The sequence below is a fragment of the Bifidobacterium saguini DSM 23967 genome, assembly GCF_000741715.1.
Lineage (GTDB): Bacteria > Actinomycetota > Actinomycetes > Actinomycetales > Bifidobacteriaceae > Bifidobacterium > Bifidobacterium saguini.
The window spans coordinates 230,685-284,109 of sequence record NZ_JGZN01000006.1 but is presented as its reverse complement, the minus strand read 5'-3'; the positions used below and the strand labels follow the sequence as shown (position 1 = coordinate 284,109).

The 53,425-nt window shown below is 58.7% G+C and carries 64 protein-coding genes, 6 tRNA genes and 1 pseudogene (2 of these 71 only partly in view); 18 read left to right on the top strand and 53 right to left on the bottom strand.

All coding sequences use genetic code 11. From position 1 onward, the window contains the following. Positions 1-474: the 5' portion of a hypothetical protein gene (locus tag BISA_RS12830; RefSeq protein ID WP_152597185.1), read on the bottom strand. Its footprint begins 735 nt before the window's first position; 474 of the gene's 1,209 nt are visible here — the first part of the coding sequence; the start codon lies at positions 472-474; its stop codon lies off the left edge, out of view. A 495-nt stretch (positions 475-969) separates the two neighbouring features. Here BISA_RS12830 and BISA_RS13235 point away from each other — a divergent pair, with 495 nt between their 5' ends. Together BISA_RS13235 and BISA_RS04460 are read left to right on the top strand one after the other, a co-directional pair. After that, the gene (locus BISA_RS13235) at positions 970-1,416 is read left to right on the top strand and encodes a helix-turn-helix domain-containing protein (protein WP_051917337.1); all 447 of its coding nucleotides are present in this window, start codon (positions 970-972) and stop codon (positions 1,414-1,416) included. 44 nt (positions 1,417-1,460) lie between these two features. Then, on the top strand, positions 1,461-1,862 hold the full coding sequence (locus tag BISA_RS04460) for a hypothetical protein (protein ID WP_152597184.1): 402 nt from the start codon (positions 1,461-1,463) through the stop codon (positions 1,860-1,862). 73 nt (positions 1,863-1,935) lie between these two features. Here BISA_RS04460 and BISA_RS04455 read toward each other — a convergent pair whose 3' ends face one another. Next, positions 1,936-2,655: a helix-turn-helix domain-containing protein gene (locus BISA_RS04455; protein ID WP_051917336.1), complete on the bottom strand. Its 720-nt coding sequence runs from the start codon at positions 2,653-2,655 to the stop codon at positions 1,936-1,938. Next, on the bottom strand, positions 2,652-4,376 hold the full coding sequence (locus BISA_RS04450; protein ID WP_033890436.1) for a RecQ family ATP-dependent DNA helicase: 1,725 nt from the start codon (positions 4,374-4,376) through the stop codon (positions 2,652-2,654). Before BISA_RS04450 ends, BISA_RS04455 begins: the two co-directional genes overlap by 4 nt. A gap of 118 nt (positions 4,377-4,494) precedes the next feature. Here BISA_RS04450 and BISA_RS11915 point away from each other — a divergent pair, with 118 nt between their 5' ends. Next, positions 4,495-5,109: a hypothetical protein gene (locus BISA_RS11915; protein ID WP_237746091.1), complete on the top strand. Its 615-nt coding sequence runs from the start codon at positions 4,495-4,497 to the stop codon at positions 5,107-5,109. Between the two features lie 34 nt (positions 5,110-5,143). Continuing rightward, positions 5,144-5,356, top strand: a complete 213-nt coding sequence (locus tag BISA_RS13320; RefSeq protein ID WP_237746090.1) for a hypothetical protein — start codon at positions 5,144-5,146, stop codon at positions 5,354-5,356. A 78-nt stretch (positions 5,357-5,434) separates the two neighbouring features. Here BISA_RS13320 and BISA_RS04440 read toward each other — a convergent pair whose 3' ends face one another. Further along, positions 5,435-6,247, bottom strand: coding sequence for a V-type ATP synthase subunit E family protein (locus BISA_RS04440; RefSeq protein WP_051917335.1), 813 nt, complete (start codon positions 6,245-6,247; stop codon positions 5,435-5,437). Positions 6,248-6,547: 300 nt separating this feature from the next. Between BISA_RS04440 and BISA_RS04435 the strand changes: the two genes are divergently transcribed. The 3 genes from BISA_RS04435 to BISA_RS04425 are packed head-to-tail and all read left to right on the top strand — an operon-like array spanning position 6,548 to position 7,763. Beyond that, complete coding sequence (locus BISA_RS04435; RefSeq protein ID WP_033890434.1) at positions 6,548-6,895, top strand: hypothetical protein; 348 nt, start codon at positions 6,548-6,550, stop codon at positions 6,893-6,895. Next, positions 6,892-7,344 (top strand): transcriptional regulator, encoded by a 453-nt coding sequence (locus BISA_RS04430; RefSeq protein ID WP_033890433.1) that lies wholly within the window; start codon positions 6,892-6,894, stop codon positions 7,342-7,344. The genes BISA_RS04435 and BISA_RS04430 overlap by 4 nt, the downstream gene beginning before the upstream one ends. Further along, entirely contained in the window at positions 7,341-7,763 is a 423-nt protein-coding gene (locus BISA_RS04425) for a hypothetical protein (RefSeq protein ID WP_033890432.1), read from the top strand. The genes BISA_RS04430 and BISA_RS04425 overlap by 4 nt, the downstream gene beginning before the upstream one ends. A gap of 18 nt (positions 7,764-7,781) precedes the next feature. Here the strand turns inward: BISA_RS04425 and BISA_RS12820 are convergent, their stop codons facing one another. From BISA_RS12820 to BISA_RS04410, 3 genes are all read right to left on the bottom strand, one after another. Beyond that, entirely contained in the window at positions 7,782-8,090 is a 309-nt protein-coding gene (locus BISA_RS12820; RefSeq protein WP_152597183.1) for a hypothetical protein, read from the bottom strand. 396 nt (positions 8,091-8,486) lie between these two features. After that, complete coding sequence (locus BISA_RS04415; protein WP_033890430.1) at positions 8,487-8,819, bottom strand: type II toxin-antitoxin system RelE family toxin; 333 nt, start codon at positions 8,817-8,819, stop codon at positions 8,487-8,489. Beyond that, on the bottom strand, positions 8,816-9,124 hold the full coding sequence (locus BISA_RS04410; RefSeq protein WP_033890428.1) for a type II toxin-antitoxin system Phd/YefM family antitoxin: 309 nt from the start codon (positions 9,122-9,124) through the stop codon (positions 8,816-8,818). The genes BISA_RS04415 and BISA_RS04410 overlap by 4 nt, the downstream gene beginning before the upstream one ends. A gap of 177 nt (positions 9,125-9,301) precedes the next feature. Between BISA_RS04410 and BISA_RS04405 the strand changes: the two genes are divergently transcribed. The 3 genes from BISA_RS04405 to BISA_RS04395 are packed head-to-tail and all read left to right on the top strand — an operon-like array spanning position 9,302 to position 10,736. Beyond that, the gene (locus BISA_RS04405; protein WP_033890427.1) at positions 9,302-9,595 is read left to right on the top strand and encodes a hypothetical protein; all 294 of its coding nucleotides are present in this window, start codon (positions 9,302-9,304) and stop codon (positions 9,593-9,595) included. Positions 9,596-9,597: 2 nt separating this feature from the next. After that, a complete protein-coding gene (casB, locus tag BISA_RS04400; RefSeq protein WP_033890425.1) occupies positions 9,598-10,230 on the top strand; it encodes a type I-E CRISPR-associated protein Cse2/CasB in 633 nt (210 codons plus the stop codon). Beyond that, positions 10,227-10,736, top strand: coding sequence for a hypothetical protein (locus tag BISA_RS04395; protein WP_033890424.1), 510 nt, complete (start codon positions 10,227-10,229; stop codon positions 10,734-10,736). The genes casB and BISA_RS04395 overlap by 4 nt, the downstream gene beginning before the upstream one ends. A 280-nt stretch (positions 10,737-11,016) precedes the next feature. On the opposite strand, the gene BISA_RS04390 is transcribed toward BISA_RS04395, so the two are convergent. The 5 genes from BISA_RS04390 to BISA_RS04370 form a co-directional block, all read right to left on the bottom strand. Beyond that, positions 11,017-11,523, bottom strand: coding sequence for a hypothetical protein (locus BISA_RS04390; protein WP_033890423.1), 507 nt, complete (start codon positions 11,521-11,523; stop codon positions 11,017-11,019). 14 nt (positions 11,524-11,537) lie between these two features. Then, complete coding sequence (locus tag BISA_RS04385; RefSeq protein WP_033890422.1) at positions 11,538-12,206, bottom strand: hypothetical protein; 669 nt, start codon at positions 12,204-12,206, stop codon at positions 11,538-11,540. 31 nt (positions 12,207-12,237) lie between these two features. Continuing rightward, positions 12,238-12,672, bottom strand: coding sequence for a hypothetical protein (locus tag BISA_RS12215; protein WP_162178585.1), 435 nt, complete (start codon positions 12,670-12,672; stop codon positions 12,238-12,240). 133 nt (positions 12,673-12,805) lie between these two features. Then, complete coding sequence (locus BISA_RS04375) at positions 12,806-13,639, bottom strand: hypothetical protein (protein ID WP_033890420.1); 834 nt, start codon at positions 13,637-13,639, stop codon at positions 12,806-12,808. A gap of 141 nt (positions 13,640-13,780) precedes the next feature. Beyond that, positions 13,781-13,972 (bottom strand): helix-turn-helix transcriptional regulator, encoded by a 192-nt coding sequence (locus BISA_RS04370; protein WP_033890419.1) that lies wholly within the window; start codon positions 13,970-13,972, stop codon positions 13,781-13,783. 123 nt (positions 13,973-14,095) lie between these two features. Between BISA_RS04370 and BISA_RS13230 the strand changes: the two genes are divergently transcribed. Then, the gene (locus BISA_RS13230) at positions 14,096-14,524 is read left to right on the top strand and encodes a helix-turn-helix domain-containing protein (RefSeq protein ID WP_051917333.1); all 429 of its coding nucleotides are present in this window, start codon (positions 14,096-14,098) and stop codon (positions 14,522-14,524) included. 69 nt (positions 14,525-14,593) lie between these two features. Here BISA_RS13230 and BISA_RS04360 read toward each other — a convergent pair whose 3' ends face one another. The 25 genes from BISA_RS04360 to BISA_RS04240 form a co-directional block, all read right to left on the bottom strand. Further along, positions 14,594-14,839 (bottom strand): hypothetical protein, encoded by a 246-nt coding sequence (locus BISA_RS04360; protein WP_033890418.1) that lies wholly within the window; start codon positions 14,837-14,839, stop codon positions 14,594-14,596. Beyond that, positions 14,836-15,195 (bottom strand): hypothetical protein, encoded by a 360-nt coding sequence (locus BISA_RS04355; protein WP_051917332.1) that lies wholly within the window; start codon positions 15,193-15,195, stop codon positions 14,836-14,838. Before BISA_RS04355 ends, BISA_RS04360 begins: the two co-directional genes overlap by 4 nt. Continuing rightward, complete coding sequence (locus BISA_RS04350; RefSeq protein ID WP_033890417.1) at positions 15,192-15,584, bottom strand: uS11 family ribosomal protein; 393 nt, start codon at positions 15,582-15,584, stop codon at positions 15,192-15,194. The genes BISA_RS04355 and BISA_RS04350 overlap by 4 nt, the downstream gene beginning before the upstream one ends. Continuing rightward, entirely contained in the window at positions 15,581-15,931 is a 351-nt protein-coding gene (locus BISA_RS04345) for a hypothetical protein (protein WP_156099587.1), read from the bottom strand. The genes BISA_RS04350 and BISA_RS04345 overlap by 4 nt, the downstream gene beginning before the upstream one ends. Next, positions 15,928-16,323, bottom strand: a complete 396-nt coding sequence (locus tag BISA_RS04340) for a hypothetical protein (protein ID WP_033890415.1) — start codon at positions 16,321-16,323, stop codon at positions 15,928-15,930. Before BISA_RS04340 ends, BISA_RS04345 begins: the two co-directional genes overlap by 4 nt. Beyond that, complete coding sequence (locus BISA_RS12810) at positions 16,311-16,508, bottom strand: hypothetical protein (RefSeq protein WP_033890414.1); 198 nt, start codon at positions 16,506-16,508, stop codon at positions 16,311-16,313. Before BISA_RS12810 ends, BISA_RS04340 begins: the two co-directional genes overlap by 13 nt. A 3-nt stretch (positions 16,509-16,511) precedes the next feature. Then, positions 16,512-16,712 (bottom strand): preprotein translocase subunit SecE, encoded by a 201-nt coding sequence (secE, locus tag BISA_RS13315; RefSeq protein WP_033890477.1) that lies wholly within the window; start codon positions 16,710-16,712, stop codon positions 16,512-16,514. Positions 16,713-16,738: 26 nt separating this feature from the next. Then, complete coding sequence (locus tag BISA_RS04325; RefSeq protein ID WP_033890413.1) at positions 16,739-17,026, bottom strand: helix-turn-helix domain-containing protein; 288 nt, start codon at positions 17,024-17,026, stop codon at positions 16,739-16,741. Positions 17,027-17,048: 22 nt separating this feature from the next. Beyond that, positions 17,049-17,124: transfer RNA gene (locus BISA_RS04320), tRNA-Thr, on the bottom strand. A gap of 86 nt (positions 17,125-17,210) precedes the next feature. Next, positions 17,211-17,283: transfer RNA gene (locus tag BISA_RS04315), tRNA-Arg, on the bottom strand. Positions 17,284-17,389: 106 nt separating this feature from the next. After that, positions 17,390-17,461, bottom strand: a tRNA-Gly gene (locus BISA_RS04310). A 95-nt stretch (positions 17,462-17,556) separates the two neighbouring features. Then, positions 17,557-17,629 (bottom strand) — tRNA-Arg (locus BISA_RS04305). 168 nt (positions 17,630-17,797) lie between these two features. Beyond that, entirely contained in the window at positions 17,798-18,388 is a 591-nt protein-coding gene (locus tag BISA_RS04300; RefSeq protein ID WP_193349254.1) for a hypothetical protein, read from the bottom strand. After that, complete coding sequence (locus tag BISA_RS04295) at positions 18,355-18,534, bottom strand: hypothetical protein (RefSeq protein ID WP_033890411.1); 180 nt, start codon at positions 18,532-18,534, stop codon at positions 18,355-18,357. Before BISA_RS04295 ends, BISA_RS04300 begins: the two co-directional genes overlap by 34 nt. After that, positions 18,531-19,061 carry a hypothetical protein gene (locus BISA_RS12805; RefSeq protein WP_033890410.1) on the bottom strand — a complete coding sequence of 177 codons (531 nt, stop codon included), beginning with the start codon at positions 19,059-19,061 and terminating at the stop codon, positions 18,531-18,533. Before BISA_RS12805 ends, BISA_RS04295 begins: the two co-directional genes overlap by 4 nt. Continuing rightward, positions 19,040-19,375 (bottom strand): hypothetical protein, encoded by a 336-nt coding sequence (locus BISA_RS04285; RefSeq protein ID WP_033890409.1) that lies wholly within the window; start codon positions 19,373-19,375, stop codon positions 19,040-19,042. The genes BISA_RS12805 and BISA_RS04285 overlap by 22 nt, the downstream gene beginning before the upstream one ends. Beyond that, entirely contained in the window at positions 19,372-19,785 is a 414-nt protein-coding gene (locus BISA_RS13225) for an HTH domain-containing protein (protein WP_033890407.1), read from the bottom strand. Before BISA_RS13225 ends, BISA_RS04285 begins: the two co-directional genes overlap by 4 nt. Next, positions 19,782-20,012, bottom strand: coding sequence for a hypothetical protein (locus tag BISA_RS04275; protein WP_033890406.1), 231 nt, complete (start codon positions 20,010-20,012; stop codon positions 19,782-19,784). Before BISA_RS04275 ends, BISA_RS13225 begins: the two co-directional genes overlap by 4 nt. Then, positions 20,009-20,194, bottom strand: coding sequence for a hypothetical protein (locus tag BISA_RS04270; RefSeq protein WP_033890405.1), 186 nt, complete (start codon positions 20,192-20,194; stop codon positions 20,009-20,011). The genes BISA_RS04275 and BISA_RS04270 overlap by 4 nt, the downstream gene beginning before the upstream one ends. Positions 20,195-20,450: 256 nt before the next feature. Continuing rightward, positions 20,451-21,860 (bottom strand): helix-turn-helix domain-containing protein, encoded by a 1,410-nt coding sequence (locus BISA_RS04265; protein WP_051917331.1) that lies wholly within the window; start codon positions 21,858-21,860, stop codon positions 20,451-20,453. A gap of 135 nt (positions 21,861-21,995) precedes the next feature. Further along, positions 21,996-22,247: a hypothetical protein gene (locus BISA_RS04260; protein ID WP_033890404.1), complete on the bottom strand. Its 252-nt coding sequence runs from the start codon at positions 22,245-22,247 to the stop codon at positions 21,996-21,998. A 259-nt stretch (positions 22,248-22,506) separates the two neighbouring features. Further along, a complete protein-coding gene (locus tag BISA_RS04255; protein ID WP_051917330.1) occupies positions 22,507-23,007 on the bottom strand; it encodes a hypothetical protein in 501 nt (166 codons plus the stop codon). 85 nt (positions 23,008-23,092) lie between these two features. After that, positions 23,093-23,860, bottom strand: a complete 768-nt coding sequence (locus BISA_RS04250) for a hypothetical protein (protein ID WP_051917329.1) — start codon at positions 23,858-23,860, stop codon at positions 23,093-23,095. Positions 23,861-23,937: 77 nt separating this feature from the next. Continuing rightward, positions 23,938-25,059, bottom strand: coding sequence for a DUF2637 domain-containing protein (locus BISA_RS04245; protein ID WP_033890403.1), 1,122 nt, complete (start codon positions 25,057-25,059; stop codon positions 23,938-23,940). A 62-nt stretch (positions 25,060-25,121) separates the two neighbouring features. Continuing rightward, positions 25,122-26,345 carry a hypothetical protein gene (locus BISA_RS04240; protein WP_033890402.1) on the bottom strand — a complete coding sequence of 408 codons (1,224 nt, stop codon included), beginning with the start codon at positions 26,343-26,345 and terminating at the stop codon, positions 25,122-25,124. Between the two features lie 298 nt (positions 26,346-26,643). On the opposite strand from BISA_RS04240, the gene BISA_RS04235 reads away from it, so the two are divergent. Then, a complete protein-coding gene (locus BISA_RS04235; RefSeq protein ID WP_033890401.1) occupies positions 26,644-27,123 on the top strand; it encodes a hypothetical protein in 480 nt (159 codons plus the stop codon). Positions 27,124-27,168: 45 nt separating this feature from the next. On the opposite strand, the gene BISA_RS04230 is transcribed toward BISA_RS04235, so the two are convergent. Both BISA_RS04230 and BISA_RS04225 read right to left on the bottom strand, forming a co-directional pair. Continuing rightward, the gene (locus BISA_RS04230) at positions 27,169-27,609 is read right to left on the bottom strand and encodes a hypothetical protein (RefSeq protein WP_033890400.1); all 441 of its coding nucleotides are present in this window, start codon (positions 27,607-27,609) and stop codon (positions 27,169-27,171) included. Next, on the bottom strand, positions 27,602-27,868 hold the full coding sequence (locus tag BISA_RS04225) for a helix-turn-helix transcriptional regulator (protein WP_161786497.1): 267 nt from the start codon (positions 27,866-27,868) through the stop codon (positions 27,602-27,604). The genes BISA_RS04230 and BISA_RS04225 overlap by 8 nt, the downstream gene beginning before the upstream one ends. A 58-nt stretch (positions 27,869-27,926) precedes the next feature. Here BISA_RS04225 and BISA_RS13580 point away from each other — a divergent pair. Then, positions 27,927-28,148, top strand: a pseudogene (locus tag BISA_RS13580) (helix-turn-helix domain-containing protein); the annotation flags it as partial. Between the two features lie 255 nt (positions 28,149-28,403). Here the strand turns inward: BISA_RS13580 and BISA_RS04220 are convergent. The 5 genes from BISA_RS04220 to guaA all read right to left on the bottom strand — a co-directional run bounded on the left by BISA_RS04220 (position 28,404) and on the right by guaA (position 35,063). Continuing rightward, positions 28,404-28,474: transfer RNA gene (locus tag BISA_RS04220), tRNA-Gln, on the bottom strand. 151 nt (positions 28,475-28,625) lie between these two features. Next, positions 28,626-29,648: a ribose-phosphate diphosphokinase gene (locus tag BISA_RS04215; RefSeq protein ID WP_033890397.1), complete on the bottom strand. Its 1,023-nt coding sequence runs from the start codon at positions 29,646-29,648 to the stop codon at positions 28,626-28,628. Positions 29,649-29,756: 108 nt separating this feature from the next. Next, complete coding sequence (locus BISA_RS04210; protein ID WP_033890396.1) at positions 29,757-31,649, bottom strand: acyltransferase family protein; 1,893 nt, start codon at positions 31,647-31,649, stop codon at positions 29,757-29,759. 136 nt (positions 31,650-31,785) lie between these two features. Further along, positions 31,786-33,267 (bottom strand): DUF1846 domain-containing protein, encoded by a 1,482-nt coding sequence (locus tag BISA_RS04205; protein ID WP_033890394.1) that lies wholly within the window; start codon positions 33,265-33,267, stop codon positions 31,786-31,788. A gap of 233 nt (positions 33,268-33,500) precedes the next feature. After that, entirely contained in the window at positions 33,501-35,063 is a 1,563-nt protein-coding gene (gene guaA, locus BISA_RS04200; protein WP_033890393.1) for a glutamine-hydrolyzing GMP synthase, read from the bottom strand. Between the two features lie 446 nt (positions 35,064-35,509). On the opposite strand from guaA, the gene BISA_RS04195 reads away from it, so the two are divergent. The 3 genes from BISA_RS04195 to BISA_RS04185 all read left to right on the top strand — a co-directional run bounded on the left by BISA_RS04195 (position 35,510) and on the right by BISA_RS04185 (position 41,229). Then, entirely contained in the window at positions 35,510-37,987 is a 2,478-nt protein-coding gene (locus BISA_RS04195) for a phosphoketolase (RefSeq protein ID WP_033890392.1), read from the top strand. Positions 37,988-38,204: 217 nt separating this feature from the next. Beyond that, on the top strand, positions 38,205-39,875 hold the full coding sequence (pta, locus tag BISA_RS04190; protein ID WP_033890391.1) for a phosphate acetyltransferase: 1,671 nt from the start codon (positions 38,205-38,207) through the stop codon (positions 39,873-39,875). Between the two features lie 124 nt (positions 39,876-39,999). After that, complete coding sequence (locus tag BISA_RS04185) at positions 40,000-41,229, top strand: acetate/propionate family kinase (RefSeq protein ID WP_033890389.1); 1,230 nt, start codon at positions 40,000-40,002, stop codon at positions 41,227-41,229. A 140-nt stretch (positions 41,230-41,369) separates the two neighbouring features. Here BISA_RS04185 and aroA read toward each other — a convergent pair whose 3' ends face one another. From aroA to BISA_RS04170, 3 genes are all read right to left on the bottom strand, one after another. Beyond that, positions 41,370-42,704 carry a 3-phosphoshikimate 1-carboxyvinyltransferase gene (gene aroA, locus BISA_RS04180; protein WP_033890471.1) on the bottom strand — a complete coding sequence of 445 codons (1,335 nt, stop codon included), beginning with the start codon at positions 42,702-42,704 and terminating at the stop codon, positions 41,370-41,372. Between the two features lie 95 nt (positions 42,705-42,799). Beyond that, on the bottom strand, positions 42,800-43,348 hold the full coding sequence (locus BISA_RS04175; protein WP_033890388.1) for a type 1 glutamine amidotransferase domain-containing protein: 549 nt from the start codon (positions 43,346-43,348) through the stop codon (positions 42,800-42,802). Between the two features lie 98 nt (positions 43,349-43,446). Continuing rightward, positions 43,447-44,619, bottom strand: a complete 1,173-nt coding sequence (locus tag BISA_RS04170; RefSeq protein ID WP_033890387.1) for a hypothetical protein — start codon at positions 44,617-44,619, stop codon at positions 43,447-43,449. Between the two features lie 221 nt (positions 44,620-44,840). Between BISA_RS04170 and BISA_RS04165 the strand changes: the two genes are divergently transcribed. Further along, a tRNA-Pro gene (locus tag BISA_RS04165) sits at positions 44,841-44,914 on the top strand. A gap of 291 nt (positions 44,915-45,205) precedes the next feature. Here BISA_RS04165 and BISA_RS11910 read toward each other — a convergent pair. Together BISA_RS11910 and BISA_RS04155 are read right to left on the bottom strand one after the other, a co-directional pair. Continuing rightward, positions 45,206-45,439 (bottom strand): hypothetical protein, encoded by a 234-nt coding sequence (locus tag BISA_RS11910; RefSeq protein WP_152597182.1) that lies wholly within the window; start codon positions 45,437-45,439, stop codon positions 45,206-45,208. A 395-nt stretch (positions 45,440-45,834) separates the two neighbouring features. Continuing rightward, positions 45,835-46,800, bottom strand: a complete 966-nt coding sequence (locus tag BISA_RS04155; RefSeq protein ID WP_051917327.1) for an FIVAR domain-containing protein — start codon at positions 46,798-46,800, stop codon at positions 45,835-45,837. A 311-nt stretch (positions 46,801-47,111) separates the two neighbouring features. Between BISA_RS04155 and BISA_RS04150 the strand changes: the two genes are divergently transcribed. Then, entirely contained in the window at positions 47,112-48,104 is a 993-nt protein-coding gene (locus BISA_RS04150) for a hypothetical protein (protein WP_033890386.1), read from the top strand. A 7-nt stretch (positions 48,105-48,111) separates the two neighbouring features. Here the strand turns inward: BISA_RS04150 and glgX are convergent, their stop codons facing one another. From glgX to polA, 4 genes are all read right to left on the bottom strand, one after another. Next, the gene (gene glgX / locus BISA_RS04145) at positions 48,112-50,235 is read right to left on the bottom strand and encodes a glycogen debranching protein GlgX (protein WP_033890385.1); all 2,124 of its coding nucleotides are present in this window, start codon (positions 50,233-50,235) and stop codon (positions 48,112-48,114) included. A gap of 72 nt (positions 50,236-50,307) precedes the next feature. Further along, the gene (locus BISA_RS04140) at positions 50,308-50,985 is read right to left on the bottom strand and encodes an NUDIX hydrolase (RefSeq protein ID WP_033890384.1); all 678 of its coding nucleotides are present in this window, start codon (positions 50,983-50,985) and stop codon (positions 50,308-50,310) included. A 49-nt stretch (positions 50,986-51,034) separates the two neighbouring features. Further along, a complete protein-coding gene (locus tag BISA_RS04135) occupies positions 51,035-51,937 on the bottom strand; it encodes a Nif3-like dinuclear metal center hexameric protein (protein ID WP_033890383.1) in 903 nt (300 codons plus the stop codon). A gap of 36 nt (positions 51,938-51,973) precedes the next feature. Beyond that, positions 51,974-53,425, bottom strand: the 3' portion of a protein-coding gene (polA, locus tag BISA_RS04130; protein ID WP_033890382.1) for a DNA polymerase I. Its footprint extends 1,437 nt past the window's final position; the window shows 1,452 of its 2,889 coding nt (coding positions 1,438-2,889); its start codon lies off the right edge, out of view — the gene reads right to left on this strand; the stop codon is at positions 51,974-51,976.

The window sequence follows — 53,425 nt, the reverse complement described above, 5'->3', positions numbered from 1 at the left end:
CGGCTGTCCTTCGTGCGATTCAATGTCCCTGTCGCAGTGCCATTCCTCGCAGTCGCCGCACCATTGCCGGCAATCGTCGCAGAGGTAGTCCTCGCATTCACTGCAGTATGTGCCGCATTCGTCGCATAGCACGGTTCCGCATTCGCCGCACCCGTTGCGGCAACTGTCGCATAGGGTGTCGCCGCATTGCGAGCAACGGTATGCGTGGTCCTCGCATACCGTGGCGCGGCATGCTTCGCAGGTGCTTCTGCAGTTTTCGCACAGCAGGGTCTCGCACCGGTATTCGTTGCAGTGTCCCATGCATGTTTCGCATACGATGTCGCCGCATTGGCATTCGTCGCAGCAGTCGCCGCATATGATGCTCTGGCATGACTCGCACTCGTATTCGTCCGCCTCGTGGAGGATGGGCTGGTCGCAGCGTTCGCATCGGGTTTCGGGTATGGCTTCGCCCAGGGTATTGGCGTTCTTGTCCATTGGTTCACGCTCCTATGTCGTTCCTTGTTTTCCGGACGGCACTACTTTTGCGGGCGTCGTCGCTGTGTTTCGCAAGCCGCGTGGACGTCTCCGAGGGGTGTATGATTCCCGCCGCAGGCGGGAACACCCCGATGGGGACGGACACGCGCATGCTTGCGGAAACACCGCGACGTCCGCAAAAATAGGGCCGGCCGGAACCCCGCAGGGATACTCGCCGATCTCTCATGTGGGTGCCGTCCGCCGCGGTGTCGCGGCGGCGGCCTGGGGTCGATCCGCCGTAGGCGGATTCCGTTTCCCCCGGCCCCTGCTGGGCCGGTGTTCGCTTTCGCCGCTTTCGTCGTTGTTCCCGTTCGGGTTTTCTTGTTCGTTGCGTGGTCTGTTTTGCGTGTTGTGCTTCGTGGCGGCGTGGGGTTGGTGCAAGACTTGCCTGTTTCCTCTATAGGGTGTTATTATTTCCTCATATAGGAAATGCTGGGTGGTGGAAGGAGCGTCGTCATGGTGGTTCGTTTGTCGGATACGAGGTCGAAGGCGGATTTCCGCATGTTGCGCGACATGTTGGAGCTGTCGCAGGCGTGGGTGGCGTCCCGGATCGGGGTGTCGGCGCGCACGGTGCGCAACTGGGAGGATCCGAACGAGTTCTACCCCCCGTCCCGCGAGGCCTGGGAGCTGGTGGAGGGCATGTGGCGTGATGCGGACGCGCAGGCGTCGGCGTCGGTGGAGATCGCCTCCCAGGCCGCGGCCGTCGCCCGTGAGCGTGGCGTGGAGCCGGCTCCGCTGATGCTCACGTATTGGCGCGACGCGAGGCAATGGCTGCAGGCTCATCCCGGCGCCGCCGATCCGGGGGCCTGGCGTGCGGCGAATGCCGCGACCAGGCTTGCCGCGGATCGTCTGCATGCGATGGGCCTGCCGGTGACCGTCATGTTCGCGGAGACCCGTCCGTGACGGGTCGTGGATCCTCCTGGGAGGATGCGATGGAGACGGGCCCCGTGGATGATTGGCGGCCGTGGATGGAGTCTCCGGTCCACAAGGGAATCGAGGACGGCGTCGAATGGCGGGTCATGGCGAACGACGTGTTCTTCGCCTGGCAGGGGTACGCGCAACGGCATGTGTGGCGGAACCTGACCGCCGACGACATCGCGCCGCTGGTCGATGTGTACGGCGGAATCACGTACGGTCCCGACCGGTACGGTTGGATCGGGTTCGACACGTTGCAGGGCAATTCGAGCATGATCAGGCTCGACGGGACCGATCTGGACGAGCCGAGACGCGTATTGTGCGCGCGTATGGGCTGGCCCTGGGTGGAGCCCCACAAATGGACGTGCGACGAGGTGGAGGCCGAGACTCGACGCATGGCCGCATGCATCGCCGTCAACGACACGAGGCTATAGGCGCGGCATTCCTCCTGCAGCACGGAAACGGCCCGGCACCCATAAGGGGTGCCGGGCCGTTTCCGTGCTGCGGTCATTCGTTTTTGTTGTCGTGTTCCCCTTCGGTGGTTTCGGGGTCGATGAGTGCTTCCGCGGGTATGTCGAGGGCGGCTGCGACGTCGAGGACGAATCTGCTGCGTTTGCGCGTTATGGCCCATCGACCCTGTTCCACGCCGCCGATGTTCTGTATGGTCTGGCCGCTTCTTACGGACAGTTCGGCCTGGCTGAGGTCCGCTTGCTTCCGGTGCCATTCGAGTCTGGTCCGCTTCCATTCGGCGGGTGGTTCGGGTGGCGTGTGTTCGTTTTCCGGCCGGTCGGCTAGCCGTTCCATGCTGGCGCCGAGCGCGTGGGCGACTTTGAGGAGTATGCCGGCTGCGAGGTTGTTGGCGTTTCTGGTGCCGTCGTCGTATTTTCTGAGGCTGAGTTCGGATACGCCGGCGTTCTCGGCGAGTTGGCGGCAGCTCCATTCGCGTTCCAGGCGGAGCAGTCGGATCGGTGTGGCGTTCTCCTCCCCCGCGGTGCGGGGTTCGTCTCCGGTGAGTCTGGCCGGGTTGATGTGCAGGGCCTTGGCCCAGCGGCGCGCGTTTTCGGGTGGAAGCATGGCGGGCTGCGTCCGTCCCTCCTCCACTGCAGTGATGGTCGCGGCGTCGAGTCCGGTGAGCCGGCCCATCCCCTCGAGGGTGATGCCGGCGCCGCGTCTGGATGCGCGCAGTTGGGCGCCGGTCACGGGTATGGTTCTCATCTGTCCGCTCATCGTTGCTTCTCCTTGGTTTTTCGTGCGTACATGTCGGCGAGGGGGCCGGGTGTGAGTTCGTTGAACCGTTCGCGGGTGATGGCCTGGATGGCCTCCATCCTGCCGATCAGTGAGATGATCTCCGTATCGTCCATGTCCTTGAGGGAGCCGAATCCCGGGATGAGGTCGATTCCGGTGCGGAGGACTCGTTGGTTTTCCCTTCCGGCGAGGCCTGCGGCGAGGAGGTCGGCCACGATGCCGCGGCCGAGTTCTTGTTCGATGCCGATCAGGTAGGCGCATGCCGTGCCGACGGCCTGTGTCGACGCGTTGGCTTCCGCTTCGGATATGGTTGCGTGTTTGGCCGCCATGTCGCGGCGTCGGCGTTGGTCCGCTTCGAATCGTTCCCGTGCGGCTTGCCTGCGTTCCCTGGTCCAGTCCGTATCGGCCGTCTCCCTGCGCCTCCGTGCGGGGTTGCCCCTGCGCGCCATGCCGGTCTCGTGATGGCCCTGGCAGTTGGAGCATCTTCCGCAGTCGGATCTCTTGGTGCCTTCGGGGTCGAACATGGAGAGGATGACGCGCTTGAGGCATCGGCCGGTCTCGCAGTATTCGCTCATGTCCTCGAGTCTCGTGGCGGTGTGCCGTGCGGCTTCGATGCGTTGCGGGTCTCCTGATTCCTCGGCGCGGTCCATGGCCTCGCTGGTTATCTTGCGCAGCCACTGCCAGTCGCCTTCGCTCCAGTAGAGGATCGCGTCGGCGGGTTTCCCGTCTCGGCCGGCCCTGCCGGCCTCCTGCCAGTATGCTTCGAGGCTTTTGCATGGTCCGTCGTTGAGGACCCATCTGACGTCGGGTTTGTCGACTCCCATGCCGAATGCGCTGGTCGCGCAGATCACCCTGGGTGAGCCATGGAGGAACCCGTCCTGGATTCGGCGTTTGTCCTCGTCGCGTAGTTCGGCGTGGAACGCCTGCGCGTCGATTCCCTTGTCACGCAATGATTCGGCGAGCTGTTCGACGCCTTTGCGGCTTTCCTTGTAGATGATTCCGCTGCCTGCATGCTTGGCCGCCCAATCGGCAATGAGCCTGCGTCTCTCCCGTGGTCTGGCCTTGGTCACGCCGAGGGTGATGTTCGGCCGGTCGGCGTCGGTGGTGATGCGCAGCGGGTCGGCGAGGTGCAGGAGTCCGCAGATCTCGTCGGCTTGGATTCGGCTTGCGGTGGCGGTCAGCGCCATGATGGTGGGCCGTTGCGGCAGGGATTCGATGAACGGGCCGATGCGCAGGTATGCGGGTCGGAAGTCGCTTCCCCAGTGCAGCACGCAGTGCGCCTCGTCCACGGCGAGGAGGTCGATCGTCATCGAGTGGATGAATTCACGGAAGTCGGCGGTGTCGAGGCGTTCCGGGGATACGTAGAGTATTCTCAGTCCTCCGTGCCGCGCTCTGTCGTATACGTCGGCCCTCTGGGTTTCGGTCAGGCCGCTGTCGATGAGCGCTGCGGGGATCCCTTTGGCTTCGAGGTGCTGCACCTGGTCCCGCATGAGCGCTCTCAGCGGCGTGATGACGAGGGTGAATGTTCCGGGACGGGCTGCGGGCAGCTGGTAGCAGATGCTCTTGCCGCCGCCTGTAGGCATGACGGCCATGACGTCTCGGCCCGTGATGGCGGCTTCGACCGCCTCGCGCTGGCCGGGACGGAACGAGTCGTATCCGAAGATCCTGCGCAGCGCGGCCAATGAGAACGAATCCCCGTCCATAAGCCATTCCTTTATCCAAAGACACCAGTATTACACCCTCAAGTATAGCACACTTATTTGTTTTGGTGGTTTATCGTCCCCTGAGGGTCTTATGCCGTGGTGGAGGACCGGGAGGTGCATGATGTTCGAGCCTGGTTCGTTCGGCTTCGACCTGCGGCCGTCGGAGCTCATGGAGCGGTCGGATTCCGAGGAGGCGGCGTATGACGCCGAGCATGGTCCGAGGTTCCCGGTGGCCTTGAGGATCCGGAGGGTGGCGCAGCCGGACGGAGGATGGCTTCCCGTTTCCGCTTTCGACGCCGCCAGTCTGGGCGATCCCGTTCCTTTGTTCTCCGTCGAGAACGTGCCTGCCGACGTGGTTGGTCTCGCGGTCGATTATCTGACCCGCGTGTGTTCGGGGTCCTCCGCGCGTGATGCGTTCCGTATACCCCTTGCCGGAGCCGTGCTGGCCGGTCGCGCGGATGATGGGGAGCGGCTGCTTTCCATGGTGTCGGGGCTTTCCGACCGGTCCGTCGCCGCGGCATGCCGTCTGTGCGGGTATGATGCGGCGTCACGGCGGGGGCCATCGCGTTGGGATCCGGATCGTGTGCCGGATCCCGATTATGCGACGCTCCGCAACGTGCGGCGTATGGTCGGGCGTTCGTTGCGGTTCATCGACCTGGTGGGGCCGGTCGTCTGGGGGGGGGTTCACGTTCGATGGCGGGTATACGGATCTGATCACGGACGGGAGCGGTGACCTGCTGACCGCGGATGGCCTGTGGGACCTGAAGGTGAGCCGTTGGCCGCCTAACCCGGTGTATACGCTGCAGCTGCTCGTCTACTGGCGTATGGGTCTCCATTCGATCCATCCAGAGTATCGGAGCGTGGGCAGGCTCGGTCTCTATAATCCGCGTTCCGACATGATGTGGTCGATTCCGGTCTCCCGTGTTCCGGAACGCGTCATCGATGACGTGGAGCGTCTGGTCATAGGCTATCGGGAATGAAGCGGCCGAGCGAAGGAGAATGCGGTGGGCCCCGCATGCGGACGTGCATGCGGGGCCCACCGGCCGTCAGGGACGGGTTCACTGTTCGTCTTCGACGGTCTCCTCGTCGTCGTCCGTTTCGGTCTTCCCGTGGATCGTCACGATCATCGGAGCCGGTTGCACAAGTCGTGAGGCGGCTTCGGCGAGCATTCGGTGGGCCTGGGTGACCGTGGCGGCGACTTCGCTTTCCCTTCTGTCCGCGGCTTCGCAGCGGGCCTTGGAGTCGGCGTCCAGGGTCTCGGCCTTCTCCTTCGCCTCGGAGAGGATGGCATCGGCTTTGGCGCTGGCCTCCGCGATCACCCTTTCGGCCTTGTCCTTGCTCTCCCCGATTCGCTGGTCGGCGTCGTGGTCGATTCTCTGTTTGCGGGCCACGGATTCCGCTATCGCGGCGGCGGCCTCCTTGTGCGCCGTTTCCACGATGGTCTTCTTCTGGCCGTTGGCTTCGGCCAGGATCTCCTCGGCCTGCTCCCTCGCCTGATCGAGCATGTTCTTTCGTTCGTTCTTCGCGCTGTTGACCATGTCCTGCATGTCGACGCCGATGCGCTCATAGGGGTTCTCGGCCGCGTATTTCAGCGTCTTGTTCTCATCCGTCAGCGCGGTGATCCGCTGGTTGAGCCGGCCTTTTTCGGTGGACAGCGCATAGTTCTCCTTCTTCAGCTGAAGGACCCGCTGCTTCTCGTTGTCGAGCTGCCGACGCAGCTGCGCCACGAGTTCCTCCACCGGTTCGGCGCGGTATCCGCCGAACCCTCCCTTGGGGAGATTCAGCGGGACTGTCGGAACCTTGTATTCCTTGATGGGCTGCAGCAGCTGGGTCTCATCCCCCGCGTTCTGGCTGAGCTCCGTATCGGTCATGGTTAACCCCTTTCATCTTCGTCGCAGGGGACGGCGGCCGGTCGAATCTCCCCGACCCCGCGATGACCGCGGCGTCGGTGGCAGTGGGAGCGTTCTCCCGGACATTGCGCCGTCCAGACGATTCACATGCCATCTCCCCGATATTCCGCGCATTTCCGGCCGCATGACGCGCACTCCGTCATGATTTCCGGAGGCGCGCGATTCCTCTTACGCCATTTGCCAGACACAACCTTTTGTGATAAAATTATTACATGCGGGAAGGCGTGAGGCCATGCCCGCCCCTTCGAAAGGAAGAACATCATGACCGACATCATCGAAATCGAACGCATCCTCGCCCTCGCCGACGAACAGGTCAAGGCCCATACGGTCGCCATGCGCGACCTGCCTGCAGGAGCATGGTGGAGGCGCACCCCGTTCCAGACCGTGAAGGGCGACGCGATCACGTCCGCCGACTGGAGTCACGTGTTCGACACGTTGCCCGCCTGGGCGGAACCCGCGTACGAGCTGCAGGGATTCGACCACCGCATCGACTCCATCGCCGCCATCCTCGAGCAGAACGGGATCGACGGGCTCAGGCGTCTGCTCCGCGAGGAGGAATCGGCGGAGGCGAATCGCTTCGATGACATGGAAGAGGAGGAACGAGCATGACCCCGTTGGAGCTTGCGGCCCGCAGGAAGAGAATCGGGTTGAGTCAGGAGGAGCTGGGCCGTTGCCTGAGCCTGGTCTCCCCCATGCCGGACGGTTCATCGCGCCCTCCGGTCAGACAGTCCACGATCGCCAGCTGGGAGGGTTCACGCGGCATACCCGCAAGCATCGATCTCGCATTGCCCGGCATGCTCGACCTGATCGAGGAGCAATCGGATGTGATGTGCGACCGGATCCAAGAACTGATCGAGCATTCCAGCGCGGTCCGGAACGACTCCCATGTCACCGTCAAAGGGTACGCGGCCGACGGGGATTTCTGGCGTGACTGGCCGGATATGACGGGCTGGCCGCACGTGCTGTGGAACATCGCCGCCACCGTGGCGATCGACGAGATGATGGATGACTACGGGATCACGGCCACACTGTCCGACACCGGAAAGGATGAAAGATGATGCGCACTGAAACCTATCTGCTGGTCGCGCATATCGCGGAGCACATCGCACGCCACGAGCGGCTTCTCGCCGATTGCACCGTCTCCCACTCCCATGAGTCGGCGCTCATCGACGGTTGGGTCGCGCATTCGGATGAGAGTGATTGGTTCGGCGGCGTGTCCGTCGCGCCGCTCGTCGCACGCGCCAACGGCGCATCGTCCATCAGGGAGCATGCGGACACGTTCCGCATCCTGGTGTCGGACGAGGCCGCGCGGGTCGCATTGTATCCGCCGCAACGGCACGACTATCCGGAGTTCCCAGTGGCCAAACGCGAATACGCGACGGCCGGACTGGATGTCGCGGGGATGCTGGACTGGATCGGCGGATTCGAATACACGCTCGACGTGGAATCCTGCGAACCCGTACCCAGTCTCCGGTGACGGCCGGCCGTCTTCGCGCTAGATGACTCTCCTCCGCGGCCGCATCACCGTGTAACGGTGCGGCCGCGTGGCCTTGTGAAGGTCGTTCAGCAGGTCCATGCGCAGCGTGTCCATCGAGTCGGCGGCATCGTCCAGCCCCTCCACGCTCTCCAATACGCGCACATCCTCGTCGAGGATCAGGCGACGCTGCCTGTCATAGTCGCGGGTGTCCTTGTGGAGGATTCGCAGGGTGCGGATCAACGCCTCCACATCCTCATACGATTCGCAGAACCGCGTGTAGGCATCCAACACCTCCGGATCACGCCAGTGCGGGTCATCGTCCTCCACCGACGCGCCTCCCACGCTGGCTCGGGTGAGCGGCCACCATGCCCGGCAGTCGGGACAGGAGAGCACGCAGTACGGTTCCATATCGTGGCGACGGACGAGCATGACCCCGCATCGGCCGCATCCCAGGGAGCCGAGACACGGGACAATCCTCGCCTCGGGACGATGGCATGGCGTCTTCCGGCGCAGATGGCCGGCCGCTCCGGCCAACGACATCCGTTCCCCGCATCTGAGGCAGGTGCAATCGTTCAACCCGAGGTCCGCCCAATCATCGGACGTCCATCCATGTTCGTTGCGCCCGTGGGTGTACAGCCGCTCCACCCGTACCGTTCTGCCGCATGCTGGGCATGTGGCGTTGCCGAAGTCGATGTCATCGTTCATTCGCCGGGGTTCCCTTTCCTATCGTCGTTGTCCGCCGATTCGTCTCGCGGCCTCGTCGTATACGGCGTTGTCGTCGCGCACCGATACCACGATGACCAGCATGGTCTGTTCGACGCGTTCGAGCCGGTATACGATTCGGATGCCGTCGCCGCGAAGCTTGACCTTGAGCAGTCCGGTGAGGTTGTTGCCGGCCTTGTTGCCCAACGGTTTGCCGTATCCACCTTCGGTGAACGGCAGCGGGTTGGAGCTCACCTTGGCCAGCGCCTGATATACGTGGCTTTTCACCGGCTCGTGCAGTCTGCGGATGTCCTTGGCCGCGGCCCTGGTGTATTCGACATGCCAGCCGCTCATTCGAACTCCGGCTCGTATCCGTCATCGACCGGCTTGTAGCCCCGTCCGAACACGTCCTCGGCGGTGAGCCGTGCGCCGTCGTCGTGGCGCGTCCGCTCCATGGCTTCGAGGTAGAGCGCGAAGTCCTCCTCGGTCTTGGTCAGGCGCCGGTATTCGTCGGGGCTGATGATGACGGCGGCCGGCTTGTTGTTGCGCATGACCACCACCGGATTGCCGTCGCCGACCCTTCCGATGGCGCGGCTGGCCCCGCCGTGGCTGAGTTCGGACACGGACACCAGGTTATCTAACATGATGCTTCCCGCCATACGATCACCCTCCTTACGAGTGCATCATAATCATGATGATAATTATGCTCATAAAATGCGAGAAGTCAACAATCCTCCCATAGGCGTCGCCACATCCCACGAACCTGCGTTTCCGCTTGCAATATCATGTTACATGCTGTAACATGTAGTTACAGACGTCAACACGAGGAGGATGTCATGGACGCCATCACGGTCACCACCGCCGCCCGCAGGATCGCACGCGAGACCAACAGGACGGCGAGGGGAATCTCGAACTATTTCGACATCGACGGCAACGCGTTCGCCAGCCTGCCCTCGGACTGCAACTGGACGACCGGTATCCCGGAGGGCGCGGTGCTGCGCCTGAACGGAGGGCATATCAGCCAGCACAACGCCGCGGTGCTGCTCGAGGCGGTCCGCCGCTACGGGCCGTTCCCCAACCGCAACCCCCTGGCATGCTGCTTCATCGACGACAACTGGCAGGATCGCTGACCATGGACGATCGGAGTTTCCAACGGCTCGCTCGCCTGCATGTGAGGAACCTGCTGGAAGGCGGACGCCAGCGTTCCAACGGGATCCGCCCTAAGGGGCTCGTACGCGGTGACGGGAGCGAGCGTCTCGCCATGGGACTGCTGCGCAGGCTGTCCCATAATCCGCTGCCGTGCACGCTCGACCCCATCGTCCTCGAATGGGTCGAATGGGACCAGCAACAGCCGATGCCCGAACCATACGGGATCGCCGCATGGCAGACCATGTGCCTGCTCTCAAACCACGCGCAATCCCCCGGCGACGCCTCCACGCTGATCGCGGCGATCGATTCCCGTACCACGTTCGCCCAAGCGATGAGAGAATACCGGCGGCTCATGCATCCCAACGAACGGCTGGCGGCCGCGCGGATGACGGCCACATGCCGCCACCTGCTCAACGATCCGGACGGCGGCGGGTACCATGACCTCCTGCACTGCGTGAGACTCCTGCACGCCCGGCATCTGGGATTCGACTACACGCGCATGGCCCTCGACCTGGCCCACCTCCACCAGGGGAAGGCCGCGGCAGGGAGCGTGATGCTCCGATGGATGCGCGACTATCAGACGGAAAACCGACACGAGATACGGGAGGAACAATGAGCGACCTCAACGACACCATCGACCGTCTCCTCGATAACTGGGAGCTGCACAACAAACTCGCCGAACAGACCCGGCAGGCCGATCTGGAACGCGAACGGCTCATCAAGACCGCTTTCGCGCAGGGCGCGGACTACAGCCGTCTCACGATCGCCACCGGCTTGACCCGCACCACATTGTGGCGCATGCGCAAACGCTTCGACAGCGAGCCTGTCGAAGCCGGCTGGGACATCACCTCGGACCGGGAGACCCGTGCCGGCACGCCGGCCGAATTCGTGGAGGACACCATACGGGACCTCCTCGCCGAACGGTTCTTCGCCCTGGCGGACGATCCGGACAGCGATGACTCCGCCGTGGAATGGTGGGACGACCAGCATCTGAACGACGCCCAGCGCGCGTTGCGCGACGACGTGGCGCGTCTGGCCCTGAGAGCCCAGACCACCAGGTCGGATACCATCGTCGACCCGGGGCTCGGCATCCGTATGACACGCTCAGGAAAAAATGAATAAGGGCCCCGAGACGGATCGAGATTCATTGGCTTCGACCAATAACCGAAACGTCGACGCCCCGCGTACCCCTGTGACAGGGGTACGCGGGGCGTCGACGTAACATTCGGGCGTGAATTATTCTTTCAGGACTCATGGATGGGATTTTTCCTCCGGATCGGAAGCTGTTCCATGGAATCGCGATTCCCCGCCCCGCTCCGACTTCCCCGTCTTGCAAATGGCAGTCAGTATTTCGCCGCGTTCATGTTTGATGTCGGCGACGGGCGCGCATGCCGGACCGGTCTCACGCGCCGTTCGATTCCGGTTTGGCCTGCATGTATGAGCATCCGTCGATTTCGAGGCTCCATCCTTTGTAGGAGCGTACGGGCGGCTTCTTCGATCCGAGCAGGGATCGTTTCACGTTGCCGAAGCCGGAGCCGATGACCTGCGCGTCGTGGTCGTCTCCGGGGCGTTTGCCGAACAGGTCCGCGTTCTCGCGCGCCCAGTCGAGCAGGTTGTGCACGTGGATGCGGTCCCCTTCCGGTGTGATGAGGATCCAGTCCTCGGCTTCGCGGTGCTGGGGGCCGCGTTGCGAGGCGGGGTCGGCCATGATGGCCTGCCGGTTTTTCTCGGCTGCAGCTCTGAGCCGCTGCAGGTTCCTCGCGCGCGCCTCGGCCGAGTGCTTCTGCCCTTTGTGGTTGGTCTTCTTGTTGACCTGTGCGCGCAGGATTCGGTAGCATTCCCGGCCGCATGTCTTGCGTCCCGGTTTGTCTATCCTTCCGCCGCAGATCACGCATGTTTGCTCGCTCATGATCCACGTCTCCTTCAGTCGATGCGGATGCCGATGGTGCGGGGCATGCAGTGGTCGGCTTCGATGCCGAGCCGCCGGAGTCCGTCCGCGAGCCGTTGCGCGGTCTCGTCGTCCTCCAGCTCGTAGAACGCCTCGCGAATCGTGAACGCGTATTCGGGCCCGTAGTGGGCGCCGCGCACGGATTCCCGCTCGCCAAGCGGTTTCATACCGGTCTTCTCCCTGATGCGGTCGAGTTCGGCTGTGGTGACGCTGCGGCCCGTGTGTTTGCGGACATGATCGGTGTCGCGAGGCACGCATCCGTACACGTCGATCGCGAACAGCCATGCCAGGGGCTCCTTTCGGGTCCCGTTCCGGAACGGGTTCGGCGTCCATGTGGGTGCCGGGTTGGTGGGGCTGATGCCGAGCAGGCTCTTCTCCTTGCGGTACCAGTCGGCTCCGATGCGCACGTACACGGGTATGATCGCCCCCTTGGGGTAGGCGATCTCGTCTACCACGTACATGCCGTGTCTCATCTCGAATCCGTCGCCCTTACGCCGGTTGTCGGGATACGGTTCGTCCGCGTCGATCATCCAGTTGCCTGCGACCTTCTCCGCGGTCCTGAGGCTTCCGCGCGCTATCATCTGGCGTACGGAGACGGGCGCCTTCCCGTGGACGGCGGCGTATTCGGCTAAAGTGATCATCATCGTTTCGGCTCCTTCGCTTGATCGGATTGTTTCAACGTCGATTGTCGCGGTAATGGCTGGCGGCCTCGCGCACGCTGGGGGTGTCGCGGTTGTCGATCCACCAGACTGCGCGGGTCTCCCCCTTGGCCTGTCGGATGACGCTGCGCGCGTTCTCCGATACGGTTTCGGGCGGGTTATTGGCCTGCATCTCCTCGTAGAGGGTTTCAAGTCCGGCGATGGCCTCGAATCGGATGGTCTCGGCCCATGCTACCTGCTTCGGGCTGCCTTCCAATGGGGCGCAGCCGTGTTCGGCGCACCATCGGGCGGCGTTGGCCTTCCTGCATTCGGGGCAGTCGATGGTGTTGTACCAAGCGGCCTTGCGGTCGCGTTCGCCGTGAACGTTGGTGCCGTAGATCTGGATGCGGTCCTCGTGGCCGCATTTGTAGGTGATGTAGGTGAGCGCCATCATCGGCCTCCTTTCCGCCAATACATCTCATAATACATCGTTTGCGGTGTATTGTCAAAACGGGAATGCATTGCACTGTTGAGGTGGGCGTCACGCAATCGAAAAACCGGGGCGAACACCGAATCCCATCGATGCCCACCCCGGCTTCCGACACTCATTCCCCGTCTTCGAGCCCCAGTTTCCGGCGCAGGTATTCGACGTCCCTGATGAGGCGTTTCGTCTCCCCGTCGATAGTGTCGGTCGGGACCAGGTGATCCAGCGCCTTGTCCAACGCCTCCAGCTGGCCGTCCAACGGCCTGTCGTCGCGATACCAGCGGCTGACCTGGTCGAAACCATGCCGGTTGAGGATCTCCACCAGTCGTCCGTATGCTTCGGACTGCTGTTCCATGCGGCGCATCATCGTGGGATCCAGCCGGCGTTCCAGCTCCTGCACGCGTCTGGCGAGCATGGTGCCCAGCATGTCGCCCACGTCATCCAGTTCGCGTTTCTGCTCCACGTACTGTCTCGCACTGTCGAACCGTCCGTACCGGCCGGGCCTCTCCCCGTACGTGATCCGCTGCGCCAGCTGCTTCAGCAGGCGGTGTTCAATCTGGCGCGTGTCCCCGCCGCTGGGGTCGGGTTTGCGCCGGTACTTCAACCGGGGGCGGCCCGCCGGCGCATCCGGGTAAAACCACAGGAGACCCACCGGCTCCGGTATCTCATCCCGGTCGATCATGCGCGCCGGACACACCAAAGTCAGATCATCCACGTAATCCTTGTAGCGCAGATATTTCGCGTCGCGTAGGAAATCGGAACGGCTGACCTTCACCTCGTAGCCGCTGATCCACATGTTGTTCCGCCAGTCGATGTTCAGGCTCACCCCGTCCAATCGGAGCCGGTCGCCGTTCACGTCGACCACCTCGGGCTGTGGCCAGTAGCCGAGACCGTCACGCCGATAGCGTTCCACGAGAGCGCACTCCACATCGACCGCCGTAATCGTTTTAGTCATGATTGTCTCTTCCTTGAACGCGTCCTGACGGCTCTACAGTCCGCAGGCCACCCCGTTCAGCTCGAAACGTCCATCATCCATGGGCGTTGCCACGCCGGTGTCATCGCCTCTGGCACCGGCGTTCTTCTGCCGTGGCATGGGCTACTCCTCGGTTTCCACCTTGTGCGACTCGATCCATTGGCGTACATCGTTCGGGTCGTACATCACGCACCTGCGGGACATTCGTATGAAGCGTGGACCCTTCTTCCGGTAGGCCATCGTCGCAAGGTATCCCGGCGTTTTCCCCATCATTTTCGCGGCGTCTGAACGGCTGATCAGCTGGATGTCCTCCATCAATCCCCCTTAAGTAACTAAATAAATAACACATGTAACTATATTACATACATTACATTGGTGGTCAATTGTCAAATAGCTCACACATCGACCGTTCGATATCGGTGCCCTATGATGGATTGCATGACGCAGAGGGAAATCGAGGCCACGGGAAGCATCGTCGCCGCGAACGTTGCCAGATACAGGAAGGCGTTGGGCCTTTCATACAGGACGCTCGCCGGGCGTTTGGCGGCTGCTGGCCACCCCATCGTCCATACGCAGCTGCGTAACATCGAGATAGGGCTCCGCCGGGTCACGGTGGATGACCTGACGGCGCTTGCCTTGGCCCTGGAGGTATCCCCGCTATCTCTCCTGATGCCGGAGACCGCATCCGAGGAGGTGGAATGCAGCATCACCGGTCTTCCGGGTTCCGCGACCTCGCTCGACATCTGGAGATGGGGGCTGTGCCGCTCCCGACGCGGGATTATGCCCGATTCCGGTGACGGCGGCCAAGACGCCTTGTTCAGGCGTCGCTCCGCTCCCGAAGTCTCCGATGGCGAGGGGGCGAGATGACAACCGTCATCACAACGCAGCGGCCCAAATCGAGAAGAACCTCATCCGGCCCTGATTGTCTTCCGATGCTCAGGCTTCCTTCTCCATCCATTTCTCGTATTCGTTGATGCTGAGCCCGATCTGCCGGTCGGCTTCTTTGAACGCGTTCGACGGGCTCAGCCCCCATGCGTGTCCGTATCGGTGGAGTGAGAGGATCGGCCCTTCGTATCCTCTGGGTGCGGGGCAGTCGGTTTCGACGAGCCACAGGCATGGGAGGAGGAACGTGCGCGCCGTCATGGTTCTTCCTTGTTTGATGATCTTGTAGTGCCGGCTCATGGCTGTTCCTTGTAGTCGTTTTCGTCCAGCACCCATTCCTGTGGTTCTTGGCTCTCCCATCGGCTGATGGCCAGGGTGAGGTTGCACCATCCGCAGCGTTCCAGGTCCACCTGCAGACGGCTGTGATGTTTGAGCTTCCAGCCGTTTTCATGGCCTCGCGTCCACCAGGGCTGCCACGGGTGCCGGCATTTCGGACAGATGCTGGTTTTCAGCAGATCGTTGTTGGCGCACAGGAAGCCGGTCAGGGGTGGTGTCCAGTCGAGCCATTCCATGCTGACCCCATCCCACATGGGCGGGGTGCGCGTGTCCATGAGGATGACAGGAGGGGTCTCGTCCTCCACCCAATGCCCGGTCATTGTGTTTCCGTGGTTTTGTGGCGCTTGTAGGCTTCGTCCACTGCGCATTGCGCGAGTTCGATGAACGCGACCGCCTGGTTCAGGCTGTTGCGTTCGTCGCAATGGTTCTTATCCGTGTAGGTGTCGCATACCCCCCGGTGCAGGGCGAGTTCGGCGATGTTCAATGCCTTGATCATGGCCGCGTATGGGCTTGCCTGATAGTCATGGTCGTACCGGTCCATGGTCTTCAGCAGGTCGAGCAGCGGCCGCCAGTCGCGTTCGTATAGGTAGTATGTGTCTTCGTCGAGGGTGATTTTCAACGTGGGCTGCTGGTCTCCCGGTGCGGCTCCCGGGGTGAATGAGAGAGTGGTCTCCCCGTATTCGCCGAAATGCAGGTCCAATCCTTTCATGCTTTGCTCCTTGTCTTGCGTGTTCGGCGGATCACGGTTCCGACCGTGACGCCACGGACTTCGAATACGGCGGCCAGCCAGCGGGTCGGCATATCCCCTTGGAACATGAGGATCAGCCTGTTGCGGGATCCGGTATCCAGGTCGCCCAGCAGGGGTGCGGCGTGCTTCCGGCACCACCGGCTCCATGCCTTGATGCCGTCGCCGTACTCCTCCCATGCGTGGGTTTCATAGACGGCCTTGATCCAGTCGTGGAAACGCTGCGGATTCTCGAGCGCGGAGCTTGGAGGTTCCGGAATGGCTTGCATGGTTCGTTTCGGCGCGGGCAGCAGTGTGAATCCGTCCATCATGGTTCCTCCGGCCGGTAGGGGTGGAATGGCCCGCATTCGGTGAACGATGGATCCGTGACCGAAATGGGTGGATCGGGTTCCACCCACCTGTCGTCCGTGCCGAACATGCTCGCCCACAGGCCGGATGGTCTGGGGAACACGAACCATTTCCAGTCTGACGTGTCGACCCACAAGCCCGGATGGGTCGGGACCGGCACGGTGAGCGTCGTTCCGGAGCGGATGGCGACGATGCCGGGTGCGAGCCGCCCGTCGTGATGCTGCACGCACAGGCCCGTGGTGCCGTCCAATGCGATGTAGATGTTGCCTTCATCCACTTGGATGGGGCCGGTGAGCGTGGCGCCGCTCGCGTAGTCGGCGTGCAGGATCGTTTTCGTCTTGTTCAGAACGGCCATGGGATGAATCCCTCCAGTAGGAATATGGGTATGAGGATGATGAGGATGGTGAGGCTTCCGGCGGTGCAGCGTAGGTAGAAGCGCAGTTCGTAACGGTCGTGGGTTCTTAATGCGAGGATGGTGAACATGATGAGCATCGTGAGCAGCCAGATGATGACGCCCCAGGCGATTGGATGGACTCCCATCGGTCACCCGAAGATGAGGAGCGTGAGCCGGCCGAGGCCGAGGTCCATGCCGGTGACGGCGAGCATGAGCATTCCGACGAATGCGAGCACGCCCATGCTCCATGCGGTGAGCTGCCGGCCGGTGGGTGTGACCGTTTTTCTGAGTTCGCTTATCGTCTGTGTGAGGTAGAGGCCTGTTGCCGTGATTGGGTTGGGATGTGTCATGTTGCGTTCCTTGACGTGTCGGCCGGTCATTGGGTTTTCCCTTTCCTGTTGGTGAGTGGCGTGCAGTGGTTCCAGTACAGGTATCCCGCGAGGGCTTCGATGTCCTCGTCGCGCAGGCTGGTGTTCCATAGCCATTCGGCGATGCCTTGTCTGAGGTTTTCGTAGCTGGTTCGTCTCGTGGGTAGATGGTTTGGTTCGGTCTCGTTGCGGATTGCGTAGATGGTGCCGAGGCTGACGTTCATGCTTCTTGCCGTCTGCTGGGGTGTTGCGCCCTGTTCGAGCATTCGGATTATTCGTTGCTTCTCGTCCGCCATGTCGGTTCCTTGGTTTTGTTGTTGGAGCCGCAGGCCGGGTATGATCCGGCGACCTGCCGCTTACGAGGCGGCCGCTCTGCCTGCTGAGCTACTGCGGCGTTCCGATCCGTTGTCGCGCGCATCCCGGATCGGCGGGGATGCAGCCTAATGGTCGTGCGCTTCGCGTCGCCTTGTGCGGTGCGCGTGCCCCGGGCCGGAGTCGGACCGGCTGCCCGCGGTTTAGGAAACCGTGGCTCTATCCGTTGAGCTACCGGGGCGGTGCGTGCGGCGCTGGAGGGTCTTCGATCGCATACCCTAAGTCTTGGCCCTCCATCGTTCCGTTCGGCCGGCCAGGGGCCGAGGGTGGCGTTGACGCCGCATGCGAGCGGCATACGGGGGTCGAACCCGTGTTCCGGGCTTGGGAAGCCCGTGTACTGGCCGTTGTACGAATGCCGCGTGCCTCCTGTTTTCGCGCGTGGGCTTGGAGGCTTGCCCTGGTGAACCATCGAATCGTTTTTGCGCTTGCGTTCCCGTGTTGTTCGGGTTCGCCGCGCCCATGGCCAGGTTCGAACTGGCGGCTTCCGGCTTCGGGGGCCGGTGCTCTGTCCTCTGAGCTACGTGGGCGTTTGCCGTGTGGATGGTGTTGGTGTGCCGTCCGCACGGCGGTTCGCTCCTGTTTTCGCGCGTGGCCCGGAGCATGCCACCGTATTGGTATCGGTGCGCTTCCATACGGCCCGTTGCCGTATGGCGTGGAAGAAGGAGCCGGTATTTCTCTTTGATCTTCCGGTGTTTTCACTCTTCGCCTGTCCGATAACGCGTGTTCGTTGGGGGTGTTCGCGGTGGTTGTGTCCGGTTGTTCCTTTTCTGGTTTGTGAGTGTTTCCTGTTCGATGATGGTGAGGTAGGGTTCGTTGAATTCCATGAGTCGTGAGATGGCTCCGTAGGGTCCGTTGTTCTCGATGGCGGGTTCGACCGGGTGGATGATGCGGGCGCGTTCGGCTTCGAGGATCGGGTATTCGTGTGCCGGGTTTTCCCAGAATCGTCCTTCCGGTGGTATCGCTCCGTCGAGTTCGAGGCTGATGTCGAGTCGGGTTCCGTCCGGGGTTTCGAGGGTGACGCCGGTGCCGCCGTTGGGGTGGCGTCCCGCGAGCATGGTCCATCGTTCGATGCCGTTGCGTATGCCTCCTCGGTTGGGGTCGTTGTGCCATGCGATGCCGCGCTGGTTCATGAGGTGTCTGCGCATTCCCTCGAACATGCCCGGTTTGAGGTGTCGGCGTACCCATTGGTCGACGGTGAATCTTACGGTTCGGCCGTTCACCGTGATGGGGTGCGCCGCGGTCACGGGGCCCATCATCGTTTCGACCTGATCGCGATGATGATGCATGCGGTGAGGAGGATGAGGACGATGACGCCGGTGATGACCCATAGCCATCCGAGTCGGGGCATGGCTATGCATTCGACCGTGAGGAGGAGGAGTATGCCGAGGCATGCGATGGCGAGGATTATGGCTTTTGTTCGGTTCTCGTTCATTCGGTTCCCTCGTTTTCCTCGTTGTCGGTCCAGTATTGGTCGTCGAACCAGTGGTTGAATCTCATGTCGCCGGTTCCGTTTCCGTATCCCGAGCCGAGCATGTTCTCGTCCTGGCGTGGATCGTAGAGGAGGTCGATGTCGAGGTCTCCCAGCCAGTCCTCGAGCCAGTCCTCGAGGCTGTCGGGATCCTCGTGCGTGTCCTGTTCGATGTCGCGTATGGCGGATCGGATGAGTATCTCCTCGATGACGCTGTGCGCGTGGTGGTCGGCGTGGGGTTCGTTGAGGCGTTCGCGCAGGCGGATGATGGAGCCGAGCATCCGGTATGCGAAGTCGCGGTCGTATCGGTCCGCGTATCGGTCGGGCAGTATGTCGAGCAGGGGGCTTTCCATGTCTTCCTGCCCCAGGTGCCATCCGCGTGGTTTGCGGGTGAGTTGGCGGATGGTGACGCGGGTGTCGGTTTCGATGCGGGCCAGGGCTCCCATGAACAGTCTTCCCGCTCTGGTGTTCAGTCGTTCCATGGGTTCCATGTGTTCGTGGTGGTCCTTTCCGTGGTGGTCGTGCCGGGTCTTGTCGTCGTTATGGCTGGTTGGGTGCGGCCGAGCGCGTTGATCTGGAGGCGTATCCTCCATGCGCGTTCCTCGAGTCCGGTGACGGTCCCGTTCAGGATGCGTAGTCCGGCCACGCATTCGGCGAGGGTCAGGTCGCATGCTTTGAGTCGTTTCGCCAGGTCTTCGAGCTCGTATCCCTGGACGGCGAGGTCGATGCTCGGCGAGGTTTTGAGTTGGGTGAATATGCGTTCGAGTCCTTCGACCGGTGCCGCCGTTCTGATGGTGATGCTCATGGACGGCTCCCGTCTTCGATTTTCTTTTCAATCTCGAGGATTCTGGCCTCGATGCGGTCGAGTCGGCGTTCGTTGTCGATCAGCAGGTCCCATGCCTTGCCTGGTGTCGGCTGGGATTCCTGGAACGCGTTGCGCGGGGTGATCGGATTGTCATCGATGGTGGTTGGCGGGAGGATGGGTTCGTCCTTCCACCGGTTGATGCATCGTTCGATGCGTTTGTGGCCGATGACCGCGGGATCCAGTCCGGCCTCGCGGAAGATGTCCACGGGGTGTTCGCCGTTGCGGTATCGGCGTATGGTGGCCTGTTTGAATTCCTCGGTGTAGTAGATGCGTGTGCGGCTCACCCTTCTGACTGCGGCGAGTTGGCTGAGCCATGCCATCTGGCGTTCGGTGAATGATCCCCCGTTCATGCCTTCCTCCCGTCCGTCATGCCGTCGTATATGGCGTGGAGCCGTTCGGATGCCAGGTCCAGGGCGTTGAGGACGTGGTCCGCGTCGTCGCGGCTCAGGGTCGTGTCGATGTAGTCGATGGTCGTGTTGCCGTGGGTTCCGTGGCCGATGTGCGTCACGGGCATGCTCCGGCCGTTCATGCTCACGCTGATGGATACGCGCCAGTCGCGTTCCCGTTGCCCGTTCATCGGTCCCAGTCCTCGATGTCGAGTTGCCGGATGATCTCCGCGGCCTGGTTGGCGGTGACGCGCAGCGTGGCGTGCGCGCCTTGGATTCCGCAGCGGTTCGCCGCCTGCACGATTCGGTCGAGCGGCCTGTGTTCCTGCCCTGCCAGTTGTGCGAGGGTGACGGGTTTTCTTCTTGCTCCCATGGTGGTTTCCTCGTTTCCGGGATGGGGTGGGCGCACCGTTCGCGTCCTCGTCCCCGTCCCTTCGCGTTCACCCTTGTTTCCCGCTATATCGGGGGTTTCACGGCTTCTGCGGGCCGACCGAGAGATCTTGGATTATCAGGTGTCCCATGTTGGGACACCTGATAATGGCTGGCAGCGTTTTCCTTGGTTCGGCGATATGGCTCGCATTATCAGGTGCGACATTATGTCGCACCTGATAATGCCGGCTCGTGTCAGGTCATGCGGCTTCCGCTTTGCTCCAGTTGCCTGCGAAGCAGCTGCCGCCGTGCATGGCCCGGTATTCCTCAATCCGGTCTTCCTGTTCGGCCTGGATGGTCCGTTTGCGCAGCGTGGCCTCGCGGCCGTCCTGGATCGCCGTCGCGATGAGTCGTTCGAGGGTTTCGGGATCGGGTTCGGTCGGTGTTTCCTCGAGCTTTTGGGCGAGGCTTCGCATGGCGGCGTTCGGGTTCGCTTCAGGTTCCGTCCCGAGTCGTCCGCGCAGGACGGCCATGGCGCGTTCCCGTTGCGCCTGTTCGCGTCGCTCCGGCTCGGATCCGGCTTCATGGTCGGGATCCGTCTGCTCGGCGGTGGTGGCGGATTGCATGCGTCGGCGTTCCAGGTTGCGCCGGTCGATGGTCATGTCGTCCCTGAGCTGGTCGAACAGGCGCGCGAAGCGTCGGCCCGTGTCGATGCGTTTGGCCTGCCAGTCGGATTCGAGCGCATGGTCGAGGATCCGGGCCATGAGCGTGTTCGCGTCCTCGCCTGCGGCGTCGAGTCGTTCCACGAGCCGTGTCACGGCGTCGAGGTCACGTCGGGATCGTGCGCGCACGGTCAGCCCCATGGCATGGCGTCGGGCCTCGAGCCGGTCGAGCAGCCATTCCGCCCTCATGCGTGCCGGAGCCTTGCCGGGGTCGGATGTTTCGGCCGTCTGCCATGAGCCGTCGTCGGTTTCCGCCTCCGGTTGCGGCGTCGCGTTTTCGACTGTGGTTTGGTTTCCCGTTTCGGCGTGGCTCTCCCCGCCACGGGGAGATGCCACCGAAGGTGGCAAAGGGGAAACTAGTTGGTTATTAGTTAGTAGGGTGACATTCTGACCCCTTTCGCTGGACAGAATGTCACCATTAGGTTCCGGCTCGGATGCGTGCCCGTTTGCGAGGGGTGACATTCTGCCCCCTCTCCGTTTCGTTGGTTTTCCGCCGTTTTTGCGAGGGGTGACATTCTGACCCTCCTTTTTCCTTGGCTTCGCGGAACTCTCCTGCAGTGTTTCCGTGGTTTCGCGGCGTTCCTCTTCTCGTTCGGCCCTTCCTTCCTCCGAGGCGTCCATGACTCCGTGGAAGTTCTCGATGAGCACGTCGTATACGGTGGTGCGGTTGTTCTTGCGTTTCCATTCGCCGGTTTCCGCGTCGCGCGCGTTCCAGGTCTGGTCGGGGGCCACGCGCATGTATCCGAGTTCGATGAGCAGGTCGCGGGCCCTTATCACGGTCTTCTTGTCCATGAAGCATGATTCGGCTACCTTCGCCGTGGCGGGCCATGCGCATCTGCCGTCAGGATAGTAGGAGCGGTACGCGTAGTAGGCGAGCACGGCTCCGGCGGCCGGGGTGAGTCTGGGGTCGCTCAACCCGTATACCTTTTCCAATGTTCCCGCGGTCATCGTTGTTCCTCCTTCCGTTCGTCGTGGTGTCGTTGCCGGTATTCCCGTGCGAGCCGGTCCAATGCCTTGCTGGTGGGTTCAAGGCTTCCATGGGTCGCTCCGGGTCGTCCGTCGCCGTTGGGGGCTGTCGGCTTATCATCCTGCATGGCTGAACAATCCCCTTCCGTTCTGTGGGGCGTCTTCCGTGAGGTCGTCGCGGTTGATTCTTTCCTCGATGTAGGTGGCGGTCTCCATGCTCTGGTTCCATCCGTCGGTCCATATGGCGACGAATTGTTCCGCGTCCATGGGTTTGCCGGGTTCGAAGCCGGTGATGCTGCCGAGTCGTTCGAGGGCCATGGCCTGCGTGTCCACGGTCCCGTGCTCGTCCCTGATGATGGTGACGCTCATCTCGTGTTCTTTCCTTGTGCTGGTCTTCGGTATTCGATGCGCGGCCTGTTTGGATCGTCCGGCCCTTTGTAGATGGGGTCCGTTATGCCGCATGAGCGTGCGAGTCGTATGCACGCTTCTACCGCCTCACCATGGGATTGGGTTCCCGCGCGCCAATATTCGCGTCGTAGCTCCCATTGCAGGTCGTCACGGCCATCGAACGAGGTGTTGCATGCGAGGAATTCGATGATTTTTCGTTCGCTTCGTTCCTCTTCCATGGTCACCACCATCCCGTTATGGGTTGGATACTGTCGGTGAGGTTGTTGCGTGTGGGGTCGTGCCGGTTCCTGACCTGTTCGCATAGTTCCGTTGATGGCATGTTCAGCCACATTTCCGGGTCGAGTTCGAGGATGATCCGGTCGTTGCGGACGAGCTGGTCGAGGATGTTCTGGACGCGGGTTTTGAGTATGTCGTGCCAGCGGCCGAACCAGTGTTCGTCGGCGGCCATCGCGTATACGGCCTGTTCGTCTCCTTTGGGGGTGATGAACGTGGTGTGTTCCGGCAGGGCGAGGATCATCCTGATCCACTGCCAGTCGTTGCCTCGTGCCGTGGGGAACTCGATGCCGAGGCGTCTCCATGCCTGGAGGGTCATGTCGAGGAGCAGGTCGGCCTGGTATCTTCCGATGTTCGGCCTGGTCTGGTCATCGACCCGTGGGAACTGTTGGGTGATGGGTTCGGGTTCGTTCCGTTGCTCGGTCCGCGTGATCGCCGTGGGGTTCATGATGGGGGTGTCCTTCCTGTTCGTGGGTTGTTTTTCCGTTTCGGTTCCGCTTCGTTGCGGTCGAGACGGTGGTTTCACGTGACGTTCACCTGTTCTTGCGTCGATCGGGTCCGATAGCGGGTTTGCGTGTCGCGCAGGCGGTCAGGTACGGGTATTGGTCGAAGTCGATGCGTTTGCGTTCGTGGTGGGCTTGGAGCCAGTGCCGTATCTCCCGTAGGAGGGGCATGGCGCGGTTGGATGTCATGCAGCGGTTGACGATGCGACGCCATGCCTCCAGTCCCCATCGGGCGGTGACCGCGTATTCGAGTGCCTTCATGTCCTGCTGGTATTCGGCGCTGATCCGCGTGGAGTCGCCTTCCCCGTCGGGCATGCTCCAGCGCCGGTATGATTCCGTGTCGCCCACGGCGGCCAGTCCGTTCCCGCCGTCAAGGCTTTCGCGTGACTCGAACACGTCGGCCGCCTCGCATATCACGTCGGAGTCGGCGAGTGTTTGTTCGCGGCGCCGGTATTCCTCCCATGCCTGTCTGTCGTTGGGATCCGTGGGTGGTTTGAGCCTGCCCGCCTGCCGTTCGGGTGCCTGGGTCATGCCAGAACGGTGTTTGGGGCGTTGCGTTTTGAGCCATTCGCCCACGGTGGTGGGGACGAGTTGGTTGATGAACGCGGGCAGGCTGGTCGTGTTGGTGCGATGCCAGTAGTCGAGGCGTTTCAGGGTGCGCATCGCCAGATCGCTCATGATCTCGTTCTCGGCCCACTGCCAGTCGGAGCCGAGGCATTTGCGCACGCGTCCGCGGTTGTCTTCCAGTGCGGCGGTGAACTCGGAGACGGTCACCTCGTTACAGGTGAGCGTCATCATGACGTTCACGGTCTCCTTGCTTGCTTTTCTCATGACCGATCACTTCCCGGTGGGATCGATGGATTGTTTTTTCTGTGTCAAAACTCGTCGGGCCAGACCTTGCGCAGGTCCGCCAGACGGCGTTTCGCGGTTCTCAGGCTGGTTGCCGGCCCGTTCTCGTGGGCTGTGGTGGCGGTTACCGGCAGGCCCTGCTGTTTCATGTCCCGGGCCCATTGGCGCCATGGTTCGGGGTCGAACCCGAGTTCAGGAGCGTCCGGGGCTTTTGGGCCGGCATCACCGGAAGGGTTCCCGCTCCCCTCTCCTGCTGCGGCGGCGTCGCGCGTCTCGGTCTCGCGTGCGCTGTTTTCGCGCTTCGTGTTCTTCCTGACCGGTTTTCCGCTTGGCTGCACCGGAATGCTCGTTGCTTCCGTTTCGGGCTTAGGTTCCGTCGACGTTTCGGATTGGACGGTTTCATGTTCCGGTTCGGGTTCGGGTATGCGGGCCATGATGCGTGGCTGGGGTTGGATGAGCGGTTCACTCGTCTGGTGTCGTTCCTGGTCGAACGGACGGTCCTCCACATCGTGCGGCGTATTGGCCATGGGTTCGAACCGTGCGAACAGGTCATCCACGACGTCGGGTTCGTTTTCCGCCGTGAGGCTTCCGCTTGACACTGTGCGTTTCTCTTCTTCGACCGACTTGAACGGCTTCTCGGGCTCAGTGGTGGTGTTTTTCACTATGGAGGGTTCAGGGTCGGCATCGGTGTCCGTCATGTCGTTGATGGCCCGGGTGATCTTGTCCTGCCGGTCGCCTGCGATAATGACGATCAGGTGCGTCGAGTAGAGGAGCGCGATGGGCGGGATGCTCATGATCGCGGGAGCTCCCCACATGGGGAGCCTGCCGCCTGCGTTGAGCCACGCGTGCAATGCGTTGCCTGTCACGCTGAACAGGCTGAACATGACCAGTCCCGCCCAGGGGTACCAGCGGCCGCGGATGTGTCCTTTTCGGAATCCCCATGTGGCCCATGTGCACAGGAGGATCGTTCCGTCCACGCAAAGTGGTCCTCCCCATGAGAGCATCGGGTTGATGCCGCTGGCCACGAACACGAGCCGTAGCGCGTCGAATGATAGGACGAACGCGATGATCGCGATCATAACGCCCACGGTGACGCCGGGCAGCATGCTCACGCTTCCGGTGGTCCTGGTCTTGTTCTGCTTGTTCATGATTGGTCTCTCCTAACTGCCCCGTCTGTCCTCGGGGGTTGTGTTCCCGCTTCTGGTTTCGTTCAGGCGATTTCCTTGGCGACCGTGAAGATCTGTTCGAACAGGTTGATCACCTCGTCCTGTTCGGGGTTGGATCCGTCCTCGTCATCCGGCCAGAGTTCGTCGATGTCCTTGTCGAGGAGTCTGAGGTATGTGCAGATGTTCGAGAGGATGCTGGTCATGTCGTCGCTGCTGCGGTCCATGATCATGTCCACGGTTTCCGTGCCTGGCTGCCATTGGTCGCCGCTCATGAATTCCACGAGCTGCTGGAAGCTGGAGGCTGCGGTGGAGGCCACCTGGCGGAATGCGTCCATGAAGTAGCGGTCATCGATGCTGATGGCTGGCGCGTCCACATCGAGCTGCTGGTCGTCGTCTATCATGCCGACCTCTTCCGAAACTCCGGCCGCCGGGGTTATCTCCTTGAGTCCCTCGCTCATGCGGCGCGTGTTCTCTCGCTTGATCGACGCGCAGACCGTGGATTGCGCCATGTCGAGTTTCGCCGCGATCTCCTGTTGGGTCATGCCCTGGCCGCCCTCGTCCTTGGGCATGTTCATGTCGTAGATCTTCGCGTCAAGCTCCCGACGTTCGGAATCGGAAAGTTCCTTGACCGTGTAACGCTTACCATCCGACCCAACAATCGGCTTAGGCTTGTTTGCCTGACGGGACGCTGCCGTTTGTTTCAACGCGCGTCGTACTGTTATTTCGGTAACGCCTAATGCGCCTGCCAGTGCGCGGTTGCTGATGGGGTCTGTCTGGAAGGAGAGGACCAGGTTGGTGCGTTGCTGCACGGTGAAACGAATCGCGTCTGGGGTGAACTTTTCCTTGCACATCTTGAGCCAGCCGGCTTCTCCCCGTTCATACCCAAGGGCGATCCATGCTCGGCCGTTGAATGCCTCATTGATTGATTCATGTAGCTTCTGCTGTGATTTAGCGGTCTCGTACAGTTGCTCTTGGATGTCGGCGATGAGTTTTTCCGCTTCTTCTCGGGTGAATCGGCTTCCGAATACATTCTCCCCGACGCTTACCGGCAGAGTATTCTGCGCGTATTCGATGACAGCGTCACCGACCGTGAGCTCCTGAGGTTCGGGCTGTTCGATGATACGGATGGGTTCCGGGGCCCCTTGCTCCTCGTCATTCTCGACGAGGTCGGCGTCCACGATTTCCACGTCCTGCATTGCGGACGCTTCCTGTGAATATTCGTTCTTATCGGTGGACTGCTGGGTGGGGTTGATGTAAGAATTGGTCATGCTGATCCTTTGATAGTGGTTTTTGCTTTCGATGTGATTGATTGAGGTTTCTGTTCGATCGGTTTTCTCGGAGGCGGCTCCTCTTCATCGGGTTGGTTTGGTTCCTCTCCCGAACCGGATTCGTCCGGTTAGGGGCAATGCAAATGGGTTAAAGGATGGGACCATCGCCCTCACGTGAACGGCAATTCATGTGAGGGCATTCTTTTTATCCGCTTCCGTTCTCAGACTCCGATATCGGATTGCAGTCATGTGGGCTGGTTAACTGGATATCGTTTACGTCTATTGATCGGCGGTCATCATGAAGGATTCCTCGGACGCGGGCTTCGTCTCCGTTCTCAAGCGCCGGGGACTCCACGGGCTTGAGTTCCGTCGCCGCGATTGGCTTCAGGGTGTTATCGCCGCCTATCACGAGCCGACTTCCACGCAGCTTGCCGTCACAGGTCTTATGTATGGGAATCTGCTTGAGGGTCGCGGCTGTCTTCCCCTCCGAGAGCGTGCATCCCTTGCGTGGATGGCTTACCGTGACGTGATTTCCGGAGGCGCCTTTGTTCGTCCTTACACGGTTGGCTCCGATCTCGCGTTCGATGACGGCGTCCGTTGGGCGTTGTCCATCGGGATCACTTCGAAGGAATTGCGTGACCCTGGTTTCTCCTCCGCTCTGATACTGGCTGATGCCATGTCGGACGATGGACGCAGCTTTGCGTCCGAGGTCGTACTCACGGTGGCAGGCACCCGCCGCGAGACCGCGGCGGGGCTGCTGTCGGATATTCTTATCTGACATTCTGGTTTCTCTCTGCTCTCTGGGTTCTTGGATGGAATTGGGTTATTGGATGGTTTCCAGTGCGCCCGGGATTGGACGGCAATCCAGCTCCTGGGTGTGCGCGGGGACGGCAATCCCTTGCGCAAGTCTTCTTCTATGCTCGGCTTGTATGCTTCGCGCTACTACCGGCTTCTCTATGTGAATCCCTGCTGCCTGGAGGAACATCAGGTCTCGTTCTACGCAGTCGCCCCGGATTATGGTGGCCTGGGAAAGAATCAGTTCGATGGGCGTGATGTAGATGCTGATATGAAGCCTGTCGCGCAAATCCACGACGCCATTCTCGGTCGGGAGCATATCCCATTCCCGCTCGGCGGATGGCCGGAAAAAAGCATCAAACAGCACCCTGTGAATCTGACGATTTTCAATGCGCAGCCCCACGACCTCGCCCGACGATGGAGTAGGTCCGGTCACATACAGGCGAATCCACAGCACTCTCTCACTCATATTCGGGACCGGTCTCTCTCGGGTTCATGTCACTACGCTCGTCTGGAATGTCGGATAACCCATACAAATAGTCAGCCGACGTATGAAAAATAGATACACAAGCTTTCACTTCCTGCACACTGAACGGAATCACACCTGCAAGCTTCCTAGAAATAGACGCCTGCTTGACTCCCAAACAATTCGCCAGCTCCTCTTGTGTCATCTCCTTCTGTTTTCTCAGAACATCGATTCTATTACTTGTAACAGTCTTATGCGCCATACGCATAAGACTAGCACTTAGAGTGGATTATTCAAAAGTACTTATATAAAATATAAGTATGAAGATTTCTAGTCAGGTTAATTCTCAGGCAGCACTGCAACTGCAGGACACTGTGACGAAGAATATAAGAATACTTATGGCCGCCTATTCAACGAGGCAAGAAGATTTTGCGGAAAAGCTCGGAATAGCCCAGAGCGGATTAAGCCGAAAAATCAACCGGAGGACGGATTGGACTATGTCCGATATAGCCAATGCCGCAGATTTCTTTGATATTTCGGTAGCGGAACTTGTCATGCCGCTTTCCATCATCAGCAACGGAAGTCAATCGCATTATCAGGTGCGACATGATGTCGCACCTGATAATGCACAGCTTGCCGGTGCTGCCGGGCCTCGCTACATCGTGAAGCCTGATGACCCCGAGAACGGAAAAGAGCGCGGGGCCGCTACCGGTCCACGCGCTCTCGTGATGCCTTACGACCTCGATTTCCCGGGGCCATGCGCGGTCCTGAGGCGTTCACCTCGGAACCGTTTTGAGCTCCCCCACCTGGACTCGAACCAAGACAAAGGGTTCCAAAGACCCGTGTGCTGCCATTACACCATGGGGGAATCGTGGGTTTTTCACCCACAAGTGTTCATTTATACCATATATTCGGCATTTGTCGAATGACGCCGCCATGTCGCGTCGTGTCTACCGTAATATTGCTTGTTTCACGAAGCAGCATCGCGACCATTCGCGCGTTCGCCGATAGCCGATGCGTCACGCGAACAGGAAGCCCTGACCGTGGTGTTCCGGGTAGGTATCGAACAATTCGGCAACAGAACCGTCCTCGAAGACCGCGCGAATGGCGCTGGCCAGGAGTGGCGCGATGGACAGCACAGTCAGACCATCCCAACGCTTCTCTTCTGGAATCGGAACCGTGTCGGTAAGCACTACTTCGCGAGCGCCGCAATTCTTCAGGCGCTCCACTGCAGGGCCAGACAGTACGCCGTGCGTGGCGACTACGGTCACCGACTTTGCGCCGGCATCCTGCAGTACGTGGCATGCGCCGGCGATGGTGCCAGCAGTGTCGATCAAATCATCCACGAGCACACAATCCTTGCCCTTGACGTCACCAACCACGCGGTTGGCTACAGCCTGGTTCGGGCGCGTAATATCGCGTGTCTTGTGCACGAAGGCGAGCGGGCCGCCGCCAAGGCGCTGAGCCCACTGCTCTGCAACGCGGATACGACCGGCATCCGGGGAAACGACAGCAACGTTATCGAGCTGGCCCTGGAAACGATCGCGAATGTAATCAACCAGCACAGGCATGGCGATCAGATGATCGACCGGGCCGTCGAAGAAGCCCTGAGACTGTGCGGCATGAAGGTCGACGGACATGATGCGGTCTGCGCCTGCGGTCTTGAGCAGGTCGAAAATCAGACGGCAGGAAATTGGCTCACGGCCGCGGTGCTTCTTATCCTGGCGGGAATAACCGACCAGCGGGCATACGGCTGTGATGGAGCGTGCGGAGGCACGCTTCAGCGCATCAATCATGATGAGCTGTTCCATAATGGCCTTGTTAATCGGCTGATAGTGGCTTTGCAGGACGAAAACATCCGCACCACGGACCGATTCGGTGTAACGCACGTACATCTCGCCGTTGGCGAAATCGTATGCCGTGGTTTCCAGCAGATCGATGCCGAGTTGCTGTGCAACATCTTCGGCCAATTTCGGATGAATTCTTCCCGTAACGAGAATCAGGTTCTTATCAGGCTTTCCTTCAAGGATTGCGCTCACCATTACTCCCAACGTGTGGTCTCGCTGATGCAAATCCTAAGCATAGCTGCTCTTGGCGACTGGGATACACAGCTGCGTCGCCTACTGTTTACCAACTGTGCATACAGCCGGTTAATGAGTATTGGCGATCCAATCAGATATGGTCTGTTTGACGGTCTGCGCATACAGGTCGCTACCGCCCTTCGGGTGAATTCCATCGGAGCCCAATACTTGAGGATTCGCGTTCGCTGCGGCATCCCAGTCGACCAATATCACATTGTTGTTATGCGCATTGGCATAGTCAGACAACACTTGGTTAGTAGGACCGATCCAAGAACGATCACCATGCGCGTTAATGAGCACCATAATGCGATCTGGACCTAGCTGGTTATAAATAGTATCCAACTGCCCAGTATTGGCGGCGGTATTGGTACCTAAACCAACAAACACCCATTGGCGCAACGTACCGGATGCAACATCATTCTTGATGATGCTGGCACCCGCAATCATCGAACGGGACACATCAGCATCAATCTGAATGCCGGGAAACACTGCTGATAGGCCTTGCGAAGATGCCAGCATCACAGAATCACCGACAGCTGTAATCTGATCGCCTGTAGGCATGGTGTATCGAGGCTGAGGCGGCTGTGGTGGTTCAGGAACATCATTGCGCAGCAAATCGCCTGTGCGTTGCTGTTCCGCTTCCAATCGTCTGGCCTGTTCCTCAAGCTCCTGCTGCATAACGGTTTGCGTTGGAGCATGAGCCACACCTTGCACGCAGCCGAATACCGATACGGCTACAAGCACATCCACTATCACCGCGCGAACAATATGCCCTGGCGTGGCGTTGTGAATTGGCAGAATAACGAACAGTGCCGAACGGACACCTGCCGGACGCTCCACCAGAATCCATGATGCAGTTGCAGCAATCGCTGTCAATATGGCAGTCATGAGTAATGGCCAAGGTCCGCGCGCCGGTATTATTTGCGGTGCTACGGCAAGGGACACGATCCACAGCGGCCAATGCCATAGATAAATGCCGTATGAGTATTTGCCTAAACCTGCGAGCGGCAGGAACACCATCAGATCCTGCATCCAGGAATCCTCGCAAATTGTTCCTGCAATCAGCACGACCGCGAGCACGCTGGCAAGCATGATGCCGCCGCGGAAAGCAAAATCATTCTGCTTTCCGGCAATAGTCATCACAACAAGAATAACCAAGCTAATGAAAGCGAGCAGAGGAGCAATAGCCCTCCACATGCGAATGCGTATCGGCTGAGGCACTTTGGGCAAGGCAACAGGCACAGATGTGCCATCTGGATACGGTACAGTGCGAACGATTCGCGGTAAGCGTGGATGCCGCTGTTCATAACGAATAACCAGCCAAGCCAAGGCAACGCCCAGCATTAATCCAAACCCATGGGTATCCGTACCGAAGTACACGCGCGTGGGATCGGCACCAGGCGTGTACAGCACCCACATCAGCACACCGCTTATAGCAGCTAGTATCAATGGAATACAAACAGCACTCGCCCGGCGAATCCGCCACATTAGCCATGTAATCAGCGGCACAATAACGTAGAACTGCATCAGCACGCTGATGAACCATAAATGGCGGAATACCTGCGGGTTCATCTGGTCAAAATAGCTTTGCCCACCTGCGATGGCGTACCAGTTATAGCAGCCCAACAACACTGTGATGATTTGGTTGCGTATGGATACTAGAATGTCATGGTCGTACAACCATCCCACAGATACCATGATGGGAACCATGAAGAACAGTGCTGGGTAGAGTCGCGCGGCGCGTTTAGTAATGTATCGGTCAAGGCGCAGTGAGCCGGTGTTGAATAGCGACCGCAGTAGGCTTATGCCAATCAAAAATCCTGAAATGGTGAAGAATACATCGACGCCGTAGAATCCGCCTGGCAGCATTTGCTGTTGTGTGTGATATAGCACGATGGCGATAATTGCCAAACCTTTAATACCATTGACGCCTATATAACGTCCGTGAACTGCTGTTGCCACTGGCTTGTTCTCTTATTCTCTTTTCAGTCGCTCTCTCGGTTGGTTATTACATCAATAGGCACAGACACAGCAAGCCCTGCGAATCCCAGAATTATTTGGGTTTCGCAGGGCTTGCTGAACTTGCTTGTTTATTTGCTTACTTGTGGTACAGGCTTACACGCTCGTACTTGGGTTCGCAGCATACGTTAATGCCGAGTTTGCGGTACAGCGCCTCATCGGTAGAGGAGATAATTACTGAGAAGAAGGCATCACAGCCGCGCAATTGTTCGAGCCCGGCAATAACGCGGGCCGCTACCGGGCTGGTGGCACTGGTGATGGATAATGCGATCAGCGTTTCGTCGGAATGCAGGCGTCGGTTTGCACTGTTGAGATGTTCCGTCTTCAACTGGCAGATTGGCTCAATCGCTGCATCATCGATGACTTGCTCCGTATCGTCTACTCCAGTGACGGCTTTCAGCGCATGCATAAGCAGTGCGCTGGCTGCGCCAAGCAAATCACCGGTTTTACCAGTAACCACACTGCCGTCCGGCAATACCATCGCACCGGCTGGCGCGCCTGTAGCTGCTTCCTTGTCAAGCGCTGCAGCTCGAGCCGGAGACAAATTAGGCGTTACGTCAGCCTTGTTCATGATTGAACGCAAGCGTTCTACTTGTTCTTCACCAGTTCCGGTACGCTTTACGCGCTCAGCGGCAGCGAAGTATCGGCGCACGATTTCCAATCGGGAGGCTTCACGGCAAGCGTCATCATCCACGATGGCATAGCCGGCCATATTGACGCCCATATCGGTGGGGCTTTGGTATGGGCTCTCCCCCATGATTCGCTCCATCATGGCTTTGAGCACGGGGAATGCTTCAACGTCACGGTTGTAGTTGACGGTGGTTTTGCCGTATGTCTCAAGATGGAATGGGTCGATGATGTTCGCATCGTCGAGATCGGCGGTGGCGGCTTCATAGGCGATGTTCACCGGATGGTTGAGCGGCAGATTCCAAATCGGGAACGTCTCGTATTTGGCGTATCCGGCTTCGATGCCACGCTGATGCTCGTGGTACAGCTGGGACAGGCATGTGGCGAGTTTGCCGGAACCTGGACCTGGCGCGGTGACGACTACCAGTGGGCGGCTTGTTTCAATGTAATCGTTCTTGCCGTAGCCTTCTTGAGAAACAATATGCTCGATATCGTGCGGATATCCGGCGATCGGATAATGCAGATAGCATGTGACGCCCAACTGTTCGAGACGGTGACGGTATGCGTTGGCGGCAGGCTGACCCGCATACTGGGTGAGCACCACTGAACCTACGTAGAGGCCGTGGGAGCGGAAGACGTCAATGAGTCGCAGCACATCCTCGTCGTATGGAATACCGAGGTCGCCGCGCATTTTCGCTTTTTCAATGTGATTGGCATTGATGGCGATAACGATTTCTACATCATTGGCCATGCTTTTGAGCATTTGGAATTTCACGTCCGGCTCGAAGCCTGGCAATACGCGCGAAGCGTGATAATCGTCGAACAGTTTGCCGCCAAATTCCAAATACAGTTTGCCGCCAAACTGCGCGATGCGCTTCCTAATGTTGTTGGACTGCAGCTCAATATACTTCGCGTTGTCAAAGCCCTGCTTCATAAGGCGAATATTCCTTCCCGAACATCGTCGTAAACGGAAAGATTATAGCCTATTGTCACGCAGCATAAAAAAGGGAGTCACCATCCAAGGTGACTCCCAATCCAGCTAACGCTCCATCAGAGCATTTCACTCATGAATAATCGAATGATGCGTGCGGAGACCGCCGTCCGAACCCGAAGGCGCACTGAGGTGCGTCGAGGGTGAGGAAAGGCGGTATACGCTCCATCATTCGATTATTCCCATTCGATGGTTGCCGGGGGCTTGCTAGTGCAGTCCAGCACCACGCGGTTGATCTGGCGGCATTCGTTGGTGATGCGCGTGGAAATGGTGGCGAGCACGTCGTATGGGACGCGAGCCCAATCAGCGGTCATGGCGTCTTCGGAAGACACGGGGCGCAGCACGATCGGGGAACCATACGTACGCTCATCGCCCTGGACGCCAACGGAGTGAACGTCGGCGAGAAGCACTACCGGGCACTGCCAGATGTCACGATCGAGACCAGCCTTGGTGAGCTCTTCACGAGCGATGGCGTCGGCTTCGCGCAGGAGGTCGAGGCGTTCCTTGGTGATTTCGCCGATGATGCGGATGCCGAGGCCCGGGCCCGGGAATGGCTGACGCCAGACGATTTCGTCCGGCAGACCGAGCTCGGTGCCGATGGCGCGCACCTCATCCTTGAAGAGGGTACGCAGCGGCTCAACGAGCTGGAACTTGAGATCCTTGGGCAGGCCGCCAACGTTGTGGTGGGACTTGATGTTGGCCGCACCGTCGCCGCCACCGGATTCGACAACATCTGGGTACAGAGTGCCCTGAACGAGGAACTTGACTTCCTTGCCACGGGCACCAGCCTCTTCGAGTACCTGCTTCTGGGCCTTTTCGAAGGTGCGAATGAACTTTTCGCCGATGATTTTGCGCTTGCGTTCCGGCTCGGATACGCCCTTCAGTGCGGTGAGGAAGTCATCAGCGGCATCAACGGTGATCAGACGGATACCGGTGGCTTCGACGAAGTCGTGCTTGACCTGTTCCACTTCACCCTTGCGCAGCAGACCATGGTCGACGAATACGCAGGTGAGCTGGTCGCCGATAGCCTTGTGCACCAAAGCGGCGGCAACAGCGGAATCCACGCCACCGGACAGGCCGCAGATTACTTCGGCATCGCCGACCTGCTCACGAATCTTCTTGACCTGGTCTTCAATGATGGAGGATGCATCCCAATCGTTAGGCAGGGCAGCGCAACGGTGCAGGAAGTTTTCGATGAGCTTCTGACCCAGCGGAGAGTGCTTAACTTCCGGATGCCACTGCACACCGTACAGCTTGCGGGATTCATCCGCCATGGCGGCAACCGGTGCACCTTCAGTATGCGCCAGCACTTCGAAGCCTTCAGGAGCCTGCTCAACGGCCACACCGTGGCTCATCCACGTGGTCTGTTCCGCAGGGGAATCAGCAAGAATGCCTTCAGCATTATCAATGGTGGCGCTGGTCTTGCCGTATTCGCCGAGCGCCGCCTTGTCTACCTTGCCGCCGAGCTCGTAGGCCATAACCTGGAAGCCGTAGCAGATGCCGAGCACCGGGACGCCAGCATTGAAGACCTTAGTATCTATAGAAGGTGCGCCGGGTTCGAATACGGAAGCCGGGCCACCGGACAAAATAATTGCCTTTGGATCTTTGGCCAGAATCTCGTCAGCCGGCATGGAATGCGGCACAAGTTCTGAGTAGACGCCGGCCTCGCGGACGCGGCGAGCGATGAGCTGGGCGTACTGGGCGCCGAAATCGACGACAAGCACAGGACCATTTGCCATTGATATTCCCCTAACGTTCATTGGGACTTTACGTGGGTTAAACATGCACGATTATCACTGGTCAATACGACAACGTCGACACGCATGCAGAATGTGCGAAAAGCAAACAAAATACACGCCTTCACAAAGCCAACACGCCGGTTTAGAACATTGAAAAACGAACGTGAGAACGTGTGCAAAACCATAGGTTTTTGGCTTTATTCTGCGGTTTTATGGATATAAGATCAAAAAATAAATGTTGACAAAGTTAAGGCTTAAACGCACAAATACTGAAATTTCCGCAACAATTTCGAACACACCCGCAAGAAATCGTTCAAAAGTCGTGTTGTCCTCGTACCATGACGATTGATTGGGAACGGAAAACCTAGGTACCGCAAGGAACCAGGCCCGCGACCGAACAGAAATAATCAATCGCACGATTACCGTGCAGGAGTACAGGAGTACACATGACGAGTCCTGTTATTGGCACCCCTTGGAAGAAGCTCAACGCTCCGGTTTCCGAGGAAGCCCTCGAAGGTGTTGACAAGTACTGGCGCGCTGCCAACTACCTTTCCATCGGCCAGATTTATCTGCGTTCCAACCCGCTGATGAAGGAGCCCTTCACTCGCGAAGATGTGAAGCACCGTCTGGTCGGCCACTGGGGCACCACCCCTGGCCTGAACTTCCTCATCGGCCACATCAACCGCTTCATCGCTGACCACGGCCAGAACACCGTGATCATCATGGGCCCGGGCCACGGTGGCCCGGCTGGTACCTCCCAGTCCTACCTGGATGGCACCTACACTGAGACCTTCCCGAAGATCACCAAGGATGAGGCTGGTCTGCAGAAGTTCTTCCGTCAGTTCTCCTACCCGGGCGGTATTCCGTCCCACTTCGCTCCGGAGACCCCGGGCTCCATCCACGAAGGTGGCGAGCTGGGTTACGCTCTGTCCCACGCTTACGGCGCCATCATGGACAACCCGAGCCTGTTCGTCCCGGCCATCGTCGGCGACGGCGAAGCTGAGACCGGCCCGCTGGCTACCGGCTGGCAGTCCAACAAGCTCGTGAACCCGCGCACCGATGGTATCGTGCTGCCGATCCTGCACCTCAACGGCTACAAGATCGCTAACCCGACCATCCTGTCCCGTATTTCCGACGAAGAGCTGCACGAGTTCTTCCACGGCATGGGCTACGAGCCGTACGAGTTCGTCGCTGGCTTCGACGATGAGGATCACATGTCCATCCACCGTCGCTTCGCCGAGCTGTGGGAGACCATCTGGGACGAAATCTGCGACATCAAGGCAACCGCCCAGACCGACAACGTGCATCGTCCGTTCTACCCGATGCTGATCTTCCGCACCCCGAAGGGCTGGACCTGCCCGAAGTACATCGACGGCAAGAAGACCGAGGGCTCCTGGCGTTCTCACCAGGTGCCGCTGGCTTCCGCCCGCGATACCGAGGCTCACTTCGAAGTTCTGAAGAACTGGCTGGAGTCCTACAAGCCGGAAGAGCTGTTCGACGAGAACGGTGCCGTGAAGGACGACGTCCTCGCCTTCATGCCGAAGGGCGAGCTGCGTATCGGTGCTAACCCGAACGCCAACGGTGGTGTGATCCGCAAGGATCTGGACCTGCCGGAGCTCGAGAACTACGAGGTCAAGGAAGTCAAGAAGTACGGCCACGGCTGGGGCCAGCTCGAAGCCACCCGTACCCTGGGCGCCTACACCCGCGACATCATCGCTCGCAACATGCACGACTTCCGTATCTTCGGACCGGATGAGACCGCTTCCAACCGTCTGCAGGCTTCCTACGAAGTCACCAACAAGCAGTGGGATGCCGGCTACATCTCCGACGAGGTCGACGAGCACATGCACGTCTCCGGCCAGGTTGTCGAGCAGCTGTCCGAGCACCAGATGGAAGGCTTCCTCGAGGCTTACCTGCTGACCGGTCGTCACGGCATCTGGAGCTCCTACGAGTCCTTCGTCCACGTGATCGACTCCATGCTGAACCAGCACGCCAAGTGGCTTGAGGCTACCGTCCGCGAGATTCCGTGGCGTAAGCCGATTGCTTCCATGAACCTGCTGGTCTCCTCTCACGTTTGGCGTCAGGACCACAACGGCTTCTCCCACCAGGATCCGGGTGTCACCTCCGTCCTGCTGAACAAGTGCTTCCACAACGATCACGTCATCGGCATCTACTTCGCCACCGATGCGAACATGCTGCTGGCTATCGCTGAGAAGTGCTACAAGTCCACCAACAAGATCAACGCCATCATCGCTGGCAAGCAGCCGGCTGCCACCTGGCTGACCCTGGACGAAGCTCGCGCTGAGCTCGAGAAGGGTGCTGCAGCTTGGGATTGGGCTTCCACTGCTAAGTCCAACGACGAGGCCGAGATCGTGCTTGCCGCTGCTGGCGATGTTCCGACTCAGGAAATCATGGCTGCTTCCGACAAGCTGAAGGCTATGGGCATCAAGTTCAAGGTCGTCAACGTCGCTGATCTGCTCTCCCTGCAGTCCGCTAAGGAGAACGACGAGGCTCTGACCGACGAGGAGTTCGCTGACATCTTCACCGCTGACAAGCCGGTGCTGTTCGCTTACCACTCCTACGCTCACGACGTGCGCGGCCTGATCTACGATCGCCCGAACCACGACAACTTCAACGTCCACGGCTACGAGGAAGAGGGCTCCACCACTACCCCGTACGACATGGTTCGCGTCAACCGCATCGATCGTTACGAGCTGACCGCTGAGGCTCTGCGCATGATCGACGCTGACAAGTACGCCGACAAGATCGCTGAGCTCGAGGCCTTCCGTCAGGAAGCCTTCCAGTTCGCTGTCGACAACGGCTACGATCACCCGGACTACACCGACTGGATCTACTCCGGCGTGAACACCGAGGAGAAGGGCGCTGTCACCGCTACCGCCGCAACCGCTGGCGACAACGAGTGATTTCCTCCACTCTGAGGTTTAGCCTAACGGCTTAGGGAAAAGGGCTTGGGAATTATCCCAAGCCCTTTTTCTATACCCTTTGACGTCCCGTTTCCTTCTGTTGCACTTTCAGGATTCTTCCCGCAATTACTCCGCGTCTTAAGCGTGAACGGTAACAATGGTCAGTACAATGATGTGTGGTCCTAATTATGTTGATCATCAAAGGAGACAGACCAAAGTGACCGTTACCCGTGTATATATCGCAAGCCCTGAAGGCGCTAATGGCCGCAACGTGGTGGCCTACGGCGTGCTTAACGCGCTGACTTCAAAGTACAAGACCATCGTGTTCCGTCCGGCAGTATCCAACCATGACGATTTCACGCCGGTACTGCTGTCCGCTTCCAACGCAGGCCTTGGCGTCGCCCTGTCCACCGGCCTTGACGTGCATAAGGTGCGCCTAGATAAGGAAACCGCTCGCGGCGACATCATCGGCGCATTCAATGATGCTATGGATGTTGCCCGTGCGGATGCCGCATTGATCGTCGGTACTGATAAGTCTCACGTCAACGACCCGACCAGCTACGAATTCAATGCGAATGTCGCTGCCGATCTCAAGGCCGGCGTGTTCCTGGCCGTCTGCACCATCGATCGTTGGCCACACGAGCTGGATGAGACCGTCAAGCTCTCCATCGAGGGCATGGAAGCTGCCGGTAACCGCGTGCTCGGCATTTTCGTGACCGGCTGCGAGACCCGCCACTCCGTCTCCGTGAAGGACACACTGGCCAAGTACGGCCTGCCCGTGTGGACCCTGCCTCAGGTCTCCTTCACCGACGAATCCGGCAAGGTACAGGCACTGGAGACCTTCCGCAAGTACGCTCCTACCGAGGAAGTGCTCGCAGCCCTCGATGTGGACTTCAACCCGCCAACTACCCCGTACTCCTTCCAGTTCGGACTGCTCGGCAAGGCCAAGAGCAACAAGAAGACCATCGTGCTGCCGGAGGGTGAGGAAGACCGCATTATCAAGGCGGCCGACTACCTGCTCGAACGCGAAATCGTAAACCTGATTATCGTGGGCAACAAGGAAGCTATTCTGGCCCGTGGTAAGGAACTTGGTCTGAATTACCTTGAGCGTGCCCGCTTCCAGGCTATGGATGACGAGAACATCTTGAAGCCGATGATCGCCAAGCTCTGTGAGCTGCGTGCCAAGAAAGGCATGACCGAAGAGCAGGCCCGTAAGCAGCTGACCGATGCCAGCTACTTCGGTACGATGCTTGTGGTGCTCGGCTATGCAGACGGCCTGGTCTCCGGTTCTGTGAACTCCACTGCCAATACGGTGCGTCCGGCTCTGCAGGTTATCAAGACCAAGCCTGGTCAGAAGCTTGTCTCCGGCGCATTCCTCATGTGCTTCAAGGATCATGTGGCTGTATTCGCCGACTGCGCCATCAACCTGAACCCGGATGCCGAACAGCTTTCCGAAATCGCGCTGCAGTCCGCTGAAACCGCTCGCGCATTCGGTCTTGACCCGAAGGTCGGCATGCTCTCCTACTCCACGCTCGGCTCCGGCAAGGGCCCGGATGTGGATGTGGTGGAGGAAGCCACCAAGCTGCTCAAAGACAAGGCACCAGATCTGCCGGTGGTCGGCTCCATTCAGTTCGATGCCGCTTGGTCCCCCACCGTCGCCGCAACCAAGGCCAAAGGCAATGATGTGGCCGGTCACGTCAACGTGTTCGTGTTCCCTGATCTGTGTGCAGGCAACATCGCGTACAAGGCAGTACAGCGCTCTTCCGGCGCTCTGGCCATCGGCCCGGTACTGCAAGGCTTGAACAAGCCGGTCAACGATCTGTCCCGTGGCGCCCTGGTGCAGGACATTATCAACACCATCGCCCTGACCGCCATCGAAGCCCAGTAACAGTAACCAAAATGCGGCTCTTCTTTCCATGAAGAGCCGCATTTTGTAGCAAGTAGCGAGTAATCTAATCAACGGTAACCCGTGTCTCACGGGAACATTCAATTCACAATGGAGGATGCCCACAATGGCGAAAACCGTCCTTGTCATCAATTCCGGTTCCAGCTCTATCAAGTACCAGCTGGTTGATCTCGAATCCGGCGAAGGCCTGGCTTCCGGTCTGGTCGAGAAGATCGGCGAACCGGTCGACGGCCACTACAAGCACGAGTACAACGGTGAGAAGCATGAGCTCGAAGAGCCGATTCACGACCACGAGCAGGGTCTGAAGCGCGTTCTCGGCTTCTTCGAAGAGTACGGCCCGAAGCTGTCCGACGCGGGCATCGTCGCTGTCGGTCACCGCGTGGTGCAGGGCGGCTCCATCTTCCCGAAGCCGGCTCTGGTCACCGACAAGACCATCAACCAGGTCAAGGATCTGGCTGTGCTCGCTCCGCTGCACAACGGCCCGGAGGCCAAGGGTGCTGAAGTCATGCGCGCCCTGCTGCCGGATGTTCCGCAGATCTTCGTCTTCGACTCCTCCTTCTTCTTCCAGCTGCCGAAGGCTGCCAGCACCTACGCTCTGAACAAGGAAATCGCCGACCAGTACCACATTCGCCGTTACGGCGCTCACGGCACCTCCCACGAGTTCATCTCCTCCGTGGTTCCGGAAGTCATCGGCAAGCCGGCTGAAGGCCTCAAGCAGATCGTTCTGCACATCGGCAACGGCGCTTCCGCTTCCGCTGAAATCTCCGGCAAGCCGGTCGAGACCTCTATGGGTCTGACCCCGCTCGAGGGCCTGATGATGGGCGGCCGTACCGGTGACATCGACCCGGCTGTGGTCTTCCACCTGATTCGTAACGCTCACATGAACGTGGACGAGCTGGATGCCCTGTTCAACAAGCGTTCCGGCATGATGGGCATGACCGGCTTCGGCGATCTGCGCGAGGTTCACCGTCTGGTGGCCGAGGGCAACGAGGATGCCAAGCTGGCTCTGGACGTCTACGTGCACCGTATCGTCAGCTACATCGGCAACTACACCTACCAGATGGGTGGCTGTGATGTGATCACCTTCACCGCTGGCGTTGGCGAGAACGATGACATCGTGCGCAAGATGGTGTGCGACAAGCTCGCTCCGTTCGGCGTCAAGCTGGACGAGGAGAAGAACGCCACCCGTTCCAAGGAACCGCGTATCATCTCCACCCCGGATTCCTCCGTGATCATCGCTGTGATCCCGACCAACGAGGAGCTGGCCATCGCCCGCAAGTCCGCTGCCATCGCAGAGGCCGGCGAGGACACCTACGGCAACCAGTTCACCAAGTGATTGTGAATTTCTGATCGCCTAAGCCAAGAGCCTGATGATTCGAAAGAAATCATCAGGGCTCTTGCATAATCACTTGCATAATCAATATAGAAAAGCTCTCCTCATTGAGGAGAGCCAGACGACCAGATGAGCAGCGAAGACTACTCCCCCAGCATGCCGTTCCACATGCCGACGAAGTCCGGCAACGTCTTACGCGTGGTAGCAACATCCTTCACATTGATACCAGTAATACGCAAGCCGAGCATTGCCGCAAACGTGGCCATACGATGATCCGCATACGTTTCCATATCCGCACCATGCAGCTGTTCAGCTGCCACCGGTTCGATACGCAAACCATCCGGCAGTTCTTCCGCCGTACCACCCACACGCGTAATTTCAGCCACTAATGCAGCCAAACGGTTCGTCTCATGCCCACGTAGATGACCAATACCAACCATATCCGTGGGCGCATCCGCAAACACCAAAATCGCTGCCAATGAAGGCGCGATTTCACCAGCGGCAGTCAAATCAAAGGTACCAAGTCCATGAATAGTGCCACTACCGGTGACTTCGCAGTATCGAACATCATCAATCACTGGGAAGGATACCGTAGCACCCATCTGCTCTAGATATCCGGGCAGCAAACCACCAGGCTGCGTAGTATTCACAGGCCAATGCGGCACGCGCACAGTGCCGCCTGCAATTAATGCTGCACCTAAGAATGGTGCCGCGTTCGACAAATCAGGCTCAACCGTGACCTTATCAGGCAGCTGCAATGCGCGCGATTCCACTGTCCAAGTACGAGCGGTCTCGTCAGCATTCACTTCGCCGCCAGCTCCGGTCACATCGGCAACTGTCATGCGAATATGCGGCAGGCTCGGTGTCTTCTCCCCCGTATGCTGCAATGTCAATCCACCGGGCAGTCGGGAGCCGATCAGCAACAATCCGGAAATGAATTGCGAGGAACCAGAAGAGTCAATGCTTACCTGAGCATGATCTTGCGGCAGTGTTGCCGGAGGAGTAATAGTAAACGGCAGTTTGCCGATTTCGCCGTGATATTCCACCGTGGCACCGAGCTGTTCCAAACCATCAAGCACAGGCTTCATCGGGCGAGCATATGCCTGCTCATCGCCATCGAAATGCACCGGACCATCAGCGAACAAAGCGAGACCAGGCACGAAACGCATCACCGTGCCTGCAAGACCGCAGAACAGGTTGACATTGCCACGGAAACGACCATCTGCAGGAGGAGTCACGGTCACCGTGGTATCAGTGTCGGCATCGACCTCACAGCGCACGCCGAGGGCTTCCAAAGCACCCATCATCAGATCAGTATCTCGCGAGCGCAGCAAACCAACCAAACGCACCGGCTGCGAGCCTAGTGCCGCGAGAATCAGGTAGCGATTCGACAATGATTTGCTGCCTGGCACGGTTACTGTGGCGTTCAACGGCTGTGTTGCGAACGGAGCAGACCAAAGATTCATGTTTTCTGTCATAGAAGTCAATCTATCAAGCTTCACGTATTGAAGGACGGCTGTGTCCAGCATTGGTGCCGGGCACAGCCGTCCTTACTGGCTGTTCAGGAGCTAATTCAGGCGAGTGCTTCCTTGATAGCAGCGACGAAGTAGTCCAGATCGTCGGGCTTACGGGAGGTGATGAGTTTCCAGCCATTTGCGTCATCAACGGTCAGCTGCTTGTCGACATAGTGGCCGCCTGCGTTCTCGATGTCGGCTGCAATGTAGCGGCATGGAGATGCGGTTTTGCCTTCAATCAGATCAGCGTTGACCAGCAGCCATGCACCGTGGCAGATAGCGGCGATCGGCTTGCCTTCGTGGGCGAATTCCTGTGCCAGGGTGATGGCGTCTTCGTTCACACGGATGCGGTCGACGTTGCAGGTGCCACCGGGGACCACCAGCAGGTCATAATCGGCGGCCTGTACGTCGGCGAGGCGTGCATCTGGGGTCAGGGTTTCGCCTTCGTAGCGGTCGTGCTGCACGGTTTCGCATGGGTCGAGCGTGGTGGCGGCAAGCGTCACCTGGGCGCCGGCTGCCTTCAGATCGCGCAGCGGGCGGGTCAGTTCGGTTTCCTCAATACCCCAGTTGTTGACGATGATCAGTACCTTGGCGTTCTCAACAGCCATAGTTCCTCCTTGATCGCAGTGGCTTGTTTTCCGCAATCTATTATGCGTCATCGTTGGTGGTTGAGCCAGCAAAGAACATAACGATAATGCATCAGCGATCAGCGATCGGAGGCGATGCGGGACTCGATTTCCGTCTCTTGTGCGCCATCATGTTGTTCCATGCCGTTTTCCATCATTTGCGCGTGCAGGAGCTGTGCTTCCACTCGGTCTGCCTCGATAGCGGCGATTTGGCGGGAGAATACGATGAACCAGCCGAGGAACATGAGGCCGGCGAGCGCTTCCACGTTGGTGAGTGTATTGTGTCCCATCATCATGTTGGCCCAGAATGCGGCGCACACCAGTGCTGCCAGATCGGAGGCGACCATCACGGCTTTGGAGATGCGTGGAGCGAGCCACGGCAGTAGTACAAACAGGAGCAGCATGACGAACGGCAGACCTTTGGCGCAAATATTGTGCATGAGGTTATGCGGCGTGTAGCGGAATGCGCCAATGCCGATGAAGGCGAGGCCGGAGATGGTAAGCAGTACGGAGAGCACGCCGATGCGGGCCATGAAATGCGGGATCATGTAGCCGCGGTTTGGGTCGGTTTTGGTGCGGTCATGCCAGAGGCGTTGCAGTCGTTCGGTGGTGACGAGCTCGGAGATGGCGAAGTAGCTGACGATGATGATGCAGGTGCCGGCCAGCATCAGCGTGGAGTTGAACATGCGCGCCGCGAACGTGGTGCGATCGCCCAGCTGGGAGAAGTTATTGTGATACCAGTATGGGTCATCGGTGGTGACTCCTGCGGTGACCACACCGGAGATGACAAAGAACGGCAACAGGCTGGCGATGGTTTTGGCGTTCATCATTTCCGCCTGCACGAACGTCATGTATCCCACTACCCCGGCGAAGCCAGCACATACGCTGGAAATGTAGCCGGCGAAAATGGCGTTACCCATCATGTCGTTCGCTGCGCCGATGAGCGCGAATGAGGAAAGGAATATGGTGGAACCGTATACCACGGAGAGTGCCACGATTTCCACAACGCGTCGGATGGGAGCCAGCCAGCCGTTTTTGAGGTTCAATGACTTTGATTTGCGGGAGTAACCAACAATGAAGGAAATCACGCCACAGGCCGCAACAATGCCAGCGCATACCATGAAACGTCGTTGCGTCAACTGCCAGATAGCTGGTGCGTATTCCATGTAGAAATTCATGGCGACAGCGCCTACTGCAGCGCAGATGACGAAGGAAATCAGTCCGGATGTTTCCGAACGCTGATGACGGCCCATGATTCCCTCCGTACCTCCGATGATTCAATCTTGCCGATATCCGTTGCTCTCTACCTAAGCATGCAATGGCTGTATCAGCCAGAGTTGCCGGCGTTCAACACCATTTGCCCCATTATGTGAGCAATTCATGTCCAACATGACATTGTATCCCGTGTCCCGGTCCACCCATAATGTACAATGTTGGTTTGTGCCGTGAAACTGGTTCAAGGTTTTACAGCATACGGGCTATAGCGCAGTTTGGTAGCGCGCCTGCTTTGGGAGCAGGATGTCGTGGGTTCAAATCCCGCTAGCCCGACCGAAACCCCTACTCCCGCTTGGGAAGTAGGGGTTTTACTTTTACCCCTGAACGGGCCGATGACAACACTGAGTAACAATGACCACAGACCATCGGATGATGACATTGGTTTTGTCATAACAAATAACGCTTTATCCCGCAAAGGTAAGGCTCCAAGTCGCTGGGGGGGTATTCCCTCGGTATTCCTCTTATCCGAGGACACATCACCAAATCAAGGACAGTGCAAACGGATTCTCGAGAAAATCGGAATCAGTGAGACGGCCAATCAAATAGCAAGTGCGTCTATCGGAATCAACCTGAACAAAGAGCAACCACTGCACTCTGTATTCCGATGATGGCGATGATGCCGAGAATCCGACCGACGGTTTGCGTTTGCCCGGTCAACCATTGCAACAGGTTCACAGTCACCGTGTCGTTCGCATATTCGGGACTGTCCGCCAACAGTTCCGCATGCTGATCGCTCACACCAAGGCAATAGGAGATATAGCCGATCAGAGGAGCGGCAACCGCGGTAATGACACCCAAACTCCACATGATGAACTGGTAACGGTTATACCATTTACCAATCTTTCATAACATGGTCACCCTCCGGCTCCTTTCATACGCTGTTCGCAAACGCAATAACCGTTTCCACTGATTTAGGATAATGAACAGGAAATGCTTGCCCTCAATGTTTTCAAGCATCAGAGGGCACTTTCGGCCCCGTTAAGCCGGAATCGGCATGTGGGCGGAAACAACTCATGATTGTTTCCACCCACATGGGTCTTAAAGTTTCTCCAACAGAGATAGGATTCGATTCGACGGGGCGCGGCAGACGGAACCCGCCGTCCGTGGCGGTGAACGAAAATTCCCCTGTATCCAAGGAATGATACAGGGGAATGAAAAGTAAGGACGAAAAGCGAGGAGAGAAAGCCGGATAATCAGCAAGGCTGAAATTCTTTACCGTCAGATGTTCCGCAAAGAGTGTAATCAAAATATCCATCATCAGTCGATGGCTGCTGCGTCTGTGCCGTCTGTCCGCTGGTGCTGGGTCGGCTGTATCCTCCGCCGTTCGAATAGCCTCGGTTGGATCCGGAACTCCTGGAATAGTTGGAACCCACGCTCGAGGAGGATTGTGCCTGTGCTGCCGCAGTTTGGGCGGCAGCCTGCGCATCTGCCTCCATTTTGGCTTGGATGGAATCACTCACGGCTTTCAACGCCGAATCCACATCCTGACGTGCCTTGTCAAGTTTGGTGGAATCGTTCCCGTCAGCGAGTTTCTTCGCCGCGTCAATCGTTTTGCTCAGATTGTCACGGGTTGAGTTATCGGCGACCTTTCCGTCCGAATCCGACAGAAGTTTCGATGCCTCATCCAGCTTCGACTTCAGATTCGATTTCGCGATATCTAGGGTCTTCGCCGCCTTCGACTCGTTAACCGCTTTCACCGCCTTGGACAGGGTCTTCTCATGTTTCGTATACCAGTCCGCCTGATCGTTCAGGGTCTTGACGGCCTCATCCAGTCCGGTCTTGTCGTCGGCGACACAGCCTGTGTATTCAGGCGCGGTCTCCTTCAACGCGGACTCCAAGCTATCAACGGTTTTCGCGTCCTTCACCTCATCAGTTTTGACGGCCGATGCCTTGACTGCATCACCGTTCAACAGGGCGTTATACTCGTTCGCAGCCTTCCTGACCTTCTCCGAAGCTGCCGCGCATGAGGCTTTCGCCGCGGCCAGTTCATGGTTCGACCAGGCCGCGTATCCGCCGAAACCAGCCGCGATGACCACGACTGCGCAACATCCCGCGATGGTCGGGATCAGCCACTTCGGTCTCTGCTTATTGGATTCCACGGTTAAAGTGTTCTCTGCCGAAGAGGTGCCTTTCTCCGGAGTTTTGCTTTCCTCTGTCATTGTCGTTTTTTCTCCTTTACTCATTGTTTCCCTGGTTGACTCGATATCATGCGGTTTGGACGGAGGGGGGTGTTCTCCCCTCCATCGTTACGTTCAAGTCTGGGCATGGTTTTCGCGGTTTGCAAATTATTTCAATGGGTGGCCGCAATATGGTTCATGAACGTTGCTGATGGTTTTGGCTGATATTTTTCCCCTGCTTCTTTTGGCTGTTTACAACGTTTGGAGCGCTGTACCCGAATATTGAGGCTAGTATCGCCACTGTAAGGTCAGAGGTTTTTCTGACGTCAATCACATTGATTAGAGGAGACGATATGGGATTGAAGGATAATCCTGAGCGTTTTCACGGTCTGCTGAAACGATTGGGCAAGGCCGCGGTCGCGCTCGTTGCTTCCGCCGCCACGTTGGCGGGCGGCATGCTCGTCGCCGGCACCGCGCAGGCTGCCGCCGGCCCCGGCTATTACGCGAATCCGATGAGCGGTTCCGCCGCGGGCGGCTGGTGGGTCGGCACCGGCTCGTTCTTCCTGGGACCGCAGGACGATTCGAAACCATACAAGTACTGCGTGGAGTTCAGCAACCCATACGACTGGCAGAACCAGGGCACATGGACACCGGTCGACACGGACGACGGCAAAAAGGCCGCCTACCTGGTCGACAAGTACCAGAACGATGGTGATGCGCTCACGCAGGCCGCGCTGGCGTACGCGATCCACGATCATTTCGACCGCAACCAGGCATGGTGGAACGAGGCCAAGACCAAGATGACCCTGGTGGGCGGCGACATCAACGCAGTCAGGAACCGTGCGGCCACCATCTGGGCCGAAGCGAACGATATGCCGTCCACCATCCAAGCCAGCTACAGGTACATGCAAGGCAAACGCAAAGGCACGTTCGATCCAGGTATCAAGACCGGCGATGGACGCTGGGTGGCTGGCGCTACCTATACCATCACCGATCTGAACAAGGTCGCCAAGTTCGACGGATCGAACGACTACACGATCACCGGCACCACCACCGGTGCCGAGGAACATCTGCCGTGGACCGCGACCGGCAATGGTAAGACCAATTTCCAAATCACCCGTAAGATTCCCCGCGTGGCCGTCTCCAACTCCTCCAGTCAGGATCTGCTGAAACCCACCGACCCGGAGACCCAGTCAGCGAACATCCAGTTCGAAGTGCGCCGAGACTTCCAGCCGACCGTCACCACCGAGGTCAACAGTCGTGAGTTGAAGCGTGGTGAGACCGTGCAGGACAAATCAACAAAGGACCCGTTACACAACGTAACGGGTCCTTTCATATGGCGATAAGCCTTACTTACAGGCCGAGCGACGGCTTTTCGGGCTTCTTGGCGCTCATCAGCATCATGAAGCTACGCGATTGGGCGGTAATCATGAAGCCGGCCTCATAGCTTAGCTCCGGACCATCCGGGTTATGCGTATCCACAATCAGCTGCCATTTGCGGCCGTAGCGTTCATCCGGCAGGGTGAACATGATTGGCTCATAATGGGCGTTGAAGATCAGGATGAAGTCATTGTCAACCATACGGTTGCCATACCAGTCGACTTCAGGAATATCCGAACCATTGAGGTAGATCATCATGGAGAAGGCGTGCGTGTTCTGCCAATCTTCCATATCCATGATGGAACCGGTATGGTCGAACCACTCCACCTGTGGAATCTTGTTTGAATCATCGCCGGGTTCGCGGCCAGTGAAGAAACGACGACGATGCAGCACCGGATGATTCAAGCGCAGGTGAATGAGCTTGGAGACGAACTTCAACATGTTCTTCTGATCTTTGTTGAGGTTCCAGTCCGTCCAGGAAATCTCATTATCCTGGCAATAGGCGTTGTTATTGCCCTGCTGCGTGCGGCAGACTTCATCACCACCGCAAATCATCGGAATACCCTGGCTCAACAGCAACGTGGAAAACATGTTGCGCATCTGACGTTGACGCAAATCATTCACGTCCGGAATATTCGTGGCACCTTCCACACCACAGTTCCAGGAACGGTTGTTGGATTCGCCATCCCGGTTGCCTTCGCCATTGGCCTCGTTGTGCTTCTCGTTGTAGCTCACCAAATCGTTCATGGTGAAACCATCGTGAGCGGTGATGAAGTTCACGGAAGCCACCGGTCGGCGGCCATTGACCTGATATAGGTCAGAGCTACCCATCAAACGGGATGCAAACTCCGGCAAGGTTGAAGGCTGCGAGCGCCAGAAGTCGCGCACGGTATCGCGGAAGCGGCCATTCCATTCAGACCAGCTGGACGGGAAGCCGCCAACCTGGTAACCGCCAGAGCCCAAATCCCACGGTTCGGCGATGAGCTTGACGCGGGAGATAACCGGATCCTGTTCCACGATGTCGAAGAATGCGGAAAGCTTGTCGACCTCTTGGAACTGGCGTGCCAGAGTGGCTGCCAGATCGAAGCGGAAGCCATCCACATGCATTTCAGTAACCCAGTAGCGCAGCGAGTCGGTGATGAGCTGCAAGGCGTGCGGCGAGCGCATAAGCAGCGAGTTACCGGTACCGGTGGTATCGAAGTAGTGCATCGGGTCGCCGTCCACCAGTCGGTAGTAGGAGGCGTTGTCAATGCCTTTGAAGCTCAGGGTGGGGCCCATGTGGTTGCCTTCGGCGGTGTGGTTGTACACCACGTCGAGAATCACTTCCATGCCGGCGCGATGGTAGGCCTTGACCATCGATTTGAATTCGTTGACCTGTTCGCCGCGTTCTCCAGAGCTGGAGTATGCGTTGTGCGGGGCGAAGAAGCCGATGGTGTTGTAACCCCAGTAGTTCGACAGGCCCTTCTCTTGTAAGAAGGAGTCGTTGACGAACTGGTGAATCGGCATGAGCTCGATGGCGGTGACGCCCAGCTTCTTCAGGTATTCGATGACGCTCGGGTATGCAAGGCCCGCATAGGTGCCGCGGATATCCGGCGGCACATCCATGTTGAGGTTGGTCATGCCGCGCACATGAGCCTCGTAGATCACGGAATCATGGTAGGGAATGTAGGGATGCTGATCGTTGCCCCAGTCGAAGTAGGGGTTGATGACGGCGGATTTCATGGTATGTTCCGCCGAATCCAAGGTGTTCATTGACGAATTGTCATCAGGGCTTTTGAACCAGTATGAGAAGAGGCTTTCATCACCGTCGATGTTGCCTTCAATGGCCTTGGCGTATGGGTCGAGCAGCAGTTTGTTCGGATTGCATCGCAGGCCATGTACTGGGTCGTACGGGCCGTATACGCGGTAGCCGTATCGTTGGCCAGGCTGCAGGCCTGGAATGTAGTTATGCCATACGTATGAGTTTTGTTCGGTCATCTCGACGCGAGTCTCGTTATCATCGTCGTCGAAGAGACACAGTTCTACTTTTTGCGCAACCTGCGAGTACAGCGCGAAATTCACACCGGCACCGTCATAGCTGGCCCCGAGCGGGTACATTGATCCAGGTCTGATCTGCATAGTTCTAGTATCCCACTTTCTTGTGTTACTAAAGTCTGTTGGAGTTGAACGTCAGGAGAACAAGGATGGCTTGTTCTCATCGTCAGCGTGTTTGGCAATCAAACGACGCAATGCTTCATGTTGGATGGCAATCATTGAATTCGATGCGGTGATTCGCGTGGCCGCCAGATCACTCCAAGGAATCCAGGCGGATTCCACATGCTCATCCGGGTCGAAATGCCGTTCCTCATGCTTGAACGGGCCTAAATGCAGCACCATAATGTGCGCCAATTCGTCGGTCATGCCTTCCGAGGAGTAGAAATCACCCACGTAATCCACGCCCATCGAATTGCGATCCGGAACCACACCGGTTTCTTCGGCCAGTTCTCTCAAGGCCGCATCGAGAATGTCTTCGCCCTCATCCATTAGGCCTGCTGGAAGACCATAAGCGAACATGTCTGAACCGGCACGGTATTCGCGTTCAATCAAGTAGCGGTCAGTGGACATGTCGTGCACCAGCATCACCACGCAAGGCGCATGGCGCAACACCTGACGGCTGATCTCATGTTTGTTGCCCTGCTTATCCGTCAATGCGAGAGTCATATCATCAACATGGAAGATACGCCCGGTGTATACGGTGGCGGTGTTCAACACCTCGGCCGGCACATCCATGTCGATGCCGTCCGAACTGGCGTTAAGCTTTCGATCCAGCCTATGTTCCAGCTGCTCTTGCTTGCTATGGCCGAACATATTCCTCCTTGATGAGTGCTCGACATACTACTGTAGCTGCTCAAATCGGTTATTCGGTAATGCTCAGTGCCCACGGATCGGTTGTGTCATGGAACCATTCAACACTTACCTGCTCGCCGGTAGCTTTCTCAATAGCTTGCGGAACATCATCCAGCGCATAGTTAAACCACATGGATTCAATGGCCGCATGCGGCGTGTTAATAAGATATGGCCTGGTCTGCGCACTCCCCTGCCCCAGTTGAATGCCTTGGGCGCGCATTCTGGCTTCGTAGCGAGCCTGTTCGATGGCATCCGTGGTCGGATGATGCCTCAAATCACTGGTGACGTACACATCCGCACCAGATGCACGTACCTCGTCGAATAACGAGTCCCCCGATCCCGGCAGGACCGCCACGCTACGAACTTCCGCGTCCAAATCGCCGCACACCTGAACGCCCAGCTTGGTTGCCATGCCATGTTCGGATACTTCAGTGAATACGCGCTGAGCGAAATCTCGTAAGGTCATCGGTTCCGGCAATACACCGATTCGTCCCAATCCAACCGCATGCTCCGATTGATCGTCTTGGAGTGGCACCAATGGACGCTGCTGTTCGAGCCCAAAATAATCGGCGGCGGCTTGGCCCACACCGCGCCATGCCGAATCCGCATTCGTATGGCCTACCCATAATCCGCAACCGTGATTGTAGAGCCTGCGAACAATATCGCCACGGAATCCAAGCCCACCCACTTCGTGCACCGAACGGAAAAACAGCGGGTGATGAGTGATAAGCAAGTCAGCGCCAGCCGCAATGGCCTTGTCCACGATGGCTGAAGTCGGGTCCGCAGCAAACACAATGCGGTGTACATCATGGCTGAGATCGCCAACGATCAGTCCTGGTTCATCCCATTGTTCGGCATAGCGAAGCGGATACAGTGTTTCAAGAACGTCAATGACTTGCTTGAGATTCGGCATACCGATTATTGTAACCGACCGATTATCATCCACCTGTCAGTGCGCGGCAAGCTGCCAGTCTGCACCAATGCCGCACGACACATCCAGCGGCACGGCAAGATTCACAGCATGCTCCATAGCGTTCTTCACCAGTTCGGTAACCTGCTCGGCTTCTCCCGGCGCGATTTCCACCACAAGTTCGTCATGAATCTGCAGAATGATACGGCTGCGCACATGCGCATCCTTCAGCGCCTGATCGGCACGAATCATCGCAATCTTCATAATATCCGCGGCAGAACCCTGAATCGGCGCATTCAATGCAGCTCGCTCGGCGGCATCACGAGCCACCCTGTTCACCGAGCGCAATGCCGGGAAGTAGCGGCGCCTACCGAACATCGTTTCGGTATAGCCTTGCTCACGAGCCGAGGAAACCAGTGATTCAAGGTAATCATGCACTTTGCCGAACGTATCAAAATATCGATTCTTCAGTGCTTCAGCCTCGCGCGGAGCAATCTTGAGCTGCTGCGCCAAACCAAACGTGCTCAAACCGTACGCCAAGCCATAGCTCATTGCCTTCACATGGGAACGCTGGTCGCCGGTAATCTGCTCAACCGGCAGTTTATAGACCATCGAAGCCACATACTTATGGAAATCAGCTCCGGAGCGGAAAGCCTCAATCAGCGCCTCATCTCCAGACAAATCAGCCATGATGCGCAGCTCGACCTGTGAATAATCACAGCTCATCAACGCCTCATAGCCTTCGCCCGGCACGAAAACGCCACGGATTTCACGGCCTGCAGCATTGCGATTGGGAATGTTCTGCAGGTTGGGATCCACCGAGCTCAAACGACCAGTAGCGGCAACCGTCTGCTCGAACGTGGTATGAATACGCACATCAGCGGGATTGACCGAGTCAATCAGCGTTTGCACAATCTGCTTGAGCTTATTGGTTTCACGGTGGCGCAGCAGCGCTCCGAGGAACCCATTGGCTCGCTCATTATCCACGGATTTGATATACAAATCCTGCAATGCGGAAGCATTCGTGGTGTACGAGCCTGATTTGGTGCGCTTGGTGGGCTTTAGACCCATGTCTTCAAACAGTACTTTTTGCAACTGCTTGGGACTTTGCAGATTAATCTCAGAGCCGGCATGTTTCCACGCCTCCTCTTGGGCGAAGCGAGCATCCGCAGCGAATTGATCCCTCATATTCGTCAAGCGGGAAAGATCGACTTTGGCGCCGAGATGCTCCATGCCATAAAGTACCTGGGAAACCGGTAATTCGATGGCTCGCATCAGCCAATACTGCTTACGTGAATCCAGTACAGGGCCCAAGGTCAACGCGAGCGAACGAATCACGGCAAGGTCACGCATACGCTGTTCGTCAGGATGCTCTTCCGGCTGTTCCTCATCAAAGTCAAGCGTGCCTTGGGTTGGCTGTTCCGCCTGATCGAAATGAAGATCCAGGAAATGTTCGGCCGCTTGTTGCAAATCATCAGCATGGAAATCTGG

What these genes read in the sequence shown, in the direction of transcription:
- BISA_RS04435 (WP_033890434.1), top strand. Translation starts at nt 6,548, where the DNA reads ATGACCGACATCATCGAAATCGAACGCATCCTCGCCCTCGCCGACGAA.
- BISA_RS04155 (WP_051917327.1), bottom strand. Translation starts at nt 46,800, where the DNA reads ATGACAGAGGAAAGCAAAACTCCGGAGAAAGGCACCTCTTCGGCAGAG.
- BISA_RS04135 (WP_033890383.1), bottom strand. Translation starts at nt 51,937, where the DNA reads ATGCCGAATCTCAAGCAAGTCATTGACGTTCTTGAAACACTGTATCCG.
- BISA_RS04225 (WP_161786497.1), bottom strand. Translation starts at nt 27,868, where the DNA reads ATGGCGCATAAGACTGTTACAAGTAATAGAATCGATGTTCTGAGAAAA.
- BISA_RS12805 (WP_033890410.1), bottom strand. Translation starts at nt 19,061, where the DNA reads ATGGAACCCATGGAACGACTGAACACCAGAGCGGGAAGACTGTTCATG.
- BISA_RS04140 (WP_033890384.1), bottom strand. Translation starts at nt 50,985, where the DNA reads ATGTTCGGCCATAGCAAGCAAGAGCAGCTGGAACATAGGCTGGATCGA.
- BISA_RS04270 (WP_033890405.1), bottom strand. Translation starts at nt 20,194, where the DNA reads ATGGGAGCAAGAAGAAAACCCGTCACCCTCGCACAACTGGCAGGGCAG.
- BISA_RS04265 (WP_051917331.1), bottom strand. Translation starts at nt 21,860, where the DNA reads ATGACCGCGGGAACATTGGAAAAGGTATACGGGTTGAGCGACCCCAGA.
- BISA_RS04245 (WP_033890403.1), bottom strand. Translation starts at nt 25,059, where the DNA reads ATGAACAAGCAGAACAAGACCAGGACCACCGGAAGCGTGAGCATGCTG.
- BISA_RS04170 (WP_033890387.1), bottom strand. Translation starts at nt 44,619, where the DNA reads ATGGGCCGTCATCAGCGTTCGGAAACATCCGGACTGATTTCCTTCGTC.
- BISA_RS13225 (WP_033890407.1), bottom strand. Translation starts at nt 19,785, where the DNA reads ATGAACGGGGGATCATTCACCGAACGCCAGATGGCATGGCTCAGCCAA.
- BISA_RS04260 (WP_033890404.1), bottom strand. Translation starts at nt 22,247, where the DNA reads ATGAGCGTCACCATCATCAGGGACGAGCACGGGACCGTGGACACGCAG.
- BISA_RS04295 (WP_033890411.1), bottom strand. Translation starts at nt 18,534, where the DNA reads ATGAACGAGAACCGAACAAAAGCCATAATCCTCGCCATCGCATGCCTC.
- BISA_RS04410 (WP_033890428.1), bottom strand. Translation starts at nt 9,124, where the DNA reads ATGGCGGGAAGCATCATGTTAGATAACCTGGTGTCCGTGTCCGAACTC.
- BISA_RS04425 (WP_033890432.1), top strand. Translation starts at nt 7,341, where the DNA reads ATGATGCGCACTGAAACCTATCTGCTGGTCGCGCATATCGCGGAGCAC.
- BISA_RS04175 (WP_033890388.1), bottom strand. Translation starts at nt 43,348, where the DNA reads ATGGCTGTTGAGAACGCCAAGGTACTGATCATCGTCAACAACTGGGGT.
- BISA_RS04185 (WP_033890389.1), top strand. Translation starts at nt 40,000, where the DNA reads ATGGCGAAAACCGTCCTTGTCATCAATTCCGGTTCCAGCTCTATCAAG.
- BISA_RS04205 (WP_033890394.1), bottom strand. Translation starts at nt 33,267, where the DNA reads ATGAAGCAGGGCTTTGACAACGCGAAGTATATTGAGCTGCAGTCCAAC.
- BISA_RS04230 (WP_033890400.1), bottom strand. Translation starts at nt 27,609, where the DNA reads ATGAGTGAGAGAGTGCTGTGGATTCGCCTGTATGTGACCGGACCTACT.
- BISA_RS04360 (WP_033890418.1), bottom strand. Translation starts at nt 14,839, where the DNA reads ATGAGCCGGCACTACAAGATCATCAAACAAGGAAGAACCATGACGGCG.
- BISA_RS12810 (WP_033890414.1), bottom strand. Translation starts at nt 16,508, where the DNA reads ATGGGAGTCCATCCAATCGCCTGGGGCGTCATCATCTGGCTGCTCACG.
- BISA_RS04325 (WP_033890413.1), bottom strand. Translation starts at nt 17,026, where the DNA reads ATGGCGGACGAGAAGCAACGAATAATCCGAATGCTCGAACAGGGCGCA.
- BISA_RS04440 (WP_051917335.1), bottom strand. Translation starts at nt 6,247, where the DNA reads ATGACCGATACGGAGCTCAGCCAGAACGCGGGGGATGAGACCCAGCTG.
- BISA_RS04255 (WP_051917330.1), bottom strand. Translation starts at nt 23,007, where the DNA reads ATGAACCCCACGGCGATCACGCGGACCGAGCAACGGAACGAACCCGAA.
- glgX (WP_033890385.1), bottom strand. Translation starts at nt 50,235, where the DNA reads ATGTACCCGCTCGGGGCCAGCTATGACGGTGCCGGTGTGAATTTCGCG.
- BISA_RS04275 (WP_033890406.1), bottom strand. Translation starts at nt 20,012, where the DNA reads ATGAACGGGCAACGGGAACGCGACTGGCGCGTATCCATCAGCGTGAGC.
- BISA_RS04250 (WP_051917329.1), bottom strand. Translation starts at nt 23,860, where the DNA reads ATGATGACGCTCACCTGTAACGAGGTGACCGTCTCCGAGTTCACCGCC.
- BISA_RS04355 (WP_051917332.1), bottom strand. Translation starts at nt 15,195, where the DNA reads ATGACCGGGCATTGGGTGGAGGACGAGACCCCTCCTGTCATCCTCATG.
- BISA_RS04300 (WP_193349254.1), bottom strand. Translation starts at nt 18,388, where the DNA reads ATGCATCATCATCGCGATCAGGTCGAAACGATGATGGGCCCCGTGACC.
- BISA_RS04195 (WP_033890392.1), top strand. Translation starts at nt 35,510, where the DNA reads ATGACGAGTCCTGTTATTGGCACCCCTTGGAAGAAGCTCAACGCTCCG.
- guaA (WP_033890393.1), bottom strand. Translation starts at nt 35,063, where the DNA reads ATGGCAAATGGTCCTGTGCTTGTCGTCGATTTCGGCGCCCAGTACGCC.
- BISA_RS04345 (WP_156099587.1), bottom strand. Translation starts at nt 15,931, where the DNA reads ATGATGGACGGATTCACACTGCTGCCCGCGCCGAAACGAACCATGCAA.
- secE (WP_033890477.1), bottom strand. Translation starts at nt 16,712, where the DNA reads ATGACACATCCCAACCCAATCACGGCAACAGGCCTCTACCTCACACAG.
- BISA_RS04450 (WP_033890436.1), bottom strand. Translation starts at nt 4,376, where the DNA reads ATGGACGGGGATTCGTTCTCATTGGCCGCGCTGCGCAGGATCTTCGGA.
- BISA_RS04285 (WP_033890409.1), bottom strand. Translation starts at nt 19,375, where the DNA reads ATGAGCATCACCATCAGAACGGCGGCACCGGTCGAAGGACTCGAACGC.
- BISA_RS13235 (WP_051917337.1), top strand. Translation starts at nt 970, where the DNA reads ATGGTGGTTCGTTTGTCGGATACGAGGTCGAAGGCGGATTTCCGCATG.
- BISA_RS04340 (WP_033890415.1), bottom strand. Translation starts at nt 16,323, where the DNA reads ATGGCCGTTCTGAACAAGACGAAAACGATCCTGCACGCCGACTACGCG.
- BISA_RS04150 (WP_033890386.1), top strand. Translation starts at nt 47,112, where the DNA reads ATGGGATTGAAGGATAATCCTGAGCGTTTTCACGGTCTGCTGAAACGA.
- BISA_RS04215 (WP_033890397.1), bottom strand. Translation starts at nt 29,648, where the DNA reads ATGGTGAGCGCAATCCTTGAAGGAAAGCCTGATAAGAACCTGATTCTC.
- BISA_RS04385 (WP_033890422.1), bottom strand. Translation starts at nt 12,206, where the DNA reads ATGATGATCACTTTAGCCGAATACGCCGCCGTCCACGGGAAGGCGCCC.
- BISA_RS04390 (WP_033890423.1), bottom strand. Translation starts at nt 11,523, where the DNA reads ATGAGCGAGCAAACATGCGTGATCTGCGGCGGAAGGATAGACAAACCG.
- BISA_RS04235 (WP_033890401.1), top strand. Translation starts at nt 26,644, where the DNA reads ATGAAGGATTCCTCGGACGCGGGCTTCGTCTCCGTTCTCAAGCGCCGG.
- BISA_RS04455 (WP_051917336.1), bottom strand. Translation starts at nt 2,655, where the DNA reads ATGAGCGGACAGATGAGAACCATACCCGTGACCGGCGCCCAACTGCGC.
- BISA_RS04415 (WP_033890430.1), bottom strand. Translation starts at nt 8,819, where the DNA reads ATGAGCGGCTGGCATGTCGAATACACCAGGGCCGCGGCCAAGGACATC.
- BISA_RS04430 (WP_033890433.1), top strand. Translation starts at nt 6,892, where the DNA reads ATGACCCCGTTGGAGCTTGCGGCCCGCAGGAAGAGAATCGGGTTGAGT.
- BISA_RS04395 (WP_033890424.1), top strand. Translation starts at nt 10,227, where the DNA reads ATGAGCGACCTCAACGACACCATCGACCGTCTCCTCGATAACTGGGAG.
- casB (WP_033890425.1), top strand. Translation starts at nt 9,598, where the DNA reads ATGGACGATCGGAGTTTCCAACGGCTCGCTCGCCTGCATGTGAGGAAC.
- BISA_RS04375 (WP_033890420.1), bottom strand. Translation starts at nt 13,639, where the DNA reads ATGACTAAAACGATTACGGCGGTCGATGTGGAGTGCGCTCTCGTGGAA.
- BISA_RS04405 (WP_033890427.1), top strand. Translation starts at nt 9,302, where the DNA reads ATGGACGCCATCACGGTCACCACCGCCGCCCGCAGGATCGCACGCGAG.
- aroA (WP_033890471.1), bottom strand. Translation starts at nt 42,704, where the DNA reads ATGACAGAAAACATGAATCTTTGGTCTGCTCCGTTCGCAACACAGCCG.
- BISA_RS04370 (WP_033890419.1), bottom strand. Translation starts at nt 13,972, where the DNA reads ATGGAGGACATCCAGCTGATCAGCCGTTCAGACGCCGCGAAAATGATG.
- BISA_RS04350 (WP_033890417.1), bottom strand. Translation starts at nt 15,584, where the DNA reads ATGAAAGGATTGGACCTGCATTTCGGCGAATACGGGGAGACCACTCTC.
- BISA_RS11915 (WP_237746091.1), top strand. Translation starts at nt 4,495, where the DNA reads ATGATGTTCGAGCCTGGTTCGTTCGGCTTCGACCTGCGGCCGTCGGAG.
- BISA_RS13230 (WP_051917333.1), top strand. Translation starts at nt 14,096, where the DNA reads ATGACGCAGAGGGAAATCGAGGCCACGGGAAGCATCGTCGCCGCGAAC.
- BISA_RS04240 (WP_033890402.1), bottom strand. Translation starts at nt 26,345, where the DNA reads ATGACCAATTCTTACATCAACCCCACCCAGCAGTCCACCGATAAGAAC.